The organism is Variovorax sp. HW608 (genome assembly GCF_900090195.1).
In the GTDB taxonomy this organism is placed as follows: Bacteria; Pseudomonadota; Gammaproteobacteria; order Burkholderiales; family Burkholderiaceae_C; genus Variovorax.
In genome coordinates this window covers 2,335,249-2,387,672 of record NZ_LT607803.1, presented here as the reverse complement: position 1 = coordinate 2,387,672, position 52,424 = coordinate 2,335,249, and the positions used below count along the sequence as shown (strand labels likewise).

General features: G+C 64.5%; 61 protein-coding genes, 2 pseudogenes and 1 riboswitch (2 of these 64 only partly in view). Of the genes and pseudogenes, 25 read left to right on the top strand and 38 right to left on the bottom strand.

Features of this window, described 5'->3' with window-relative positions:
• The 3 genes from VAR608DRAFT_RS11110 to VAR608DRAFT_RS11100 all read left to right on the top strand — a co-directional run.
• Positions 1-881 carry the 3' portion of a cupin domain-containing protein gene (locus VAR608DRAFT_RS11110; RefSeq protein WP_088954125.1) on the top strand. The gene continues 88 nt to the left of window position 1, outside the view, so the window shows 881 of its 969 coding nt (coding positions 89-969); its start codon lies off the left edge, out of view; the stop codon is at positions 879-881.
• Positions 882-1,016: 135 nt separating this feature from the next.
• On the top strand, positions 1,017-1,910 hold the full coding sequence (locus tag VAR608DRAFT_RS11105) for a DUF427 domain-containing protein (RefSeq protein WP_197700506.1): 894 nt from the start codon (positions 1,017-1,019) through the stop codon (positions 1,908-1,910).
• A 118-nt stretch (positions 1,911-2,028) separates the two neighbouring features.
• Positions 2,029-3,180, top strand: a complete 1,152-nt coding sequence (locus VAR608DRAFT_RS11100) for an IS110 family transposase (RefSeq protein ID WP_088954123.1) — start codon at positions 2,029-2,031, stop codon at positions 3,178-3,180.
• Between the two features lie 409 nt (positions 3,181-3,589).
• On the opposite strand, the gene VAR608DRAFT_RS11095 is transcribed toward VAR608DRAFT_RS11100, so the two are convergent.
• From VAR608DRAFT_RS11095 to VAR608DRAFT_RS11085, 3 genes are read right to left on the bottom strand one after another with little or no spacing between them, the layout of a single operon-like run.
• Positions 3,590-4,948, bottom strand: a complete 1,359-nt coding sequence (locus VAR608DRAFT_RS11095) for an IS701 family transposase (RefSeq protein WP_088954122.1) — start codon at positions 4,946-4,948, stop codon at positions 3,590-3,592.
• A gap of 49 nt (positions 4,949-4,997) precedes the next feature.
• Positions 4,998-5,699, bottom strand: coding sequence for a haloacid dehalogenase type II (locus tag VAR608DRAFT_RS11090; protein WP_088954121.1), 702 nt, complete (start codon positions 5,697-5,699; stop codon positions 4,998-5,000).
• 12 nt (positions 5,700-5,711) lie between these two features.
• Positions 5,712-6,572, bottom strand: coding sequence for an alpha/beta fold hydrolase (locus VAR608DRAFT_RS11085; RefSeq protein ID WP_088954120.1), 861 nt, complete (start codon positions 6,570-6,572; stop codon positions 5,712-5,714).
• A 184-nt stretch (positions 6,573-6,756) separates the two neighbouring features.
• Between VAR608DRAFT_RS11085 and VAR608DRAFT_RS11080 the strand changes: the two genes are divergently transcribed.
• The gene (locus VAR608DRAFT_RS11080) at positions 6,757-7,446 is read left to right on the top strand and encodes a CGNR zinc finger domain-containing protein (protein ID WP_088954119.1); all 690 of its coding nucleotides are present in this window, start codon (positions 6,757-6,759) and stop codon (positions 7,444-7,446) included.
• Between the two features lie 44 nt (positions 7,447-7,490).
• On the opposite strand, the gene VAR608DRAFT_RS11075 is transcribed toward VAR608DRAFT_RS11080, so the two are convergent.
• The 5 genes and pseudogenes from VAR608DRAFT_RS11075 to VAR608DRAFT_RS11055 all read right to left on the bottom strand — a co-directional run bounded on the left by VAR608DRAFT_RS11075 (position 7,491) and on the right by VAR608DRAFT_RS11055 (position 9,993).
• Positions 7,491-7,709 carry a PQQ-binding-like beta-propeller repeat protein gene (locus tag VAR608DRAFT_RS11075; RefSeq protein WP_088954118.1) on the bottom strand — a complete coding sequence of 73 codons (219 nt, stop codon included), beginning with the start codon at positions 7,707-7,709 and terminating at the stop codon, positions 7,491-7,493.
• 160 nt (positions 7,710-7,869) lie between these two features.
• Entirely contained in the window at positions 7,870-8,244 is a 375-nt protein-coding gene (locus tag VAR608DRAFT_RS11070) for a type II toxin-antitoxin system PemK/MazF family toxin (protein WP_172843838.1), read from the bottom strand.
• Positions 8,241-8,492: an AbrB/MazE/SpoVT family DNA-binding domain-containing protein gene (locus VAR608DRAFT_RS11065; protein WP_231973437.1), complete on the bottom strand. Its 252-nt coding sequence runs from the start codon at positions 8,490-8,492 to the stop codon at positions 8,241-8,243. Before VAR608DRAFT_RS11065 ends, VAR608DRAFT_RS11070 begins: the two co-directional genes overlap by 4 nt.
• A 231-nt stretch (positions 8,493-8,723) precedes the next feature.
• Positions 8,724-8,942 (bottom strand): annotated as a pseudogene (locus tag VAR608DRAFT_RS11060) (hypothetical protein); the annotation flags it as partial.
• Positions 8,943-8,988: 46 nt separating this feature from the next.
• A complete protein-coding gene (locus tag VAR608DRAFT_RS11055) occupies positions 8,989-9,993 on the bottom strand; it encodes an ABC transporter substrate-binding protein (RefSeq protein ID WP_088954116.1) in 1,005 nt (334 codons plus the stop codon).
• Between the two features lie 480 nt (positions 9,994-10,473).
• On the opposite strand from VAR608DRAFT_RS11055, the gene VAR608DRAFT_RS11050 reads away from it, so the two are divergent.
• Positions 10,474-11,343 (top strand): MBL fold metallo-hydrolase, encoded by an 870-nt coding sequence (locus tag VAR608DRAFT_RS11050; protein WP_088954115.1) that lies wholly within the window; start codon positions 10,474-10,476, stop codon positions 11,341-11,343.
• 129 nt (positions 11,344-11,472) lie between these two features.
• On the opposite strand, the gene VAR608DRAFT_RS11045 is transcribed toward VAR608DRAFT_RS11050, so the two are convergent.
• Positions 11,473-11,751 (bottom strand): winged helix-turn-helix transcriptional regulator, encoded by a 279-nt coding sequence (locus tag VAR608DRAFT_RS11045; RefSeq protein ID WP_231973436.1) that lies wholly within the window; start codon positions 11,749-11,751, stop codon positions 11,473-11,475.
• 162 nt (positions 11,752-11,913) lie between these two features.
• Positions 11,914-13,422: a group II intron reverse transcriptase/maturase gene (gene ltrA, locus VAR608DRAFT_RS11040; protein WP_231972977.1), complete on the bottom strand. Its 1,509-nt coding sequence runs from the start codon at positions 13,420-13,422 to the stop codon at positions 11,914-11,916.
• A gap of 402 nt (positions 13,423-13,824) precedes the next feature.
• Here ltrA and VAR608DRAFT_RS11035 point away from each other — a divergent pair, with 402 nt between their 5' ends.
• Both VAR608DRAFT_RS11035 and VAR608DRAFT_RS11030 read left to right on the top strand, forming a co-directional pair.
• Positions 13,825-14,289, top strand: a complete 465-nt coding sequence (locus VAR608DRAFT_RS11035; protein ID WP_088954113.1) for a carboxymuconolactone decarboxylase family protein — start codon at positions 13,825-13,827, stop codon at positions 14,287-14,289.
• Positions 14,286-14,612, top strand: coding sequence for an EthD family reductase (locus VAR608DRAFT_RS11030; RefSeq protein ID WP_088954112.1), 327 nt, complete (start codon positions 14,286-14,288; stop codon positions 14,610-14,612). The genes VAR608DRAFT_RS11035 and VAR608DRAFT_RS11030 overlap by 4 nt, the downstream gene beginning before the upstream one ends.
• Positions 14,613-14,775: 163 nt before the next feature.
• Here VAR608DRAFT_RS11030 and VAR608DRAFT_RS11025 read toward each other — a convergent pair whose 3' ends face one another.
• Positions 14,776-15,915, bottom strand: coding sequence for a fatty acid desaturase (locus VAR608DRAFT_RS11025; protein ID WP_088954111.1), 1,140 nt, complete (start codon positions 15,913-15,915; stop codon positions 14,776-14,778).
• Positions 15,916-16,275: 360 nt separating this feature from the next.
• On the opposite strand from VAR608DRAFT_RS11025, the gene VAR608DRAFT_RS11020 reads away from it, so the two are divergent.
• Entirely contained in the window at positions 16,276-16,779 is a 504-nt protein-coding gene (locus tag VAR608DRAFT_RS11020) for a hypothetical protein (protein WP_088954110.1), read from the top strand.
• 245 nt (positions 16,780-17,024) lie between these two features.
• Here VAR608DRAFT_RS11020 and VAR608DRAFT_RS11015 read toward each other — a convergent pair whose 3' ends face one another.
• Positions 17,025-17,336: a putative quinol monooxygenase gene (locus VAR608DRAFT_RS11015; RefSeq protein WP_088954109.1), complete on the bottom strand. Its 312-nt coding sequence runs from the start codon at positions 17,334-17,336 to the stop codon at positions 17,025-17,027.
• On the bottom strand, positions 17,333-18,010 hold the full coding sequence (locus VAR608DRAFT_RS11010) for a type 1 glutamine amidotransferase domain-containing protein (protein WP_088954108.1): 678 nt from the start codon (positions 18,008-18,010) through the stop codon (positions 17,333-17,335). The genes VAR608DRAFT_RS11015 and VAR608DRAFT_RS11010 overlap by 4 nt, the downstream gene beginning before the upstream one ends.
• A gap of 126 nt (positions 18,011-18,136) precedes the next feature.
• Between VAR608DRAFT_RS11010 and VAR608DRAFT_RS11005 the strand changes: the two genes are divergently transcribed.
• On the top strand, positions 18,137-19,039 hold the full coding sequence (locus VAR608DRAFT_RS11005) for a LysR family transcriptional regulator (protein ID WP_088954107.1): 903 nt from the start codon (positions 18,137-18,139) through the stop codon (positions 19,037-19,039).
• A 117-nt stretch (positions 19,040-19,156) separates the two neighbouring features.
• On the opposite strand, the gene VAR608DRAFT_RS11000 is transcribed toward VAR608DRAFT_RS11005, so the two are convergent.
• From VAR608DRAFT_RS11000 to VAR608DRAFT_RS10990, 3 genes are all read right to left on the bottom strand, one after another.
• Positions 19,157-20,182 carry a class I fructose-bisphosphate aldolase gene (locus VAR608DRAFT_RS11000; protein ID WP_088954106.1) on the bottom strand — a complete coding sequence of 342 codons (1,026 nt, stop codon included), beginning with the start codon at positions 20,180-20,182 and terminating at the stop codon, positions 19,157-19,159.
• 175 nt (positions 20,183-20,357) lie between these two features.
• The gene (locus VAR608DRAFT_RS10995) at positions 20,358-20,855 is read right to left on the bottom strand and encodes a serine dehydratase beta chain (protein WP_172843836.1); all 498 of its coding nucleotides are present in this window, start codon (positions 20,853-20,855) and stop codon (positions 20,358-20,360) included.
• A gap of 13 nt (positions 20,856-20,868) precedes the next feature.
• Positions 20,869-21,594 (bottom strand): C45 family autoproteolytic acyltransferase/hydolase, encoded by a 726-nt coding sequence (locus VAR608DRAFT_RS10990; protein WP_231973435.1) that lies wholly within the window; start codon positions 21,592-21,594, stop codon positions 20,869-20,871.
• Positions 21,595-21,604: 10 nt separating this feature from the next.
• On the opposite strand from VAR608DRAFT_RS10990, the gene VAR608DRAFT_RS10985 reads away from it, so the two are divergent.
• Entirely contained in the window at positions 21,605-21,931 is a 327-nt protein-coding gene (locus VAR608DRAFT_RS10985; protein WP_157730824.1) for a LysR substrate-binding domain-containing protein, read from the top strand.
• 35 nt (positions 21,932-21,966) lie between these two features.
• On the opposite strand, the pseudogene VAR608DRAFT_RS10980 reads toward VAR608DRAFT_RS10985, so the two are convergent.
• The 3 genes and pseudogenes from VAR608DRAFT_RS10980 to VAR608DRAFT_RS36925 form a co-directional block, all read right to left on the bottom strand.
• Positions 21,967-22,212: pseudogene (locus VAR608DRAFT_RS10980) on the bottom strand (IS630 family transposase); the annotation flags it as partial.
• Between the two features lie 80 nt (positions 22,213-22,292).
• On the bottom strand, positions 22,293-22,532 hold the full coding sequence (locus tag VAR608DRAFT_RS10975) for a hypothetical protein (protein WP_088954103.1): 240 nt from the start codon (positions 22,530-22,532) through the stop codon (positions 22,293-22,295).
• Positions 22,533-22,760: 228 nt separating this feature from the next.
• Positions 22,761-22,919 (bottom strand): hypothetical protein, encoded by a 159-nt coding sequence (locus VAR608DRAFT_RS36925; protein WP_157730822.1) that lies wholly within the window; start codon positions 22,917-22,919, stop codon positions 22,761-22,763.
• 88 nt (positions 22,920-23,007) lie between these two features.
• On the opposite strand from VAR608DRAFT_RS36925, the gene VAR608DRAFT_RS10970 reads away from it, so the two are divergent.
• Positions 23,008-23,292, top strand: coding sequence for a type II toxin -antitoxin system TacA 1-like antitoxin (locus VAR608DRAFT_RS10970; RefSeq protein WP_088954102.1), 285 nt, complete (start codon positions 23,008-23,010; stop codon positions 23,290-23,292).
• A gap of 7 nt (positions 23,293-23,299) precedes the next feature.
• Entirely contained in the window at positions 23,300-23,593 is a 294-nt protein-coding gene (locus VAR608DRAFT_RS10965; RefSeq protein WP_088954101.1) for a type II toxin-antitoxin system RelE/ParE family toxin, read from the top strand.
• Positions 23,594-23,833: 240 nt separating this feature from the next.
• On the opposite strand, the gene bluB is transcribed toward VAR608DRAFT_RS10965, so the two are convergent.
• The 5 genes from bluB to VAR608DRAFT_RS10940 all read right to left on the bottom strand — a co-directional run bounded on the left by bluB (position 23,834) and on the right by VAR608DRAFT_RS10940 (position 29,132).
• Positions 23,834-24,556, bottom strand: a complete 723-nt coding sequence (gene bluB, locus VAR608DRAFT_RS10960; protein WP_088954100.1) for a 5,6-dimethylbenzimidazole synthase — start codon at positions 24,554-24,556, stop codon at positions 23,834-23,836.
• Positions 24,553-25,890, bottom strand: coding sequence for a cobyrinate a,c-diamide synthase (locus VAR608DRAFT_RS10955; protein ID WP_088954099.1), 1,338 nt, complete (start codon positions 25,888-25,890; stop codon positions 24,553-24,555). The genes bluB and VAR608DRAFT_RS10955 overlap by 4 nt, the downstream gene beginning before the upstream one ends.
• A 140-nt stretch (positions 25,891-26,030) precedes the next feature.
• Positions 26,031-26,275, bottom strand: a riboswitch (cobalamin riboswitch).
• A complete protein-coding gene (locus tag VAR608DRAFT_RS10950) occupies positions 26,271-27,098 on the bottom strand; it encodes a cysteine hydrolase family protein (protein WP_088954098.1) in 828 nt (275 codons plus the stop codon). It overlaps the preceding riboswitch by 5 nt.
• 64 nt (positions 27,099-27,162) lie before the next feature.
• Positions 27,163-28,095, bottom strand: coding sequence for a sugar kinase (locus VAR608DRAFT_RS10945; protein ID WP_088954097.1), 933 nt, complete (start codon positions 28,093-28,095; stop codon positions 27,163-27,165).
• Complete coding sequence (locus tag VAR608DRAFT_RS10940) at positions 28,092-29,132, bottom strand: SPFH domain-containing protein (RefSeq protein WP_088954096.1); 1,041 nt, start codon at positions 29,130-29,132, stop codon at positions 28,092-28,094. The genes VAR608DRAFT_RS10945 and VAR608DRAFT_RS10940 overlap by 4 nt, the downstream gene beginning before the upstream one ends.
• 85 nt (positions 29,133-29,217) lie before the next feature.
• Between VAR608DRAFT_RS10940 and VAR608DRAFT_RS10935 the strand changes: the two genes are divergently transcribed.
• Complete coding sequence (locus VAR608DRAFT_RS10935) at positions 29,218-29,928, top strand: NUDIX hydrolase (protein ID WP_088954095.1); 711 nt, start codon at positions 29,218-29,220, stop codon at positions 29,926-29,928.
• A gap of 78 nt (positions 29,929-30,006) precedes the next feature.
• On the opposite strand, the gene VAR608DRAFT_RS38500 is transcribed toward VAR608DRAFT_RS10935, so the two are convergent.
• Complete coding sequence (locus VAR608DRAFT_RS38500; RefSeq protein WP_157730819.1) at positions 30,007-30,471, bottom strand: hypothetical protein; 465 nt, start codon at positions 30,469-30,471, stop codon at positions 30,007-30,009.
• Here VAR608DRAFT_RS38500 and VAR608DRAFT_RS10925 point away from each other — a divergent pair.
• The 4 genes from VAR608DRAFT_RS10925 to VAR608DRAFT_RS10910 all read left to right on the top strand — a co-directional run bounded on the left by VAR608DRAFT_RS10925 (position 30,380) and on the right by VAR608DRAFT_RS10910 (position 32,665).
• Positions 30,380-30,916 (top strand): SET domain-containing protein, encoded by a 537-nt coding sequence (locus VAR608DRAFT_RS10925; RefSeq protein ID WP_331713027.1) that lies wholly within the window; start codon positions 30,380-30,382, stop codon positions 30,914-30,916. The two genes, VAR608DRAFT_RS38500 and VAR608DRAFT_RS10925, sit on opposite strands and share 92 nt — an antisense overlap.
• A gap of 44 nt (positions 30,917-30,960) precedes the next feature.
• Positions 30,961-31,296 (top strand): hypothetical protein, encoded by a 336-nt coding sequence (locus tag VAR608DRAFT_RS10920; protein WP_157730817.1) that lies wholly within the window; start codon positions 30,961-30,963, stop codon positions 31,294-31,296.
• Between the two features lie 207 nt (positions 31,297-31,503).
• Positions 31,504-31,998: a YybH family protein gene (locus tag VAR608DRAFT_RS10915; protein WP_157730815.1), complete on the top strand. Its 495-nt coding sequence runs from the start codon at positions 31,504-31,506 to the stop codon at positions 31,996-31,998.
• 145 nt (positions 31,999-32,143) lie between these two features.
• Positions 32,144-32,665 (top strand): cupin domain-containing protein, encoded by a 522-nt coding sequence (locus VAR608DRAFT_RS10910; protein WP_088954091.1) that lies wholly within the window; start codon positions 32,144-32,146, stop codon positions 32,663-32,665.
• Between the two features lie 196 nt (positions 32,666-32,861).
• On the opposite strand, the gene VAR608DRAFT_RS10905 is transcribed toward VAR608DRAFT_RS10910, so the two are convergent.
• The 3 genes from VAR608DRAFT_RS10905 to VAR608DRAFT_RS10890 form a co-directional block, all read right to left on the bottom strand.
• Positions 32,862-33,068 carry a hypothetical protein gene (locus VAR608DRAFT_RS10905; RefSeq protein WP_088954090.1) on the bottom strand — a complete coding sequence of 69 codons (207 nt, stop codon included), beginning with the start codon at positions 33,066-33,068 and terminating at the stop codon, positions 32,862-32,864.
• Positions 33,069-33,536: 468 nt separating this feature from the next.
• Positions 33,537-34,094 carry a BPSL1445 family SYLF domain-containing lipoprotein gene (locus tag VAR608DRAFT_RS10895; RefSeq protein ID WP_231973434.1) on the bottom strand — a complete coding sequence of 186 codons (558 nt, stop codon included), beginning with the start codon at positions 34,092-34,094 and terminating at the stop codon, positions 33,537-33,539.
• Positions 34,095-34,277: 183 nt separating this feature from the next.
• A complete protein-coding gene (locus VAR608DRAFT_RS10890) occupies positions 34,278-34,433 on the bottom strand; it encodes a DUF1328 domain-containing protein (protein ID WP_088954088.1) in 156 nt (51 codons plus the stop codon).
• 782 nt (positions 34,434-35,215) lie between these two features.
• On the opposite strand from VAR608DRAFT_RS10890, the gene VAR608DRAFT_RS38495 reads away from it, so the two are divergent.
• The 4 genes from VAR608DRAFT_RS38495 to VAR608DRAFT_RS10870 all read left to right on the top strand — a co-directional run bounded on the left by VAR608DRAFT_RS38495 (position 35,216) and on the right by VAR608DRAFT_RS10870 (position 41,714).
• Positions 35,216-35,353: a DUF6868 family protein gene (locus VAR608DRAFT_RS38495; RefSeq protein WP_443082930.1), complete on the top strand. Its 138-nt coding sequence runs from the start codon at positions 35,216-35,218 to the stop codon at positions 35,351-35,353.
• 222 nt (positions 35,354-35,575) lie between these two features.
• A complete protein-coding gene (locus VAR608DRAFT_RS10880; protein WP_231973671.1) occupies positions 35,576-37,030 on the top strand; it encodes an HlyD family secretion protein in 1,455 nt (484 codons plus the stop codon).
• On the top strand, positions 37,030-38,295 hold the full coding sequence (locus tag VAR608DRAFT_RS10875; protein ID WP_231973431.1) for a hypothetical protein: 1,266 nt from the start codon (positions 37,030-37,032) through the stop codon (positions 38,293-38,295). The genes VAR608DRAFT_RS10880 and VAR608DRAFT_RS10875 overlap by 1 nt, the downstream gene beginning before the upstream one ends.
• On the top strand, positions 38,283-41,714 hold the full coding sequence (locus tag VAR608DRAFT_RS10870; protein ID WP_088954085.1) for an efflux transporter outer membrane subunit: 3,432 nt from the start codon (positions 38,283-38,285) through the stop codon (positions 41,712-41,714). The genes VAR608DRAFT_RS10875 and VAR608DRAFT_RS10870 overlap by 13 nt, the downstream gene beginning before the upstream one ends.
• Positions 41,715-41,831: 117 nt before the next feature.
• Here VAR608DRAFT_RS10870 and VAR608DRAFT_RS10865 read toward each other — a convergent pair whose 3' ends face one another.
• The 4 genes from VAR608DRAFT_RS10865 to VAR608DRAFT_RS10850 all read right to left on the bottom strand — a co-directional run bounded on the left by VAR608DRAFT_RS10865 (position 41,832) and on the right by VAR608DRAFT_RS10850 (position 46,067).
• Positions 41,832-42,116, bottom strand: a complete 285-nt coding sequence (locus VAR608DRAFT_RS10865) for a hypothetical protein (RefSeq protein WP_088954084.1) — start codon at positions 42,114-42,116, stop codon at positions 41,832-41,834.
• Positions 42,117-42,211: 95 nt separating this feature from the next.
• Entirely contained in the window at positions 42,212-43,543 is a 1,332-nt protein-coding gene (locus VAR608DRAFT_RS10860; RefSeq protein ID WP_088954083.1) for a response regulator, read from the bottom strand.
• Between the two features lie 132 nt (positions 43,544-43,675).
• The gene (locus tag VAR608DRAFT_RS10855) at positions 43,676-44,347 is read right to left on the bottom strand and encodes a response regulator (RefSeq protein ID WP_088954082.1); all 672 of its coding nucleotides are present in this window, start codon (positions 44,345-44,347) and stop codon (positions 43,676-43,678) included.
• The gene (locus tag VAR608DRAFT_RS10850; protein WP_088954081.1) at positions 44,319-46,067 is read right to left on the bottom strand and encodes a PAS domain-containing sensor histidine kinase; all 1,749 of its coding nucleotides are present in this window, start codon (positions 46,065-46,067) and stop codon (positions 44,319-44,321) included. The genes VAR608DRAFT_RS10855 and VAR608DRAFT_RS10850 overlap by 29 nt, the downstream gene beginning before the upstream one ends.
• 279 nt (positions 46,068-46,346) lie before the next feature.
• On the opposite strand from VAR608DRAFT_RS10850, the gene VAR608DRAFT_RS10845 reads away from it, so the two are divergent.
• The 3 genes from VAR608DRAFT_RS10845 to VAR608DRAFT_RS36915 all read left to right on the top strand — a co-directional run bounded on the left by VAR608DRAFT_RS10845 (position 46,347) and on the right by VAR608DRAFT_RS36915 (position 48,392).
• Positions 46,347-46,949, top strand: coding sequence for a DUF1326 domain-containing protein (locus tag VAR608DRAFT_RS10845; protein ID WP_088954080.1), 603 nt, complete (start codon positions 46,347-46,349; stop codon positions 46,947-46,949).
• Positions 46,946-47,761, top strand: coding sequence for a DUF2182 domain-containing protein (locus VAR608DRAFT_RS10840; protein WP_088954079.1), 816 nt, complete (start codon positions 46,946-46,948; stop codon positions 47,759-47,761). The genes VAR608DRAFT_RS10845 and VAR608DRAFT_RS10840 overlap by 4 nt, the downstream gene beginning before the upstream one ends.
• Before the next feature lie 181 nt (positions 47,762-47,942).
• Positions 47,943-48,392 (top strand): hypothetical protein, encoded by a 450-nt coding sequence (locus tag VAR608DRAFT_RS36915; protein ID WP_157730813.1) that lies wholly within the window; start codon positions 47,943-47,945, stop codon positions 48,390-48,392.
• Here VAR608DRAFT_RS36915 and VAR608DRAFT_RS37435 read toward each other — a convergent pair.
• Entirely contained in the window at positions 48,359-48,715 is a 357-nt protein-coding gene (locus VAR608DRAFT_RS37435; RefSeq protein ID WP_172843779.1) for a hypothetical protein, read from the bottom strand. The genes VAR608DRAFT_RS36915 and VAR608DRAFT_RS37435 overlap by 34 nt on opposite strands.
• Between VAR608DRAFT_RS37435 and VAR608DRAFT_RS37430 the strand changes: the two genes are divergently transcribed.
• A complete protein-coding gene (locus VAR608DRAFT_RS37430) occupies positions 48,714-48,863 on the top strand; it encodes a hypothetical protein (RefSeq protein WP_172843778.1) in 150 nt (49 codons plus the stop codon). The two genes, VAR608DRAFT_RS37435 and VAR608DRAFT_RS37430, sit on opposite strands and share 2 nt — an antisense overlap.
• 28 nt (positions 48,864-48,891) lie before the next feature.
• Here VAR608DRAFT_RS37430 and VAR608DRAFT_RS10825 read toward each other — a convergent pair whose 3' ends face one another.
• From VAR608DRAFT_RS10825 to VAR608DRAFT_RS10805, 5 genes are all read right to left on the bottom strand, one after another.
• Positions 48,892-49,632 (bottom strand): amino acid ABC transporter ATP-binding protein, encoded by a 741-nt coding sequence (locus VAR608DRAFT_RS10825; RefSeq protein ID WP_088954076.1) that lies wholly within the window; start codon positions 49,630-49,632, stop codon positions 48,892-48,894.
• Positions 49,629-50,342: an amino acid ABC transporter permease gene (locus VAR608DRAFT_RS10820; protein WP_088954075.1), complete on the bottom strand. Its 714-nt coding sequence runs from the start codon at positions 50,340-50,342 to the stop codon at positions 49,629-49,631. The genes VAR608DRAFT_RS10825 and VAR608DRAFT_RS10820 overlap by 4 nt, the downstream gene beginning before the upstream one ends.
• Positions 50,343-50,357: 15 nt before the next feature.
• Positions 50,358-51,053 (bottom strand): amino acid ABC transporter permease, encoded by a 696-nt coding sequence (locus VAR608DRAFT_RS10815; protein WP_088954074.1) that lies wholly within the window; start codon positions 51,051-51,053, stop codon positions 50,358-50,360.
• A 77-nt stretch (positions 51,054-51,130) separates the two neighbouring features.
• Positions 51,131-51,961 carry an ABC transporter substrate-binding protein gene (locus VAR608DRAFT_RS10810; protein WP_088954073.1) on the bottom strand — a complete coding sequence of 277 codons (831 nt, stop codon included), beginning with the start codon at positions 51,959-51,961 and terminating at the stop codon, positions 51,131-51,133.
• 167 nt (positions 51,962-52,128) lie between these two features.
• Positions 52,129-52,424, bottom strand: the 3' end of a protein-coding gene (locus VAR608DRAFT_RS10805) for a trans-sulfuration enzyme family protein (RefSeq protein WP_088954072.1). The gene runs 895 nt beyond the window's last position; 296 of the gene's 1,191 nt are visible here — the last part of the coding sequence; its start codon lies off the right edge, out of view — the gene reads right to left on this strand; it ends in the stop codon at positions 52,129-52,131.

The following is a 52,424-nucleotide window of genomic DNA, read 5'->3' as shown; positions in this document are numbered from 1 at the left end:
TCTACGAGCGATCACCTGCCGGGGAAATGCCCTATCACGTCGTGCTCAGCGGTTTCGCCGTCCTTGAAAGTCGGGATGGCAGTCCGCCAAGGGAACTCACGGCGGGAGACATCGTGTTGCTGTCCCACGGCTCCGCACACGTTCTGCACGATGGCAGCGGGGCCCCGCCGGCGCAGGTGACCGAGCGCGAGAACCAGAACTTCGTCATCAGCGAAAACGCCGGCGCCGGAGATCGCCTGGACATGCTGTGCGGCCGCTTCGTTCTCGAGCCGCAGCAGGACCGCCTGATGTGCAGCTATTTGCCCTCGACCCTGGTGGTGCATGCCGCCGGCCAGGATGCCGCGGCGCCAGCGACCGGCGCGCAACTCGCGAGCCTGGTAGGACTGATGCGGGCGGAGTCGGCCGGCGACAGCCTGGGCGGCCACGCCATGCTGAATGCTCTGTCAGCGGCCATGTTCGCGCTGACGTTGAGGATGGCGAGCGAATCGGATGAAGCTCCCGTCGGACTGCTCGCCTTGGCGGGTCACCCCCGCCTGGCGCCCGCGCTCGCGGCGATGTTGCGGGAGCCCGCGCGCCAATGGACCTTGCCCGATCTGGCACGCCTTTGCAACATGTCACGGGCCACCCTGGCGCGGCACTTCCAGGACAGAGTGGGTCGTTCCGCGAGCGATCTATTGACGGACATCCGGATCAGCATCGCTACCAACGAATTGAAGAAACCATCGATCTCCACCGAAGTCGTGGCGGAAATGGTCGGATATCAGTCCGTAGGCGCCTTCAGACTCGCCTTCAAGCAACGCATGGGCGTGTCGCCCGCGGAGTGGCGCCGTGCGGCGCGCCTGTCTGCATCGGAAATCCCGGGAAGGCTCGGAAAACATTGATCATGATCTCAAGCTCGGGCCTTTCTTGATAACCTGATTGCAGGACTTTGACGGGTTACCAAATGGAAGCTAAGCTGCACGAACAGGAACGTGATTGCCGCGCCCCGTGAATCGGCGGGCCACAGCAAAAGGAGCATGACTATGGGACTCTCTTGGCAGCAAGGCCCCCTGGGTGGCGCAACGGTGGGACGCTTCCTCACTCCCGAGCCGCTCCCGCAACGACTGCTGTTCGCCGAGCCCCTGCGCCGGCGGATGCGCGTCAAGCTGGCTGGTGAGTGGATTGCGGACAGCGAGAATGTGGTCCTGCTCCACGAACCGGGCCGCTACCCGGTCGCGTACTTTCCGATCGCCGACATCCGGCCGAGCGTCCTGACTCTGGAAGACCGGGCGACCCGGCACCGCGATTTGGGCGATACCGCATGGTTCAGCGCAAGCGTCGGTGATCGAAGTGCCGCTCACGCCGCTTGGCAATACACAGGTCTGCCTGATCATGCCAATGTGCTGCAGGACAGGGTCGCGTTTGCGTGGCGTGCCATGGACGCCTTCTACGAGGAGGACGAGCGCATCGTCGGCCATGCTGCCGACGCATACCACCGCATCGACATCAGGCAAAGCTCGCGTCACCTCGTCGTCAGGGACGGCGATCGGGTGATCGCGGACACAACGCATCCCCTCGTGTTGTTCGAGTCCGGTTTCGCGCCACGCTGGTACGTGCCGCGCGAGGACATCGACGAAGCCGCGCTAACGCCTGTCGAGGGGCGGACGTTCTGCCCGTACAAGGGCCTGGCCAGCTATTACGACATTGGCAGCCACAGGAAGGCGGCGTGGTCCTATCCGCAGGCCTGGTCCGAGGTCGCGCGCATCTCCACCCTGGTCTCCTTCGAGCCGGACAAGATCGAAGTCTTCCTGGACAGCAAGCGACTCGCGTTGGAGCCTGGCCAGGGCGTTCTACCGCACGGAATCGACCGAGGTCTGGACCCCGATGAGATGCTGGAGCGCGGCAATCACCCCGACCGGCAGCGCACCTAGGCGACACGGCATCAGTCTTTACGGAGTCATTCGTTAGATACTATGGAAGGGCCGCGGAGGTCAGCCCCCTGGAGTAGAACGAGGATTCGGAGACTCGTTTCTCGAAAGGAGCACGCAAATGAACGCACCTGACACAGCCCTTCGGGGCCAGGATATGCCGATCACCGGCTGGCTGTACATGGCCTTTGAATTGGGCGACAAGAGCTGGAAGCTATCCCTGGGTGACGGGGTGCGCGCGCCGAGCCGATGCTCGGTCGCAGCAGGGGATACGGCGTTTGTGCTGACCGCGATCACCAAGGCCAAGGCACGCTGCGGCCTGACTGGGCAAGTGCCGGTGCGCAGTTGCTACGAGGCAGGCCGTGACGGCTTCTGGCTGCACCGCTGGCTGACTGAACAAGGGATCGCCAACCTCGTAGTGGACTCGGCCAGTATCGAAGTCAATCGGCGGGCGCGCCGTGCCAAGACGGATCGGCTCGACAGCGACAAGCTGCTGTCGATGCTGATGCGCTACCACGCTGGTGAACGGCGCGTGTGGGCCGTTGCGCGGATTCCCAGCCCGGAGCAGGAAGATGAGCGGCGCGTGCACCGGGAACTTGGGCGCCTGCGGCAGGAACGTACGGCGCACAGCAACCGGATTCGTTCGCTGCTGGTGCTGCACGACCTACGGGTCGAGCGCATCGGTGGGCGCACATGGGTGGGCTGGTGGACTCAGCACGCCGCGCGACTGTTGCCAGGTTTGCGCGCCGAGATTGAGCGCGAGTTCGAACGCCTGTCGCTGGTTGCCAGGCAGATCAGGGCGCTGGAGACAATGCAGCAGCATCAGGTCCGCAGCGGTGCACAACCCGCGATCGCACTGCTCACCCGGCTGGCAGGTATCGGCACGGGAAGTGCATGGACCCTGGTCAAGGAACTGTTTGGCTGGCGGCGGTTTCACAACCGGCGTGAACTTGCCGGCTGCCTGGGCCTGGCGCCGACGCCCTACGCAAGCGGCGCCAGCAACGTCGAGCAGGGCATCAGCAAGGCCGGCAACAAGCGCAGCCGGTGGCTGATGGTCGAACTCGCGTGGAGCTGGCTGCGCTTCCAGCCGGCCAGCCAGTTGAGCCAATGGTTCAATCAGCGCTTTGCTGTCGCCGGCAAGCGCATGCGACGGATCGGCATTGTCGCGCTTGCGCGGCGGCTGGCGATTGCGCTATGGCGCTATCTCGAATATGGTGAGATTCCACTCGAGGCAAGGCTCAAGCCACTGGACAGCGAAGCGGTGGCGGCCTGAACGGAGCACCTCGAGCGACATTGATGAAGGTGAGCGCGCCCGGACAGTAAGAGGATTACCCGACGGGTAGTCGTAGTTTTAGATGGGGCGCCAGTAACGGGGTGGTTCCAGCGCCATGCGCATGCGGTATGTGGTGACCGGCCTGGTGCCGGCACGGATAGAAGTTGGACCGGGCAAACACCCGGGCATCACGCACCCCGACCTGAATCCTGTCGTCGATGCCCTCGCTTTGTTCAAAGGGGACTCCTCAATGCAAGCACAGGTCTTCGCGGCACCGACTCAAAAAAAGTAGTCGGCCTGCACAAAATTGATCCCCAAAGGGCTTGACTTCCAATACCCCATAGAAGTCTTACTGTGTTATATATTTGGTGCTCGTTGATGCCGAAGACAACAGGGACATCGGGGCAGGTTACGAGCCAGCAGTGCGCCGATACGCAATCGCAAACTGGTGATGGAGGATGGGACGTGGCGCTGCGCCCTCTGGGCTTCCCCGAGGTTTGTAATGCGTGGGTAGGGTAGGCGCTTGGCGGCCAGGGTTTTTTTTACCCCCGATCTCGTCGGGGTGCTGCAGTCGCTGCGCCAGCAGGAAGCCGTAGGCGGCGATGCTGAGACTGGCGTGATGATGAAACCCACGCCAACCCCGCCCTTCGTACTGCCCGAGGCCCAGGTCCTGCTTGAGATCCTGGTAGTCACGCTCAATGCGCCAGCGCATCTTGGCCTCGTAGACCATGCGCTCCAGCGACGTGTCTTCGGGCAGCGTGGACAACCAGTACTTCAGTGGCTCTTCGTGGCCCTCGGGCCACTCCATCAGCAGCCATTGCGGCTCGCGCAGTTCGCTGCGCTTCTCGTCGCGGTGCGCTGCACGGACCCGCACGCGCGCGAAGTGCGAGCACAGTGCGGCGTTCGAGCCCTCGCGCCAGGTGACTTCTTGCCAGTCATCGGGCTCGATGTCGAAGGCCACGTCCTTGACCGTGCGGGGCCGGTGCTCGGGGGCGGTGGCGTCGCCGCGGCGCAGCCGTCGTGGCACTCGGCCCCTGCCGCTGTAAGGCTTGGGCGGCAGGGGTTCGTGCCCAGGCGGCCATACCGTGACGCTGCCCGTCACCCCCACGACGTAGCGCAATCCAAGCTCGTCCAGGCGTTCGCGAAACGCCGTGTCTACGCCATAGCCCGCGTCGGCCAACACGCAGTGCCTCGGCGCCCCCTGGGCCATCAGGTGTTCGATCTGCTGCAGCGCGATTTGAGGCTTGGTGGCGAACGCGAGCGCTTCAGGCACGCGGGCCTTCTCGCGTCGGGCCTCGTCGTCAGCCCACTCTTGGGGAAGGTACAGCTGCCACGCCACCGGAATGCTGGCCGCCGCGCAGGCCAGCGACACGCTCACCGCCACCTGGCAGTTGTCCTGCTTGCCCAGCATCCCGCAGTATTGGCGCGCGACGCCCACCGAGTGCCGCCCCTGCTTGGGAAAGCCGGTGTCATCGATGATCCACCAGCCGCCGTCGCTGAAATCCATCAACGGCACGACCCACTGGCATATCCCCAGCAGCATGCGCTCGTCCGACCAATTCGCGTCGGCCACGAAGTGGTGCAGCGACTGGTGGCGCGAACGAACGTTCAGCGGGTCCATATGTGCCGCCATCGGCTCCACGCTCTTGCGCTGCAGCGGCGACATCAGCCCTGTGGTGTAACCCCGCAAGCCCGCATGGCGGTCCGAATGACCCAGCCCCTCACTCAGATGGGCCATGTAGCGCTCGAATTCCTGCAAGTCTTCCATCAAGGTTCGCCCTTCGCTTGAAGAAGCGCGCATAATGCCTTGATTTCGCTCAAATTACTAACACAGTAAGATTAGAAAGGCGGCCAAGAAGTCCAGGGAGCTTGTCGAGTCCGGAGATGGTGTTGGCCGGCCGCTGCCCCATCTCCTCAAAAGTGGCGCCGCCGCGGTTGACCCAGCAGGTCGGAAAGCCGTGATACGCCGCACCGGTGATATCCCAGCCGTTGGACGAGACGAAGAGAATGGCAGTGCGCCCGAGCTCCAGCCGAGACTCGGCCAGCTCGTAGGCGCGGCTGCTCGGCTTGAAGATCTGCGCGTCTTCGACACTGATGAGATGCTGGAACTCTCCCGCGAGTCCCGAGTGGCGCACAACCGACTCGATGGAGTAGTTCGATCCGTTCGACAGGATCGCGAGCGTGAAGCCGCGTGCGCGCAGCTCACGCAGCGCCTGCGGAACTTCGGTGAAGGGCGACAGCCGGAGGTAAGCCTCGCACAAGGCCTCGCGCCGCGCATCGTCGAGCTCGATGCCAAGGTTTCGGCAGGTGTAGATCAAAGCGTCCTCTGTCGCACGCTCGAAGTTGACGTACTGGCCCATGAGGCTGCGCAGCCAGGTGTACTCGAGTTGCTTCTGCCGCCACAGCTTGCTGACATCGAGTCCGCGGCCTGGATAGAAGGCCTCGCACAAGGCTGCGACGGAGTGAACGTCGTAGAGGGTGCCGTACAGGTCGAAGACGATGGCGCGAATGTCGTTCATGGCAACCTCCTCTTACTTCGAGTTCCGAAGAAAACCCCGGATCTCGGCCGCGATCTCGTCGCAGTGCGTTTCGAGCGCGAAGTGCCCCGTATCGAAGAACCGGATCCGAGCATCCTTGATATCGCGCTTGAACGCCTCGGCGCCTGCGGGCAGGAAGAACGGGTCGCCATTGCCCCACACGGCAAGCAGCGGTGGCTGGTGCGCGCGGAAGTACTCCTGGAACTTCGGGTAGAGCTCCAAGTTGCTCGCATAGTCGAGGAACAGGTCCAGTTGCGCATCGTGCGCGCCTGGACGGGTCATGTAGTAGTTGTCCAGGTTGTAGCCGTCCGGCGAGACGAGCGTCTTGTCCTTCACACCGGTCGTGTACTGCCAGTACGTGGTCTCCGGCGTCAGGAGCGCACGCAGCGCATCGCGGTTGGCCTGCGTCGGCTCCTTCCAGTAGGCACGGATCGGGTTCCAACCTTCGCTCAGACCTTCCACGTAGGCATTGCCGTTCTGCGTGATGATGGCCGTCACGCGCTCCGGGTGCTCGACTGCCATCCGCAGCCCTGTGGGCGAGCCGTAGTCGAACACATAGATGGCGAAGTGATCGAGCTTCAGCACCTCGGTGAATCTCGTCATGACCTTCGCCAGGTTGGCGAACGTGTATTTGAACTGCTCACGCGACGGCAAGTCGGATTGCCCGAAACCCGGCAGATCAGGCGCAATGACCCGGTAGCGGTCGGCCAGTTTCGGAATCAGGTCCCGAAACATGTGGCTCGAACTCGGAAAGCCGTGCAGCAGCAACACGACCGGGGCGCTGGCTGGACCGGCCTCGCGGTAGGCAACGCCGAATCCATCGACATCGACCCGCTGGTAATTGATGACGTTCATCTCCGTCTCCTTTCATGCTCGATATCAAGATAACCAACTTGCAACCATATTACTGGTTACCTTCATAGTAACTTGCTTGTCGCCATTTTGGTGGTTATCATTGATCGTGGAAGGGGAATGTTGGCAACGCCGTGGGTTTACCCGACACAACCACCCTCTACAGCTTTGGAGAATCCGGCAAATCATGGTTGAACCAACACGCCCGCCCGCCATGTTCATTGGCGGCGTTGCCGCACTGGACTTTTTGAACTCGATTGCCTCACCCGTTGATATTCCGGTGGAGTGGATCGAGACGGGCGAGGACCTCCTGAACTGGCTTTTGCAGGCCAACCTGGTCAAGTCGAAGGTGGTGGAGCACATGCGGAAATCTGCGGGGCCTGGCGAGCTGGACGCGGTTGCTGTTCAAGCGCGCGGGCTTCGTGACTGGTTCCGTACGTTCGTTACCTCGCACATGGGCGCTCCGTTGACTCGTGAAGCGATCCGAGAGCTCAAGCCCTTGAACCGACTGCTGGCCCGAGACGAGGTGTATGGCCAGTTGGTTCCCCGTCATGAAAATACGAATGATGAAGGCGCTACTGGCCTCGAATTCGTTGCAGACCGGCGCTGGCGCTCCCCCGAGACATTGCTGCTGCCAGTGGCGAAGGCAATGGCCGACCTTTTGACCACCGTCGATTTCACCTACGTCAAGGAGTGCGAGTGGCACACCTGCACGTTGCTATTCGTCGATACGACACGAGGGCATATGCGCCGCTGGTGCAGCATGGGTGTATGCGGAAACAGGGCCAAGCAAGCGGCGCATCGAGAACGGTCGGTTCGAGCGAGCGGGCAAGATAGTGAATCGGCGCCCTCTTCTCGTCGCCGAGCGCGACCCTGATGCTTTCCAAAGTCGAAGTCCGGCTTCATTTCTTCTCTGCGGCGCTATCGAGGCCCAAGATGGCGACTCTTGCCGGCCTTGGCTTCGTTGGCCACGACCATGGTAAATCCGTCGGCCACGGCGACCTTCTGCACCCCGTCCACGGCGTACGTGATCACGCCACCTCCGATCCCGCTGCCGGTTCCTAGCGGCCCGACCCAGAGTTTCTGGCCCGTGGAAGAGTCCAGCGCATAAAGGTTGCCGCCCAGGTCGGCGAAGAACATGATTGTTCCCCGACGCTCAGTTTGTGTGCGTGCGCTTCGGTACGAAGCGGGTCTACTCGGACTGACAGTGTTGCGAGGCCGCTGCGAGCGTCCGCTGTTCGGCGAATTGGACCCGGCGGCGAATGACGGGTTCTGGCCCGCAATCTCGGGCTTTTTCGGCTCAGTGATCGCACACGGCAAACACGGTGTCGAAACGCTTGAGCGCCGAACCCAGCAGCTTCGAATGACCTGTTCCCCACGGGTGTGGACGCGCGTTTCGCTGCCGCCAGTCGAAGGACTTGGGCTCGTGCGCAAGCACGTAGCCGACTTCACCCTTCGCGCCGGTCGCCGCGATGGCGAATGGGTTGTCCGCGTGGTACTTGGCGTGCGTCATGGGAAAACCGACAACCAGCCCCGTTCGCTCGGCAAAGGCCTTCATCGACATGACCAGCATGGGGTGATCGTCGGGCATTTCCTTGCCAACTTGCGGGTTGTACTGGATGAAGATGATCTCGCCACGCTCGGGCACCCACGGCGGCGACTTGCGTGTGCTCATCGGGCGAAGGCCTCGGCCCCCACCGAGCCGCCAGCCATCGATTCGCCACCGTGCTTCTTGGGGTCGAAGGACGCCAGCATCTGTTCAAGCGTCGGCTCGGTTTCGGCTTCGATGACGATGCGACCAGGCTTGACGGTCACGCGAACCGGCGTGCCATCCACAACCCCTGCAGTCTTCGCCATCGGTTTGGTGAGACGAAGCGCCAAGCCGTTGCCCCACGCGCTGATTTGACCAATGGAAGTGCTCATGAAAAGATCCCTGCTTGTTTACACCAGTGTATAAACATTGGGGCACCGTGTCAACATTCGTCGAAACGCGCACGATCCAACGCCGGACCCAGGTGGTGGCCCGGGCCACCGTCCTCGGGCGCATCCAGCAATGATGGCTCACCTCGCCGGACTTGCGCTCGACAGGAAGACGCATAAAAAATCCCCTCGCTCCGGTATTCGGAACGGGGGACCAACATTGAACGCCTGCGGCGCGCTCAGCAGTTCCTTGGCCAACGCCACCTCGATGGTGTCGCCCGACGTTTCGTTGAGCACGTCGAGGCCTGACTCGGGCATGTCGCCCGACGTCGACTGCGACACCGCGATCTTTTCACCCATGAGCTTGAGGCAGTCCATCCGCGTGGTGCCCGCGTAGCCCAGGAAGTAGACACGAACGTCGTGCCTCTGGCCGATGCGCCATGAGCGGCGTGCGAACCGCGCGCGCTGCCGAGCCTCTGCAGGAATTGTCGTCACGGGATCATTGGATTATTTCGTCCGCACGCAGCAGAAGCGATTGAGGGATCGCGAGACCCAGCGCCTTCGCGGTCTTCATGTTGATGACAAGCTCGAACTTCGTTGGCTGTTCAACGGGGAGCTCGGCCGGCTTGGACCCCTTGAAGATCTTGTCAACATAGATCGCGACATGGCGCGCGAGGTCAGCGAGGCTCGGGCCATAGGACATCAGCATCCCGGCGAGAGCCTCCTCACGACGGGCGGCCATCGTGGGAATTCGCTGCTTGAGCGCGAATGCGGCGAGTTCGTGGCGCAGAATGAAATTGGTAGGGTTCGGGCTCAGCAGCAGGGCGTCCGGATGCTCTCGGACCACAGCGGCGGTCGTGGCGTCGAAGTCCTGCGGCGTGTTCATCTGGAAGCGCAGCAAGGTCACTCCCAGCGAGTGGGCGGCCGCATCCTGTTCGGTGTCGAGTGCGGCGAGCTTCGCGGCATCGAAGCCGCCGAAGTTCCCGAACAGATTTGCAACTCGTGTGGCTTGCGTGGCCACGGTCTTGAGCAGCTCAAGGCGCTTGGGAATCAGGTCCACCTGATAGTCTGCGACGCCGGTGATGTTGCCGCCAGGATGCGCGAGGCTGGCGACCAGACCAGCACCGACGGGATCGCTGGTCCCCGCCATGACAATCGGAATCGTCGCCGTCACTTCTTTTGCCGCGCGCGCGCCCGGGGCGCTGCCCACCACAATCACGTCGACGTTGAGGCGAACCAGTTCGGCGGCGAGCGCCGGATAGCGCTCGATATTTCCCTTCGAGAACCGCATTTCGAAGGCGAGGTTCTGTCCCTCGATGTACCCGAAGCTCCGCAAAGTCTCCAGGAATGTGCCCCAGATGCGTGCCTGCTCGGGGTCCGTCAATGGCGCGGATCCGATATAGCCGATTCGCCATACCTTCCCCACCGATTGCGCATTGGCCGGCAGCGATACAGTGGCGACAAGGGTGACCGTCGAGCCAATGAACGTGCGCCGATCCATCATTGGATCACCTGGTTGACACAGGAGCCCCAATCATAGACCGGAGCAGGCGTTCCGATCGGCCCGCCGCGAAGCGCAGGTCGAGCGTTGAGGCCCGGCTGCACGGCTCCGAGCCCTCAGTTTGCAGAGGCCCTGTCTGCTCAACGAACTGCGTCACCATTTCTGGTTCCGCGTTCCCGGGCCAGCCGGAATTCAAAGGCCGCTTCCTGGCGTCTCTGGCGTCTGCTGATCGGCTGGTGTGCGCCAAGGAGGGACGGTCGCCGGCTCAAGTTCGGCGCAGCAAACCCGACCGCCGTGAGCCGCCTTCTCATTGAGTTCACCGTAGGAGTTTCCATTCCCATTGACGGGGACAGCGCAACCGAAGAGCATGTCCGAACGTCGCCGGATTTGTGATCCCTCGATTTTCCATAGTCGGGGTGGGATGCCCCGCGGAAGCCCGTCTTTTCAGCCTCGCGCGGCCTCACATTGGCAGAAGGAGCGCCCATGCGCAACTGGCAGATCGGCCCGGTAAGGGTGACGCAGGTCGTCGAGGGGCTGAGCGCCTTCCCGCCTTCGTCCCTTTTCGAGGGCATGACGCCCGAACAGGTGCAGGTGCACCGCTGGCTGCGGCCGCACTTCGCGCATGCCGATGGGCGGCTGTTCGTGTCGATTCATTGTTTCGTGATCGAATCCGAAGGCCGGCGCATCGTGGTCGATACCTGTGTGGGTAACGACAAGCTCCGTGAACGGCCGATGTGGGACCGACTGCAGACCACGTTTCTCGCCGATCTCGAACAAGCCGGGTTCGCGCCAGAGTCCATCGACACGGTGCTCTGCACGCATCTGCACGTGGATCACGTGGGGTGGAACACGCGCTGGGTAAACGGCCGCTGGCTGCCAACTTTTGTCAATGCGCGCTATCTGTTCGGTCGCGTCGAGTATGAGCATTGGTCGCTTGCGCGCGAAGCTTCCAACCAACAAGCGATGGTCGATTCGGTCCAGCCCGTCATCGACGCGGGTCTAGTGGAATGGGTGGAGACCGACCACTCGCTGACCTCGGAAGTGCGCCTTGAGCCAACGCCCGGCCACACGCCGGGGCATGTGAGCGTGCGCATCCGCTCGCAAGGACACGAAGCCGTGATCACCGGAGACTTGATGCACCACCCGGTGCAGTGCTGCGAACCCGACCGGGCCACGAGATTTGACGTGGACCCTGCAATGGCGCGCCTGACGCGGCGGCGCTTCCTGGCCGAGCAGGCCGACCGCAACGTGCTGGTGCTTGGCACGCATTTCCCAGAGCCGACCGGCGGCTGGGTGGTGTCGGCCGGAGCCGCGTGGGAGTTGGCGCTCGCGCCGCGGCTTGGTCCAGGTTGACCCGTGGCGCGTGCGACCATGTGGACCACGCACCCCGGGGCGGGCAAGTCTCTGGTTCACGGCAAGGCCGCGTAACGGACGCTGGCGAATGGCTGGTCGTGGCCGAACTTTGCCATAGATGTTCGAGCGTCAAGGCAATCTTTGGCCTTGTCGAAGACCCCATTGGTCAGCCCACTTTGAAAGCGGCTGGAGTGCTTTCGCAAGGCGTCTGCCTTCATCGGTCAGCCGATACCCTCCCTCCGCGTGCTCGACAAGGCCGGCCTCCTTCAATTCGGTCAAACGGGTGTTGAGCAGCCTCGTATTCGTCTCACAGGCATCCTGAAGAGCCCTGAAAGTCAGCGGCTCTCCGCGCAGTTCCCAAAGCACACGCAAAGCGGTGCGCCGACCAAGCAGGTCGAGCGCCACCATGATGGGACGTCCGGTGGCGGACCCGCGAACAGGCTTTCCGATGCGAGGGGTACTCATGCTTTACTTTATACAGCATCGACGCTACGATTTTCCTGTATCTGAGCAGTCAGAGTAGGAATGTCAGTCACCCAACACCCCCTCCACAGATCCGTACGTGCGGAGCTACCGCATACGGCTCCTGCCTTGGGTCATGACGATCAGACGCTGGTTCGGGTAGGGGTGGCAGATGTTCGGGACAGGCAGCCAGCGCGCCATCAAGCGATACATGCGTCGCCAAGGCAGGTCGTGGCTCTGGCTGCGGCGGCACAGCGTGCGATGCCACAGCCCGACGACCTGATGGCGGAATGTCCTCAGCCGCGCGCCGTTGCACGGCACGCCGAAGTAGCGCGCATGCCCAGTCACCACCGCCCGCAGGTACTGGCCCTGCTCCGGGATGGGTTGGTGCATGCGCCTTCTGAGTTCGAGCTTGATCACCTGCAGCTTGGCTCGCAGGCGTTTGGCACTGGTGAGTCGCAGGACCATGAACTTGCCCTTTCGGGTCGTCCCGCAGCAATGCGTGAACCCCAGGAAGTCGAAGGTCTGCGGCTTGCCTTGTCCCTTGCGGCGTCGGTTCTCGTGGGCGAAGCGCCCGAACTCGATCAGCCGCGTCTTCTCGGGATGCAGCTTCAACCCGAACTGGCCCAGCCGCTCGGCCACCGCGCGCTGGAAGCGCTCGGCGTCATCACGGAACTGGAACCCCGCAACCCAATCGTCGGCGTAGCGCACGACGATCACGTCACCCCGGGCATGGCGCCCCCTCCACTGCTTCACCCACAGGTCCAACGCATAGTGCAGGTAGATGTTGGCCAGCAGCGGACTGATGCTCCCGCCCTGAACCGTCCCCAACTCACCTTGCGTGAGCCTGCCGTCCTCCAGCACGCCCGCGTGCAGCCATTTCTTGATCAGCCGCACCACGCGCGTGTCAGCCACGCGATGTTCGATGAACTTCACCAGCCAGTCCCTTTCGATCGTGTCGAAGAACTTGGCGATGTCCGCATCGAGTATCCAGTTCACCTTCCTTGCGCCCACACCCACCGCCACGGCATCCAGCGCGTTGTGCGCGCTGCGCCCGGGCCTGAAGCCGTAGCTGAACCCGAGGAAGTCCTGCTCGTAGATGGCGTTCAACACTTCGACCGTGGCACGCTGGACGAGCTTGTCCTCCAGCGCCGGCACGCCCAGCGGGCGCTTGCTGCCGTCGGCCTTGTCGATGTACACCCTCTTCACAGGCTGGGGCCGGTAGCCCCCTCGGGCCAGCCGCTCGGACAACTCCAGGAGATTGCCCTCCAGGTCCTGTCCGTACGTCTGCCAGGTCTGGCCGTCCACCCCGGCGGCCGCGTCGCGCTTGAGCGCGAGGTAAGCCGCCCGCAGGCGTTCGACCGCGTAGATGTGATGCAGCAGTCCCGTGAACTTCGCATCACGACGGCCCTTTGCCGTCTGTCGTATGCCATCGAGCGCGGTTCCCATGTCATAGACCCGCACCGATCTGCGGGACATGCGCGCCGCGATGGCATTTCCCTTGGCCTGCCGCCTTCCCTCCACCACCTCCGCCGCCGCAGGAGCTTCCCCCGCAGCCTTGTTCGGCAGCTTCTTCGGTACTACGCAGCAGTCCGACTTCCCGCGCCTGTGGCTCATCGTCGTACGCCCTTGGGCTTCACGATGCGCTCTGCAGCCAGCGCTTCCCAGCGCTGCGCAGAAGGACGCGGGATCTCCCGGTTCCCGAACAAAGTGCTTGCGTGCGTGCTCGGGGTCTTTGACCGCGCGGGGTCCGCCTCTGCCTCGCCAATGCGGCAGCGACGGTGTGACCTTCGGCATTCTCCTACTGCCTCGGCACCCCGGACCACCCGCAGCTGTCGCCACGGGGCATGTATTACGCGGCTCGATACCCGGCCCGCTCGTCCCCCTATCAACGCTTCGCCCACACCCTCGCGGATGTGCACGCATGACTCGGGGCCGCCGTAGCTGGCTAAGCCTTCAACGTATGAAACTTTCATTCACAACACTTTGCCGGTTTTGACCGGCGCACAGGAGACCCGCATGACTGCACGCATCGAGCCAGCAAGTCCGCCGTTCGCGGCAGACATCACGTCGCAGTTCGACCGCTTGATGAAGGGGCAACCGCCTCTACGTCTGTTCACAACGTTGGCGCGCGACCCGCGACTGTTTCAGAAGTTCTTCTCCAGCGGGTTGTTGGACAAGGGGAATCTGACCATCCGGCAACGCGAAATCGTGATTCACCGAACTACCGCACTCTGCAGATCGGCGTACGAATGGGGAATCCACGTCACGGCATTCTCCAAGCGCGCTGGCCTGACCGACGAGCAGGTCCAAGCGACCGTGAACGGTTCGGCAACGCATGCCTGCTGGAGGACGTCGCTGCGCGCTTCCCCAGTTGACCTCGGCACTTTGCGCCGGAGGGCACCATTTCTGTCGCTCTACGGCTGTCCTCATCTAATCTGCATGCCCCGCTCACCCCAGACGATTGCAAGGAGAACCCCATGATCAAGGTCAACGTGATGTACCCGTACACCGAAGGCGCGCGCTTCGACCACGCCTACTACCGCGACCGGCACATGCCGATGGTGAAGGCTAGGCTCGGCACTGCCTGCGCCTACTACACCGTCGAAAAAGGCCTGGCCGGCAGAGCGCCCGGTGCACCGCCCGCCTTCGTGGCGATGTGCGCGTTCATCTGTAGTTCGGCCGAAGGCTACCAAGCCGCCATGCAGGAGCACGGCGCCGAGATCCGGGGCGACATCGCCAACTACACGGACATCGCGCCCGTGATCCAGTTCAGCAAGGTCGTCGTCGAGCGGTCGGATCATTGAACGTACCGGATTGAGTCTGACGTCACCCGGGCGCCTGGTATCGGCCACAAGCGGTACTTCGTTTGTGACGCCATAGCGAACATCGAGCCAAGAGGAGCCACAACCGAAACGGCGACTACAGCACGCTGCACGAGCTGCCGGCCGCGGCTTGGTCCGGCGCCACTCATCGTCCAGCGCTCGCGTCGCGCGGCAGGCTCGACAATGCCGCCAAGTTTTCGTCGATCGCGCGGATCAGTCCCCACGTCTCGCCATAGTTGATTGGATAGCCTGGGCAACCGGCGTCGAGGTCGTCCTGCCTCGCGTGCGCGTATTCGGTCCAGCGCGGCGAAGAGGGGCGGCGGTGATGGAAGTCGTGGCACGGCGTGTCCGCGACCAGCACAACGACGCGCACCAGCAGCTGGACGGTAAGCATGTCGGCCCACCAGCTGGCCCACGCCACGAGACCACGTAGCGTGGCGGCGTCGTGCGCCGGCGGTGCGGAGCCAGGAAACACGCCAAGCGTGACGCGACACTGAAACATCTTGTCCCTGTCGCCGCTGTGCGACGGATCGGGAAAGCGGTGCTCGATGAGGATGCGGCCGACCGTGACCAACTGCAGCAGCAACGTGAGCGGCAGCACCCAGAGCACGAAGAACGGTATCAGCCACCCGGCCGCCGCGCAGCCGGCCGCACCAAGCGCCCAACTGGTGATGCCGACCGTGTCATGCAGGCGGTCACCCGACATCCAAGACATCCGCGCCCGATGTACGAGAAAGCGGGTGTGGAAGCGTGGCGACGCCAGGCTCGTCAGCACGCAGCGCCAAAGCTGCCGCTTGGGCATCCCCGGCTCGAGCCGGCACAAGCCGAGCACGAAGTCGGTGAACTCGTCCCCCTCGGTGAGGAGCGTGCGGACGCTGTGGTGACTCATGTGCTCTTGCTGGTAGCGATCGAAGTGCTTGAAAAGCAGAAGCGCGGAGACCAGCCGGCCGAGATCCCGGTTGCGCCGGCGGTCGGCGAAGAGCTGAGCGTGCGCGCATCGGTGGAACACGGCGATCTGGAACAGGCTGACGCCAGCAGTCGTCAATACCAGCGAAAGCGCGATCAGTGCGGCCGATATCAGGCCATGCGTCATGAAGCCAACGGTGCCGACCAGCAGCCCGACCACAGTCCATGCGAGCGCCTCGAGCAGGAAGGTCCACGGGGCGCGTGCGCGGGCGCGCTCGCTAGGCGCGGGGCGGCCGGTCAGCCAAGTGAGGAGCGGCTGCATGGCGCGCGGCAGTCGAAGCGCCATGAGGGCGCGCGGGTCGGTGCGATGTTCGGACATGGTGCGGGTCACGGTTGGGTGGAAGGTTCGTCACCTCCGGAGTGACGGGATGCATCGGGACGTGCCTGGTCCGAAGACTTCCCTTCGACATGAGGCTTGACACGGTGCGCCAGTTAAGTTGCACGGCAGGCCGATTTGGTTCAACCTGCGGCCCTGGGCATGCTTCGCCGTCGCCGGAGGCCAGTGGCAGCCTTCGCCGTTTCGGGGATCAGTCGCACGAGGGAACTTGCCCCCTCCTGCAGGAAGGGGTCGAAGACCGACGCCCAAGGCGCTCCCCACTGGGGAGGAGAACATCACACTGAACGCGTAGCCCGCGTAGCCGGGCGCCTCGACTGCCTACCATCGAGAGCCCCGTTCTTCATGGGAGTGCAAGTGGACGAAACGGGTTTACGGCGCCGATTGCGGGCGGTTTTGGCAGCCGACGCCTCCGGCTACTCACGCCTCATGGCTGTTGATGAGCAGCATGACCTTAACGGCACGATGGCCAACAGTCTGGTACGGCTACAGCGCCTTGCCGAGGCGCGGAAGGCTCTGATCAGGTCATTCGATTTGAGCCGGTCGATCGAATGGCGAAGCTTTGAATACTTCGGCCATGTCTACTACACACGCGCTTTCAAGGAGCACCGCTACGAGACTGCCGCAAGATTGCTCGGTTACGCCACTGTGGCAAGGAGCTGGCAATGGGGCAGCTTGGGAATGTCCGAATACGGAGACAGGCACCGCGCAAATCTTGCGCCACATCTCGGTTCCGATCGGTTGGATGAACTCATTCGCGAAGGTGAACATCTCGAACCCGGGGCCATCTGCCGCCTCGCTCTTGAGATGCCTCAGCCACCCTCAGTCGGTTCGCCGCAGCAATGTTAGCTCGACTGGTCGAGTGCGTTGGGCATCTCGCTGTTGGGTTCGCAGCGTTTGCGGACGATCGGCACGGTCCCTTCGGTCGGCCGGTGTGCGCCGCGTCGCGGTCGCTGCAGCTTCTCCAGCATAGCTGTGTCCAGGCCGCTCCCGACCGGACAGACTCGGGGCGCTCCTTTGACTGACCATCTAGTGCGACCCCGTCACGCGCCCTGCCTTGATGGATAGAGCTCGATCGGATCATGAGGCTGCGCTCACCCGGGTTCGCGCGGTCGGAGGATGTCCACCTCGCGCTTGGCCAACATCCGAAGAATTCGTCCGACGACTAGGGCCTGGTAATGAGTCGACTGCCGATGCGTCTCGAGTGCCGCATCGTCGCGGTAGTGTTCGAGGAGCAGCACCGTGGTCGGTTCACCAAGTCCGTGGAACACTTCGTAGCCTAGGCAGCCCTGCTCGGCCAGCGAACACTCGCGAAGCTCGGCAACGTGGCTGAGCACCTCGCCGAGTCGGTCGTCTGACACCTGCCACCGGGCCACTACCACGACCTGCGTATTGGCGCCCTTCATGCGTGCTCCTCCAGGGCCTTGGCGATCGCCTCGCCGACCAGGGTGCCCGACTGGGGGTTCTGGCCGGTGATCAGGCGTCCATCGACGACGAGCTTGGGCGTCCACGGGGCGGACGACTCGTAGAGAGCCCCTTCGTCGGTGAGTGCGCCCTGGAGGTCGAACGGCACATCGGGGCGGGCATAGCCGTCTTCTTCCGCGGTCGAGAACCCGGCCACCTTTCGGCCTCGCACCAGCGGCGTGCCGTCGGCGAGTGTGACGCCGAGCAGTGCCGATGGGCCGTGGCACACGGCGGACACGATCTTGCCGGCGTCCCAGGCGCGCCGGACGGCCGCTTGGACTTCGGGGTTGCCGGTGATGTCGACCATCGGGCCCAGGCCACCGGGAAAGAAGATCGCGTCGTAATCCAGCACGTCGACTTCCGACAGCTTGCGGGTGCGCGCCAGGCGACGATAGGAAGCACTCTTGAGGAATGCGGCCTGGACGGGGTCATTGGCATCGAATCCATCTTCCGGCGGCTTGCCGCCCTGGGGCGAGGCGTATTCCACCGCGATGCCCGCCTTGTCCAGTGCCTCGAATGGATGGGCGATCTCCGGGAAGAAGAATCCGGTGGCGCGGTTGTTCGGACCGATCACCGCTGCGTTTGTCACAATAAACAGGACATGCTTGACGCTCATGATTGACTCCTTGGTTCAATGGATGCCGGGAAACTCCCCGGTGAGGTGAAGATTAAGGAATCAGTCGCATCTCGAGTAGATGCGCGGATGTTGACGCATTGGCTTATCCGATTTGACAATCTGTCTATGAATCATGACGTCTCGCCCATCCTGGACGAACTGCGAGCGATGGCCGTCTTCGCCACCGTCGTGCGCACGGGCAGCTTCGCCTCGGGTGCCCGCGCCCTGGGCCTGACCCGGGCGGTGGTGAGCCACCACGTTCGCAGCCTGGAGGCCAAGCTGGGCGTGCCGCTGGCGCAGCGCAGCACGCGCAGCTTCAGCCTGACGCCCGCTGGCGAGGCGTTCCGTGTGCACTGCGAGCGCCTGCTCGACGAGGCGCACGACGGCATCCGCGGCATGGAGCTGCTGCGCGCGGAGCCGCGCGGGGAAGCTCGCATCACCTGCTCGCATCACTTCGGCAACAAGCGCATCCTTCCGGTATTGCTGGATTTCCGCCGGCGCTATCCCGCCATCCGGCTCCACGTCGCGATGAACGACGCCAATGTCGACCTCGTGCAACAAGGCATCGAGTTGGCTGTGCGCGCCGGCCCGCTGGCGGACTCGGACCTGGTCGCGCGCCGACTGGTGAGCGAGCCGACGATGCTGTGCGCTTCCCCGGCCTACCTCCGGCGCCACCGTGCACCGGCGACGGTGGCGGACCTGGCGGAGCATCGCTGGGTGGTCTATCCGCCGACACAGCGCGTGCTGACAGCGACCCGCGACGGACAGCCCATCGAGATGCAGGTACGTGGTGACATCGTCACCGACAGCGCGGCGTCGCGCCTGGCGTTCGTGCTGGCCGGCGAAGGCATCGCGCGTCTCCCTGCCTACGACGCCGCTGCGCCGCTCGCCGCTGGCGAGTTGGTGCGCGTGCTGCCGGAACTGGAGACGGCGGCACTCGAGATCTACCTGGTGCACGGCAGGCGCATCGGGCCGAGCGCGCGGCTGCTGCGGGACTTTCTGCTGGCGGCGATGCAGGAGAGCGGCTAGCCAAACAGCCTAAAGCGCGTGGCGAAGAAGGTGTCTGAACTTCTTGCCGGGCGCGGGCCGCCTCATGACGCTTTGCAGATGTCAAGACGCCGGTGCGGCTCAGGCCCGTTTGCGGGATCAAGAGCGGGCGTCTTCCATGTCCGCGCTGTACGCACCCACGCTGGCCGCGCCATTCAGTCGTGCGCGCTTGAGCAGCGCCTCCTGGGCTTGCCGCACGTTGGCGGGCCGGCCACGCCAGGCCTGCAGCGCAGGCTCCTGAAGCGCGCGTCCATACGAGAAGCTCAGATACCACGGCTGTGGGCCCCGTCGGTTCAGCGCATTCAGATTGGCCGTCGCCTCGACTGGCGACTGTCCGCCGGACAGGAAGTTGATGCCCGGGACCGCCGCTGGCACCGCCCTGCGCAGCACGCGGATCGTCTCCTCTGCCACTTCCTCGGGCGTTGCCTGCACCGCATGCGCCTTGCCCTCCACCACCATGCTGGGCTTGAGCAACATGTGCTCGAGCGCTACCCGATGGCGAGTCAGGGCGTGAAAGACCTCGTGCAGCACGGCCTGCGTCACCTCCGCGCAGCGCGCCAGCGTGTGATCGCCGTCGATCAGCACCTCGGGCTCGACGATCGGCACCACGCCCTGGTCCTGCGAGACCGCGGCGTAGCGAGCAAGCGCTTCCGCGTTAGCTTCGATCGCTGCGCGGCTTGGCAACGTGTCGGAGACGTTGTAGACGGCGCGCCACTTCGCGAATCGCGCGCCTTTCTGCTTGTAGCCCTTGAGACGTTCGGTGAGCCCATCGAGGCCTTGCGTGATCTCATCGCCGGGTGCCAACGCGAGCGGGATCTTTCCCGCATCGACCTTGATGCCGGGCACGATCCCTTGTCGCACTGCCAACTGCGGCAGCAGCTCGCCATCGTCAGTGCAATGGTTCAGGGTCTCTTCGTACAGGATGACGCCACTGATGTACCGGCCAAGGTCCGGCGTAGCCAGCAACAGGCTGCGATAAGCGCGCCGGTTTTCCTCGGTCGATTCCACGCCGATCGTCTTGAATCGCCTGGCGATGGTCGGTCCGCTTTCGTCGGCCGCCAGAATCCCCTTGCCTTTCTGAACGAGCGCGTCGATGGTCGCTTGGAGTTCGTCGGAAGTGGCCATGGGAATCCTCCGTGTGGGACGCCAGTCTCTCGCGGGAGGTGCTGCGACACAAGTCCCTGTTGCACGTGATGCCCTGCGACGCGGGCCGGTCGGGGCGCCGCGTTCGGGTGCGGGGTGCTCCGCAGCGAGAGCCGACTTCCAACGAGGCGTGCCGAACCGACTGCAGACCGCCAGGTTACGGAGTCCAAGCATCTCGCACGCCCGAATCGTCGATGACGAAGCCTCCGCCAACGGAATAGTAGATCTGCGTCGCGAGTTCATCCCCTTCGACATCGAGCGCGAAAAAGCGCAGTCCGTTGACGTGCAGCGGGAGCGACTTGCCCGCGAAGAACAGCAGGTCAGTCTTCTCGCGGTATGCGATGCGGTGCTTCCCGCCCACCGTGAGCGCGCCGCCTGAACGAATCTCGTGCACCAGTGCCGGCACGCTGTCGACGTCGATGATCTCGGGGTCGTGCCCACAAAGGCCCAGCAGAGTTGCGATGTCCGACCCGTGCCCCTTGCCAGTCGCGCCGAGCGACCCGTACAACTCGCTCTGGATGCGGTGCACGCGGCCCAGTACGCCGTCGCCGTCCAGTTTCTCCACGAACATCCGCGCGGCTCGCATGGGGCCAACGGTGTGGGAGCTGGACGGGCCGATCCCGATCTTGAAGATGTCGAAAGTGCTGAGATACACGATCGTTTCAACGCTAAAGCGCGTACTCCTGGAACTCACAGCTCTCGTAGGGCTTGCGCGCCACCCACATGACCCCCTTGGCTGCATCCATCAAGGTCGTTGCCACCGTGGCGGAGATGCTGCTGAAGTCACCGGGCTTGGGGCTTCGCAAGACTCCGTCGGGGTAGCCGAAGTCGTCTGCCAGGGTCGATCGGACGTCGTCCCATGCAATGGCACGGTTCGTCACGGTACGCAGGGCGCTCTCGACCCGATGCTGCCTGTAGAGGCTGTCCGGTCTTGCCGCCAGCCCTGGATCGCGCAGCTTGGCGAGTGCCACGGGCGATAGCCAGTGGTTGGCGTGGACGAGCACATCGTCCTGGGGAAGCATCGGATAGACCTCGTCCGGAGCGGCTTCCAGGCTGACGCAGCAGCCATCGGTTGCACTGCTCTGCGCCAGGATCATGTTGCTCGAGCAGTAGCGGTTGGCACTCCACACGGTCCGCATCGCCTGCGCGAGGTTCGTGGCTTCCAGGAGTCGCCGGCGCAGCAGGACCACCGGTGCGCCCGGGCCGTGCTGGAAGTCCTTGTGGCAGGACATCGCGTTGCCTGTGAGGGACACGCCGTTGCTGTTGAGGCCGTGCCTCGCCAACGCGCCGGCTTCCGTGAAGCTCAGGATGTCGGGCCCGTTTGCGTTGCAGATGCGCAGGACGATGCAGGTGTCCACGCACTCCTGGCGCCAGTCCCAGTTGTGCGCATGCATCAACCGGCCTGTGGCCGACCGCTTCGGCAGCACGGTGTTCGTCCCGCTGTTTGAAGAAAGACGCGTCTGCCTGATGCGGCGCGACCACCCGCTCGCGAAAAAGAAGCTCCGGCTGACCGACCTGGCCGAGATGCGGTTCATCAGCACGGTCAACATGCTGGGAAGAGACAACGACCTGGATGACTTGCTCAAGCAGCACGGCCTCCCCAAGCGCAAGTTCCCGGTTCTGCCACGGCCGCGGGAAGCACTGTCCGCGGCTTTGTTGGGACAATCCATGTGCAAGGTCCAGGCCACGAGTCAAGAACCGTCTTTTGGGTCCCCTATCCTAGTGTCGTGAGTTAGAAGTTCGCAGACAAAATATCTCGATGCTCGCGAGGTCGTGCCGTGGCGCTCGTAGTCGTGGGTACGTCGCTCGGGGATGCCCGGGGCCAGCGGCAGCAAGGGCTGCGTGCGATCCAGCGCTTGGATCTGGCTCTTCTCGTCGACGCACAGGACCATGGCCATGAGCGGCGGGTCCATGTACAGCCCCACGATGTCTCGCACCTTCTCGACGAACAGCGGATCGCTGGAAAGCTTGAAGGTCTCCTGTCGATGAGGCTGCAGCCCGAATGCGCGCCAGGTAGCGCTGCAGGCTGCCAAGGCTCACGCCCAGGTGGTGGGCGATCTTCTTGCGCGATTCCGTACGATTCGCCCGCCGTTCAACCTTCGGATCCGCCACCTTCCCTCAGAAATGAGAGAACGTGCACTTGGATGTCCTGTAACTGCTTGTCAGTCAGGCGGTGATGAATCAGCAAGTCTGGAAGCTTCGGCGCCAGGTTTTTCAAGTCCTGACGCACCTGTTCCGGAGAAACGTCCAGCAGGTGCGCCACGACAAACCCTATCGCAATCTGCTGGGCCTCCAATTTCTGGAGGGAAGTTTTGAATTCTTCCTCGTTCATGGGTCCCCCTTTCAAAGCAAAGGCCGTTGGTGCGAAGGAACTCTATGCTCGATTCTGCGCGCGTACCAGGGTCCGTCCGATTGAGCGAACGATGAGTTCGAGCGAGCCGCGGCCAAGCTGGCATCCGAGGAGAACAAGTAGCCCCAGCATCCAGGATCGCGTCTTTCGAATTTCACAATGGGCCTGCGCCCAGGAGACACAGCGGGCCGTTCCCGGGACAGGAACGGCCTACGACGGCGGTCCGGTGGTGATGTTCAAGCCGGTGCGCACCACATCGAACCCTGCATCGGCCATCTGCTGTGCCACCGTCGGGCAGGCAGCCATGCCGGTTTGGCCGGAAATAACGACGCGCCCGCTGGCAGACTTGGGCGCGAATTCTTGGCGCACTGGTCCAGAGTCTTGGTGCATCGGCAGTCGGTCTGGGCGTGACACAATTGTGCTACAATTTGCTTTCCTTCCCACGCGAGGTCTCGCCATGTCCACTACAACGATCCGTATCGAAGAGGCCCTGAAGGCACGGATCGCGGCTGCGGCCGAGCGCGTGGGCAAGTCATCGCATGCGTTCATTCTGGATGCGCTCTCCGATACTGTGGAACGTGTCGAAATGGACGAGGAACTGCATCGGCTCGCCGACGAACGTTGGGCCGCGTTGATGCAAACGGGCGAGTCGGTTTCGTGGACGGACGCGAAGGCATACTTGCTGGCGCGTGCCGCCGGGAAGAAGCCGCGCCGGCCCTCGGCGCGCAAGCCGGTACGCTGACGAGCCGATGGCAAGAATCGAACTGGCGCCGGAGGTGCTTGACGACCTAGATCGCTTCCTGGAGCACCTGACGCGCTTCGGCGCAGCGGACATCCCTGATCGGATTCAAGAGGTCGTCGAAGCCATACAAGTGCTTGCCCACAGTCCGCTGATCGGCAGACCGGTACGTGGTGGCAAGCGGGAACTGGTCATCGGTAAAGGCGCGCGGGGGTATGTGGCGCTCTATCGCTACATGGCAGAGATCGACGTGGTCTTTATGTTGGCTCTCCGCGCTCAGCGTGAGTCCGGCTTCAAGCACTGACCCAGGTTGGCATGCCCGTGTCGTCGAGGCACGCCGGATACTCGCTGAATTGGGCGAGTCCGCCACCGGCAGCTTCGTCTCGCAGGCGTGCAAGGCCCTGGCCGAAGGTGCCCAGCGGGTCCCCGCAGCCTGGCGGCCCTCAAGGAACTGAACTTCCGCGGCCGCAGCGGCGATGCAGGGCTTGAGCAGTGGAAAGCATGGCAGAACCGTCCTGCTGCACCTCGTACCGAAGATCGTAGTTCAGGACCGGCACTCGCCGACTGAGAAGACATCGCTGGCCTGGCCCCAGCGGTTGTCATGGACCAGTTCGTGCAGCGGCTGCCGCGAGGCCCAGCGCTGTTGCTGCAGCATGGGCTCGGCGTAGAACCCATGCACCGGTCCCAGGCACAGCAGCGCGATGGGTTCGGCGCCGGGCGGGAGCTCGAGCAAGGCCGCCACGTCCGCCGGTTCGAACAGCGATACCCAGCCCATCCCGAGGCCTTCGGCGCGCGCCGCCAGCCACAGGTTCTGGATCGCGCAGGCGGCCGATGCCAGGTCCATCTGCGGCAGGGTTCGGCGCCCGAACACGTGCTTCTCGCGGCCATCGGTCAGCGCCACGGCCAGCACCTCGGCCGCCTCCAGCAGGCCCTGGACCTTCAGGCGCATGAATTCGTCTTCGCGTTCGCCCAGTGCCCGCGCGGTACGCCGCCGTTCCAGCTCCACCACCTCGTGCAGGCGCTGGCGCAGCGCGGCATCGGTCACGCGCACGAATCGCCAGGGCTGCATGAAGCCGACGCTGGGCGCATGGTGGGCTGCCCGCAACAGGCGCCGCAGCGTATCGGGCGGCACCGTGCCGCCCGCGAAATGCCGCATGTCGCGCCGCTCGAAGATGGCGCGGTACACCGCCCGCGCCGCGTCGGGCTCGAAGGCGTGGTCTGTCGTGCAGTCGGGCCCGCGAACCAGACGGTGCCTGCCCCCGCTCATGCGATTTCCTCCTGCGGCAGGAACAATTGCGCCGCGGCCTCGGGACTCGATGGAAACCACGCGTGGAAATAGCTGGCCTGCAGGGCGCGGCGGCGGTACACCGCCTCGCCGCCGTTGCGGCCGGAGCCGGCAGGGCGCTCGGTGCGCGCTTGCGGCTCGAGGACCGTTTCGCACACGGAGTAGTGGAAGGTGTGCCCGCGCAGCACACCGTGCTCCAGCGCAAGCTGTTGCGGCCCCAGACCCGCCAGGCGCGAGGCCATCGTGGTCTTGCCGGGCAGCAAGCCCCACATGGCGTGATGGTGCCCGTCCGCCGTCACGAGCTGCTCGAACAGCGCCATCATGCCGCCGCACTCGGCCCACACGGGCTTGCCCTGCTCGACGTGATCGTGCAGTGCCTGGCGCAGCCGCGTGGCGTTCGACAGTGCGCCCGCATGCAGCTCGGGGTAACCGCCGGGCACCCATAAGGCATCGCATGGCGGCAGCGGCTCGCCCGCGAGCGGGGAGAAGTACGCCACCTGCGCCCCCAGCTCTCGCAAGCAGTCGATGTTGCCCGCGTAAATGAAGCAGAACGCCGCGTCTCGCGCGACGGCGACCGTGCGGCCTGCCAGCGGACGGACCGGCGCTTGCGCCACCGCCGGCGGCGCATCGAAGCGCACGGACCAGCGTTGCAGGTCGGCCAGCGACATCCGGCCCAGCGGCGTCTCCGCCAGCGCATCGGCCGCCGCGTCGAGGCGCTGCATCGCATCGTCCATCTCGTCGACCGCGACCAGGCCCAGGTGCCGCTCGGGCAGGGCCAACTCCTGGCGGCGCGGCAGAGCGCCGAGCCAGGCGTCGGCGGGGCGCAGGCTCGACTGCAGCATGGCGGCATGGCGCTCGCCGGCGACCCGGTTGGCCAGCACGCCGGCCCAGGCCAGCCCGGACCGGTACTCTCGCAAGCCCAGGGCCAGCGCGCCGAAGGTGCCTGCCATGGCCGATCCATTGATCACGGGCAGCACCGGGATCCCGAAGCGCCCGGCCAGGTCGGCCGCGCTGGGTTCGCCGTCGAACAGGCCCATCACGCCTTCGACGATCAGGAGTTGCGCCTCCTGTGCCGCTTGATGCAATCGGCGCGCGCAGTCGCCCTCCCCCGTCATCCACAGGTCCAGCGGGTGGACGGGCGCGCCGCTGGCCAGCTCCAGCCAGCGGGGGTCGAGGAAGTCGGGCCCGCACTTGAACGCCCGCACCCGGGCGCCGCAGCGCGCATGCAGGCGTGCCAGCGCGGCCGCCACGGTTGTCTTGCCCTGTCCGGAAGACGGGGCCGAGATGAGAAGGGCCGGACATGCGGCGTGCGTCATCGCGCCGACTCCCGACGCATCAACGCCCGCAAGGCCATGCAGGGGCGAAAACGAAACAGCTCTCATGAAACGAGTAAGCTTGATGACCCGAACCGGCATCCCCGCCGGTCGTTGGGCATTACGGCCGCTCGCCGAACGGTCGAGCGGCCACCGTGTTGGCCGGTATCCGGGCTGGCGGGGGGAACCTTCATCGCCTTCCCGGGCCTGCCGATCAGGCGGGCCCAGTGGCTCACTGTAATGAAGGTGGAACCTTGAATGGGTTCCGCCGCTTACCGTTGCGGGGGCAGCGCAGGTTGGCTTTGGCCGGTGCGGCCAGCGCCTCCTGCTTCCCGTTGAACTGCAGCGCGTGAACCGCGCTGCGAGCACCAACGCTGCGAATTCTAGGACGTCGGTGCAACCTTCTGGCAGAAGGCCTGCATGTACTCGCGGCTGGTGCACACGGTCGCGCCGCGCATGCGCATCGCGCCGAGGAAGGTCTCGGCCTGCTTCTCGAACCCGGGCACCGGGCTCATGCAATCGGAGAGCAGCACGAGCTTGCCCAGATGCCCGGAGGGCAGATGCTCGGCCAGGTGCTCAACGGTGGCGCGTACGCAGTGGCTGCTGGCCTCGCCGGCAACGACGATGCGCTCGGCCTCGTCCAGCTGCCTGATCAGTTCGCGGTTCAGCTGCGTGTCCGGGTCCTGCGGGTCGGGCACTTCGGCCTGCAGCGCACTGTAGTTCTCGGTCCAGGCGTTCATGCCCTTGAAGACCTTGCGCACAGGTCGAAGCGTGGCGCTCTCCCAGCGGTTGTAGGCGGCGCGCACCTCGTCCTCCACGTTGTGGCCCCAGGTCCCGATCTCGCAGTGCACCGGCCAGACCATGAGCGCGTAGCGCCCGCCGGCCTCCAGTGCGTCGAGGTAGGACAGGACGCGCGCAAGTGCCTGCGGGTCGCGCGGCGCGTACTTGCCGGCGCGCACATCGGCTGCGCTGATCTGGGTGAAGGGTGCGACCGGGCCGCCGTCCGCCTGGCGCCACAGGGCCGGGCGCTCGATGCCGATGCTGTGGTGCGAGTCCAGCGTGACCGTGATCTGCGCGATCCACGGGCTGGCCTGGTCGATCAGGCCCGCCAGACGTGCCATGTCCGCTGCGGCGCCCTTCACCGGGAGCGCGGCGCCTGCGATGTCCATGAAATCGTTTTGAGGGTCGATGATCAGAAGTTGGGTGTTCATGTTCCGCTCCGGTTTTCAGGTCATGGTACGTCCCGATGAATCTTGGCCAGCCGGCGTCTCGTCCTCACTGGACCAGGCGGCCTTGCGCCGGCGCGATGTCGATCGTCGCGGTCATGCCGGCGGTAAAGCGCAGGAAGTCGCTCTCGATGCCATCCGAAAAGATGACACCCGACTCCGGCATCCTCGAGCGCAGCATCAGGCAACGATCGCTCTCGATGCGCCCGAAGACGACGCTCGTGCTCGTGCCGCGGCTGGGAAACGGCTCGCGCACTGCGAACACGAGTTCCTTTGCGTCCCATGCCAGCGGCGCATAGCTGCCGCCCGCTGCCGAGCCGAATGCGCTGGCGATCGCCAGCGAGCCGGTCGCCACGCTCTTCATCCACGCGGTCGACCCGAGGCCCGTCGAGACGATCAGGCCTGACGAAGACTGAAGTTCGCTCTTGCCATCGAAAGCCAGTTCGTACAGCGCCGAGGTGTGGCTGCGCGGCCCGATGAACAGGTCGTTGACCGCGCGCATCGTCTGGCCGTCGCTCAGGCGCGCCTGGGCCATCGTGACCGACCGGATTGGCCGCCGTTCCTGGGCCACCAACGGCAGTACGTCGTGGAGCTGCCCGGCCTCGAACGGCAGAAGCAGACCGTCCCAGCGCGCCGGATCCGGGTTGAGGCCGAGCAGCGGCTGGCCTTGCAGGTACTTCAGCGTGTTGGCGACCACACCATCCTGTCCGAGCGCAACGACGATGTCATCCGGCGCGAAGACGAAGTTCGGCAACATCATCCTGTCCACGAGCTGATACCGGCCCCAGCGCGCGAGCGCCTCGATGGTGATCCGAAGGCTCGATGCATAGGCCTCGTTCTCCTCCAGGTAGTCGCTGAAGTCGTCGCCCAGGTGCTCGATGTAGAACTTCGCCTGGGCCAGCGTGTTGTGTCGGACCACGAGATCTTCCAGGCGCGTCCTCCGCGTGACGAGCACCACCCGCCTCTGGTTTGCGGTGCTCACGATGCGCTTCTCACGGGTCTCGCGCTAGCGGAGCCGAGCAGGCCCGCGAGCAGCTCGGGCGAGACGTTCAGCTGCCCGATGCGCTCGGCGCGCTCGGCGATGCCGCCGAATGCTTGCGCAATCAGCTGCCCTGGCTGCATGCCGACCGCGGCGAGCGCCTGCACCACCCGTGGATCCGCCTGGTCGAGCGCTTCCATGACGGACTTGACGCGATGCGCTTCGGCTTCGGCCAGCGCACGGGTGTTCGCGGCCTGGCTTGCGACCAGGTCCCTGCGGTTGTTCTCGAGCTCGATGTCCGCCGTCATCTGTTCGCCGCGCAGCTCGTTCTCGCGCTTGAGCATCGCTGCCTTGGCGTCCATCTGCGCGGTCTGGATCTGACGCCTCTTCTCCTCGATCGCGACCTCGGTGTCGAGCTCGCTCTCGCGAATCGAGCGCTCGTTCTCCACCGCTGCGATGCGTCGCTGGTAGATGGCCTCGTCGGCCGCCTTCAGATTCGCCTCACGGGCTTGCGCCTCGAGCGCCCTCGCAATGTCGGGCGTCGGCTTGATGGCGACGATCGACACGCCGAGCACTTCGAGGCCGAGAGCCTGGATCTCCGGCTGCGCGCCGAGTTGCTGCTCCGCGGCACGGGCGACGGTCGATGGTGCCTTGAGCGCCTGCTTCAGGTCCAGCGCCTGGATCGCCTGCTGGATGATCACCTTGGTCTGGGTGACGACACGCTCGCGCAGGCGCTGCTGCGGGTCCTCGGCCGCGTACTTGCCGTTCGCCAGCAGCGAGAAGTCCACCAGCGCGGACGCGCGGGCGGGGTCCTTGACCCGGTAGGTCACCTCACCCTGGACGGTTACGGCCTGGAAGTCGCTCGTCGCGAGTTCCAGCATGAAGCCGGCGTCGCGGCTGGCCACCGGCACCGCGACGAGCGTGCTTGCCGGTGCGTAGTAGAAGAAGGACGTGCCCTCCCCCTGGCGCACGATCCCGCCGTTGCGGTACTGCATGAGGTGGACGGTGGGCTGTGCCTTGATGTATCGGATGCCAAACACGATGAATCCCCTTTCCTTGTGAGTTGTACTGCACAACTCCTATGAGTGGTATAGTACAACTCAACGACAGGCTGTCAAGCACCCGATGAAGAAATCCCTGAACCGAACTTCGCTGGACTTCCCGCGCCCGCTGGTCTCGGTGGACGTGGTGATCTTCACCGTGCTTGAGGACGCACTGAAGGTTCTGCTCACCCGCCGTCCGGAGAACGAGGAGGAGCCGTTCCCCGGCCTTTGGTGTATCCCTGGCGGGTTCGTCGACGTGGATCGCGACGATTCGCTACAGGATTGCGCGGCTCGCAAGCTTCAGGAAAAGACCGGTTATGCCGCGCCATACCTCGAGCAACTGGCGAGTTGGGGAAGCGCGAGCAGGGATCCTCGTGGCTGGTCCACCACGCACGGCTACTTTGCTCTCGTTCCGCCGCCAGCCGCGAAGACGGGCGATGAACGCGCCGAATGGTGCGACGCCGACGCCGCCTGCAAAAAGCGGCTGGCGTTCGATCATCGAGAGATCGTCGGGACTGCGTTGGAGCGCCTGCGCAGCAAGGTGGAATACACGTCCTTGCCCGCGTTCTTGCTCAACGAGCCGTTCACGCTGCCGGAGCTGCAGCATGTGTACGAGGTCGTGCTGGCTCGACCGCTGGACAAGAGCGCGTTCCGACGCCGGATGCTCGATGCTGATTTCCTGCAGGAGGTCGGCACGGTTCCTGGCGCCTTTGGGCGTGGGGCGATGGGCTACAAGGTGCGCGAGCGGGAGCGCGCCGCCATCTTTCCTCGCACATTCCGAGCCGTTGAATAGTCTGCGAGCCGGGGTGGCTGAACGCTGCCTGCAACGGTTGGTTGCGGACGAGGATCTCTGTCGACGCAGGTCGCGAACTCATTGATCGCTCGCGCAAGGCACGCTTGTCGCTCCTGCTTGCGCACATCGTTCGATCTCCGTGAACAGGCTGTTCAAGGTGTCGAGCGGCAAAGCCAAAGGGGCCAGCCAGCTTTCCTTGCGCCCTCCCCCTCGCGTCTTCGACCAAGCCTGATCATTTGGCCAACAAATTGACATGCACGGGGTCTTGTCGCCGATCCGATCAAAAAGGCGAAATCCGTGGCACTCACCGAGGACGGCTTGCGCGAATCCGAACGCCTCTTCAAGCAGTTCTTCGTCATATCTGATCAATGAGGTGGGCGCTGCTCGTAAAGTGAGGTAGATTGGCACGCGAGATGCGAAGCCTGCATCAAGCGCCTGCAGAGGCTGCTGGATGCGGCGGCAGGCGATTGGAAGACGCCAGGCTTGCGCGTCGCCCCTGGTCCATCCTGCCTCAACACTGATGTCGCACTTCGCTTCCGCCACTCCCGCCACCAGTCCCCTCTTCCGCGTCCAAACGAGCGAGATTCACGGGGAGGGCCTCTTTGCGGCGCGGGCACTGCCAGCGAACACCACGTTGGGCAGGTACGGGGGACAGCGCCTGTCGCCGGCCGAGGTGACTGAGATGGACTGGAACAGCCAGATCACGTACCTGTTCGGCCTGTCCGACGGTATGGTGATTGATGGTTCTCGCGGGGGCAATGCGCTGCGCCACCTCAATCACAGTTGCAGTCCGAACTGCGAAGCGGTTGAGACGCGGACATCGGACGGAACGCTGCAACTGGAGATCGTCACCCTTCGAGACGTGCTGGCCGATGAGGAACTCTGCATCGACTATGCCCTGGCGATCGATGTCTCGGAGTCGCCCGACAGGTACCCCTGCGTCTGCCTGTCTGCGACGTGTCGCGGAACGATGGTCGCGTCGAATTGACATCGGCGCGCGAGCGCTCGATTCGGGCAAGGCCGGGTAGCAAGTTGATCACCAGCGTTGCTCCCGGCACGAGCGGATTTGCAGCCACACGGATTGAAAGCAAAGAGACCATGAACTCGCGGCAACTCGACATCTTCGATGACAGCCGCGACACCGTGCTGTGCAACGACGTCGTGGTCACCCTTGAGCGCCGCGACACCGTCAGCGCCGGAGCGGCCTGGGCTGCATTCGCCGAAGAATTCCCGGACCATGAATCCCTGGCGCCGCTTTCCGTGCTCGTCGAGGCGCTCGAGCAGCGCGTGGCTGCACCGTTCCAGGATCACGAGTCCCTGCACGATGCGCGCGGTGCATTGTGCGATGTGATCCAAAGTCAGCGGTGAAGGCAACGTTTCACAGGCCACGGGGGCATGCCCTGACTCAGTTCTCGTGCCAGGCGTGTGCACTCGTGGCCAAAGTATGCCCAGTGGGCGCGGCACTAGTATTCCAGCGACACCATCTCCTTCACCTTCGATGTCAGCGAAGCCGGCGCCGTCTTGACAAGCGCTTCCGGTCTCCCAATCATGAGCACCGCATCGAGGAGGATCACGATGAAAAGGGCGCTCACCATGCCGTCGATCCCGAGCACCGTTGCCGTCATGCTGGCGGCGGGCCTGTTGTCGGCTTGTACCACGACGCTCCAGCAATCGGCCGACGATGTTGCAGCCATCGCCGCAGCCGATCAAGCCTTCTACTCTGCGCTGAATGGTCGGAGCGTCCAGGGCATGTCCGCAGTCTGGACCGACAAGCCGTACGCGATCAGCATCGGTCCACGTAGCAAGGTCATGGATGTGGGTGGGAGCGCGGTCAGAAAATACTGGGAGGGAGCTTTTGATTTTTTCCCCCAGATCAGCGTAACCAAGTCCGAAACGAAGATTCAGACTGGTGGAAAGCTGGCGTGGGTCATTGGGGTTGAGCACGCTGTTCTGCAGCCCAAGACCGGCGGCGAGCCTCTCAGGTTCGATACCTTCGTGACCCACGTCTTTGAGAAGGAGAACGGGCGCTGGCTGCTGGTCTCCCATCATGCACAAATGATCCCTCGATAGCCTCGGCGGCGTTCACTCGGCGCGAGTCTTCTCACAGATTCCAGTTCCCCGGAGGCGCTTCGCAGCTTCATCACGTCGGAGTCTGCACGATGGCGCAAAGTCATTGCGGACCCCGGCATCATCAACCACTTCGAGGTATCGCTCCATGAGTACCGCTGAAACCCCTGCCTTCGCGCCGATCGTTCACAGCGCTGCCGAATGGCGCGCCGAAATGGCCCGCCTTACCAAGGCGGGGCAGCCCAGTTTCTTCCACATCCGCACTCGATTGCCAAAGGAGGGGCGGACCAATCAGGTGCTGGGTGCTTCGCGCTACATGAACGTGGTACTCAAGACCTACGCGAGCGGCGGCGAGAACGAAATCCACGCACACTCCAATGAGGACCACCTGTTCGTTGTCCTGCAAGGTGGGGCCGTGTTCCATGGGCCGGGTGGAGAGAAGCGCGAGGTCGGCAAGAACGATTGCGTCCTACTGCCGGCTGGCACTTTCTACTGGTTCCATGCCAAGGAAGATGAAGGAGAGCTCGTGATGCTGCGAGTCGGAGCGCACATCGATCCAGATAGCGATGTGCTGGCTCGCATCGACCTCGATGGCAAACCCTTCGACGGCTACTCTGAAAAGAACAAGGAAGTGCCGATCGTCCTTCATGAGGATCGCATCTTCGAATAGGTCAATCCGAGCATCCAGATGCACTCCCTTCATTTCATCGAAACCGCAGCCTCGCCGCATGCCGCCTTTCGGTGCCACCCGCGCGCAAGCCCGTAGTGCGGCTTGGCCCTTGCTATCGATCAAGGACGTAGAGACCGCCATCGGCCATCTGCTGTCCAGGCGGATGTCGATTGTTGCGCGCGAGGCGCGAACGGCTTCACGATGTCGTTGGGCGGACGTCAGGCCATTCGACTTCCTTTCCAATGACAGCTCGCGCATACAGGTAGTTGTCACGCGCGCGTTCGGAGAGCGAGTCCATGTCGACATGACCGACCGCGTCGCAGGGAAAGACGTAGGCGCGACCAGCGGCAAAGAGAGAGCGGAAGAGCAGCTCATAGCCAGTGGATGCGGAGGAAGCAATCACGACGGTCTCCCAAAATCACGGGGTTCGTAGGAATGTTCCTACATGCAGTTGCACCTTGCAAGACTTGCTTTCTTCTACGTTTGCCTAAAAAGGAGGCAGTTACAGTGAAGAAATGGCTTTAGAGCCTTTTAAAAAGGCCACGGCGGTGTTCGAATTTTTGAGTCCCGCGCGTTCCCCTGGCTTCTCCGCTCTGTCGGAGCAAATAGAACGAGGAATTCTGGAATTGCATCGTTGCTGCGCCACAACGTGGCACGCAACCTGGCGCCGATGACGCCTACATCTGGACGCGCGACTTGCTCAAGCAGGAGGGTCGCGAAATGCGCTGGCCACGCGGACAGCTACCGGAACGAGTTCCTCGCCACCACCGACCTTGGCGCGCCCGCGCTCGACTTCGACCACGCAGGCGAGATCCCTCGACGTGTATGTCGCTATCAGTTCCGTGCCGGTGACCGCCTACGGTGAAGCCGTTCAGCCCCGGATGCGTTCGATCTTAGCGCCCTGCAGCGACACTCCGGCTTCCAGCCCCACGTTGGTGAGCACGAAACCAATCACCGGTTGCTGCAGTGTGTTGGTGTCGACGCTGCCGTTCGCGCCGATGTTCGCCAGTGCGACCGTAGCGTCCGCGCCGACGGTCCAGCCCTCGCTGTTGCGGAACTTGTCTAGCGCTTGCTGTGTGGTGAACAGGTAAATCACTGCCTTCGACTGCGCGCCCGCCTGGAGGCCGAGCGATCCGGCTGTGGTGCTGTAGTAAGCCTCGGTGCGGCCGTTCACGCGAAGTGCACCGCGTCCGTATTGCGCGCCGACGATGAAGCTTCCGCCGATCACTTCCGGAAACACGAGCACGCCCTTGGATTTGGCAACCAACTCGCGCGAGCCTGGCACATTCGCGTAGAGCTTGGAAAGCGTGGCATCGATCTGGGCATCAGCCGGAGCATGCGAAGACATGCCGCTCGCGCTCTCGCCTTTCGAGGTCGTCGTGCAGCCGACGAAAGCGAGGCCGGCAATCGCAAGTGCTGTAGCACTCAAGACCGTTCTGAAGTTGAGGTACGTGGTCGCTCCTTTGCGGTAAGTCCCCGGCAACAGGCCCGTCGGTGCGGGCCGTCGCGGCGTTCAATGATGAGGGTGGTGGCCAAATCAATTCTTGGTGGGGCAATTGGACAGACGTATTCATTCGCTCTCCGCAGGCGGCGAGCGACGTCCCTGGCCGCGTCATATCAAGCCCGCGATGAGACTGACAAGCGCAAGGATGATGAAGATTACGAAGAGAATCTTCGCAATGCTCACAGCGCTCGCCGCGATGCCTCCAAAGCCGAACAGGGCGGCAATTAGGGCGATCACCAGGAACACGACTGCGTAGTACAACATGCTGAACTCCTTCGAGGGGATCTTTGTTGGGGATGTCAGCGCGTTCAGGAGGGGAGTGACACCAAATCCATGTTAGACAGCTACGCCTGCGCGCCCAATCAGCAAGTGGGGATGAGGGGCGTAGGAGACGGTCGAATCATGAATTCGGCGTGCCTTCGGGCGCCGTGGTGTCGCGTCGCGCAGATCAGCTTGAAGAAGACTTTGACGCCTACAAAGCGTGTCGCCTGGCCTTGGCCTTCATCTCCTCCACCCTTCTAGCCATGCACGTAGGCATGGGTAGGAAGGCGCTGCCTGACAGTTTCAGCGCCTTTTCTTTCACCGGGCACTATTTCATAGGCACACAATCGTCGGTATCGACTCAGGAGGCAACGATGAGGTGCGAAGCGATCCATTGCTTTGATAGAGGAACTGTGCGCTTTGCCATCTACCCGGCGGGCTTCGACGGCCCTCGAGTTCTTGCAGAGATCTCGGAAGATGCCCTTCGCGATGTCTTCGGTGCGCAAGGGGGACCGCGAAGTCTGCTCGAAGCGTGCCGAGCGAACTTCGATGTCATCGAGTCAATCGCCGTTGATCTTTTTCAGCGACGGCCCGCTTGGCCCATCCTGGTTGAGACTACCGACCTGCCGCGCGAGTACCCTCCGCGAGGCCATCTCACTGGTTGCTAGGTGGCCGCGCGAGAAGATCCGCAATCTACAACCGCGCCTTCACCGTCAATGCTTGCCTGGCTTCGTCTTCTGAGGTGAATTTGCCGGCGACCGCGAGTCGGCAGACGCGGCACCACCATGGGCTCGGACTGCCTCGCAGCGCTTCGACGGCATTCACTTGCAGGCATGGCCAGCTACAAGGTCGGCATTCTTCTTTTCAATCTGATTCCCTATGTTGCATTGCGCATCGTGGAGAGTCACGGCGGGCAAGTGTAAGGGTGTGATGCCCGTCCATTTCGCGACAGTCTGTGGGGAATTCTTCCTACACGGAACTCATGCCTGACCACGGGTAATACGTCTTTCGCTGCGAATCTTCCAATTCGGACCCGCCAAGAGGCGTGTCCGTACCCCATCGCAACTCGATTGCTCAATAGGCTACGGGCAGCCCCCGGCAGCCTGTCTTTCTCGACAAACAAATGGAGACATGACTGGCACGTGATGCCCGGCTGGGCATGCGGCCTTGAAACGATGCGTCGGAGCCCGCCAGGACGCGCAACAACGAATTACACAGAAGGTGAAGTCATGACAACGACGCTGAACGTACCGCTCCCCAAGGAGGTCGTCTCCCTCGACGCCGGAGGAGAGGTCGCCAAACGCCCGCGAAAGAAATTTTCGACCAACTCGATCGTTCCGCGCCTCGCGGGCTACGCATTGCTCGCGTTCGTCCTCTGGCTGATGGGGTCCACGCTGCTGGTCCCGGTACTTTCCAAGCGCGCGACGCGGGCCGTCCTGGAGACACCCGTCACGCTCGTCACCACGCCCGTGAGTGGTGTCATCACGAACCTGGCGGTGCATCCGCTCGACGAGGTCGAACCGGGCGCCTTGGTCGCGAAGGTGCAGAACCCGACGCTCAATCGCGATGTGCTCACGACGCTCTCGACGCAGCGCTTGGGCTTGCAAAGCCAGGTTTCGCAACTGACGAATCAGCTGGCTTCCGATAGCAGCGAGCTGGGCTTCATTGACCAACAGGTCAGGCTGTATCGCAAGGCATCGATCGACCAGACAAGCGATGCATTGCAGGTCGCGCGGCGACAGCGCGAGGTTGCGGAAACCGCCGTCTGGGAGCATGAAATGAAGGTCCGGCAGGCGTCGGCGTTGCTCGACGCGGGTGCCGTCAGCCAGCAGGTCCTGGATGCCGCGCAAGCCCAGTTGAGCACGTCGCGCGCCACCGCCGCGGTCGCCGATCAGGAATACAACGGCCTGGGCAAGAGCTTGGCCAATGCCAGCCGTGGCGCCGTCGTCAGTTCGGGCGGGGCCGGTGCGTTCCAGGCCCTGGTGAGCCGTCGCGAGACGCTCGCCGCCAGCGTCGGGCGTTCCCGGCACGACCTGGACGCGTTGAACAAACAACTCTCGCAGGTCGTCGCCCTCGAAGACGAGGAACGCCGCCGCGTCGACAAACTGTCGGCCTACGAGGTCAAGGCCACGCAAGGCGGGCAGGTGAGCACCGTCCTCATTTCCCAAGGGGCCTTCGTGCCCGAAGGCGCCACGCTGGCGCGCATGGCCGATTGCAGCCGGATCCAGGTGGTCGCGGTGTTCCCGCCGCGCCTGGCCGAGCGCCTGAACGTCGGCTCCCGGCTCGATGTCGCGGTGGACGGCACTGACGCGGTGCACCCCGCTCGCGTGATGAAGCTTCTGCCGCTGGCGTCTGAGGACGTGCAGAGCAACTACAGCGTGCCCTTCCCGTATGCGGAGCAAGGCTCGGTCTTTGCGGTCGCCCAACTCGAGCGCAAGGCGTCGGCGCAGCCGGCCGATCGCGATCTGTGCACGCCGGGCAAGGTGGTCACGGCCGACCTCAGTCGTGATGGGTCTGCGGCAATGCCATTCAAGGAGATCTCGTGGACGCTTCGCTTCGGTCGCGCATTGGCCGCCCGGCTTGCGCATTGGCAATCTTGATGGCCGTCACTGTGGGCCTGGCGACACCGGGCGCCGCGAGCGCGGCAGGCAGCCCGGTGCAGCAAGACCTGGCCCGGCAAAGTTGCCAGGGATTGCGTCGAGCGGTTGCCGCGGACGACAAGGGGGATGCCGCGAGTCCGCTCCTGCTTGCGAGCTATCGGCCCGCCGAAACGGTGAGTGACGTGCCTCCGATCGACCGCGCGCTGGAGGACGTGGCCTTCGTCTATGACAACGCGCTGGCCGGCATCGCGCTGCTGGCGTGCGGCGACACGGCCTCGGCCCGGCGCATCGCCGACGCGATCGCGCTGGCGATCGAACACGATCCACACTTCACGGACGGGCGCGTGCGCAACGCCTACCGCAGCGGGCCCGTTCGCGACAACAAGCCTTCGCTGCCCGGCTATTGGGATGACGGGAAGAAGCAGTGGATCGCCGATGCCTATCAGGTCAGCAGCGCCACCGGCAACGTGGCCTGGGCGGCATTGCTGCTGCTGAACGTCCACCAGGCGGCGCCGGAAGCCCGATATGTCGAGGGTGCGACCCGACTGCTCGCCTGGATCGAACAGCACGCGCGCGAAGTCGTCGACCCCGACGGGTACGAAGGCGGCTGGTACGGATGGGACGATTCGCAGCGTGCGCAGACCTGGAAATCCACCGAGCACAATCTTGACGTCGCCACGGCGGCCGCCTGGGCTGCAAGCCTGACGGGGCGCGCTGCACAGGCGCAGCAGGGCCGCACCGCACTGTCCTTCGTCTCGCGCATGTGGAGTCCGGCGGAGCAGCGCTTCTTCATCGGGACCAAGATCGACGGCGCAAGCATCGCCACGGACCGCTCCGGACTGGACGCGCAATTGTGGCCCTTGCTCGCGAACCCCGGGGTTCATTGCGACTGGGAGCCGGCGCTGACCTGGGTCGAGCGCCACCATCGAAGCGCAGCAGGATACGGCTTCTCGCGGGAACCCGACGGCATCTGGACCGAGGGCAGCGCGCAAGCCGCAGCGACTCTGGTGGCGCGAAAGGGCGCCGCGCCGGAAGCGCTTTGGCAGCTGCTCGCATCGCAGCGCTCCGGCAATGGCCTGTACTACGCCACGCCGAGCCCGCGGATCTCCACGGGGCTGGCCATCGGCCCCGACTCGACCAGTGCGGACTTCTACTACTACCACTGGCCCCATCTGGGCGCCACCGCGTGGATCGCACTCGCCGCCACGGGCTGGAATCCATTCACTGGAAAACACAACACAGGAGGAAAACTATGTCCGACGTGATCGACATGCCCGAATTCAGCATCAACCTCGTCGTCGCCACGATGGCGCTGATCATGATCTTCTGGGCGCGGCCAGAGCGGCTCTCGCATCGCATGGTGTTCGGCGGGCTCACAGCGCTGGTGATCGCACGCTATGTGGCCTGGCGGGTCACGGAGACGCTGCCGCCGGCGGGCGAGGGTCTCATCTCGCTCTACGCATGGGTCTTCCTGTTCTTCGAGATGGTGTCGGTCGTCTGTACGCTGATGTCGATCCAGATCCTGATGGGCCGCCGCGACAACAGCGCCATGGCCGATCGTGGCGAGGCCAGGCTGCGCGGTCTCGGCGTGCAGGTGCCCGCGGTCGATGTGTTCATCTGCACCTACAACGAAGATCTCGGGGTGCTCGAGAAAACCATCATCGGCGCCCAGGCCATCGACTATCCGAACGTGAATGTCTGGGTGCTCGATGACACGCGGCGCGACTGGCTGCGGGACTACTGCGCGAGCAGGGGGGTGAACTACGCACGCCGGCCGGACAACACGCACGCCAAGGCAGGCAATCTCAACAACGGCCTGCGCGTGTCGGCCGAAACCACCAATGCACCCTACCTCCTGGTGCTCGACGCGGACTTCGTGCCGCACCGGAACATCGTATATCGTGTGCTCGGCCTCTTCGACGAGCCGAAGGTGGGGCTGGTCCAGACGCCGCAGTTCTACTACAACGCCGACCCGATCCAGCACAACCTGCACGCGACCGACAGCTGGGTCGACGAGCAGCGTGTCTTCTTCGATGTGCTCCAGCCTGCCAAGGATGCCGCGGACGCGGCGTTCTGCGTGGGCACCTCGTTCATCGTGCGGCGCGACGTGATCACGCGTCTTGGCGGCTTTCCGACCGGCAGCGTGTGCGAGGACATCTTCACCTCGTTGACACTGCTGCGCCATGGGTGGGTCACGCGTTGGCTCAACGAGCGGCTGTCCAACGGGCTTTCCGCCGATAGCATCATCGAATACATCAACCAGCGAAGCCGCTGGTGCCTCGGCACCATCCAGGTCGCTCTGCTTCCGGACGGACCGCTGCGCGGCAAGGGCTACAGCCTCACGGCGCGCATGCACTTCGTGCATGGCCTTCTGCACTGGCTGAGCAAGCCCTTCATGCTGCTCATGCTCGCCGCGCCCGTGATGTACTGGTTTTTCGGCGTGTCGGCGTTCTACGCGACGCCTCGGGCCTTCGCCGCCTACGGGCTGCCGGCGCTGATCGTGTTCTGGGCCTACAGCTACTGGATCAACCAGCGACGTTCACTGCCCGTCTTCACCGAGGTGACGCAGGTCGTCGCGGCCATGGCCGTGACCCGTACGATCGCGAGCGCGTTGATACGACCCTTCGGCAGGCCCTTCAAGGTCACGGCGAAAGGGCTGGATCGATCGAAGACGGTGGTGCACTGGAACCTGGTCGCGGTGTTCGGCGGCCTCATGGTGGCCATCGAACTGGGCGCCTTCAGGGCGCTCAGCGGCCCGATGACCACCGGTGACACGCTCAACATGATCTGGAGCGTCGCCGGCACCATCTATTGCCTCGCGGCGCTGGTTGCCTGTGTGGACCGCCCCCGACCCGACCAGGAGGAGCGCTTCCCGTTCGCCGCGCTGACCCGCTTTCGCAGTTCGGCCGGTGTCGGCGCCGCGCGTTTCGTCAACATCGCCACCGACGGCGCGCTGCTGCGGGACAGCGCCTTGCTGCAACGCCTGCCCGCCGGGCACGACGTGGATGTTCACGTGCCGGACGTGGGCTGGATCTCCGCCCGGGTGGACAGACACACGAGGTCCGGCGCCGAATTGCTCTTCGACTGCGACGCATCCTTGCACGACCGGCTGGTGCGCCAGGTGTTCGCCATGCCGCCGACGCATGTCGCGACCCAGGCGCGCGCGGGCCGCGCGGCGCTGGCCTTCATGAACACCGCGGGATGGCGGTGGCCCCGCTGGTCTCAAGGGCCGCTGCGCCGCCTCGGGGTTTCCATCGCGCAGCCCCTCATCGCGCTGGCCGGGCTGCTGATGCTGAGCGGCTGCAACCTGACGCCGCCGCTCAAGCCCGCGGACGTGCAAGTGCCTGCGCAATGGCCGGTCGCGGCGACCACCACCGCGGCGGCGCCCATCGCGTGGTCGGACTTCGTGGTCGACGACGAGCTTCGCGGCCTGATCACGACGGCGCTGGCCCAGAATCGCGACCTGCGTGCCTACGCCGCCCGGGCCCGCCAGGCCCGCGCCGCCTACGCGGGCACCCGGTCGTCGCTGTTCCCCGAAATCGGCGTTACCGCGTTCGCCGAGCGCAGCAACGTGACCACGGCCCTGGGCCCCTCCGGGCTAGTCACCGCCAACCAGCCGGGCGGACACGCCGGCAATACGTTCGGCGTGCAGGCGGGCATCACATCCTACGAACTCGACTTCTTCGGCCGCGTCGGTTCCACCGTGCAGCAGGCCGGCTCGCAGGCGCAGTCCAGCGACCTCGACTACGCCGCTGCCCGGATCAACCTGGTGGGCGAGGTCTGCAATGCCTACCTGACGCTGCGCGCCGATCGCGCACTGCTGGCCCTGTCCGAGGCCGAGGAGAAGTCTCAGACAGACAGCACGAAGGTGATGACGCGCGCCCGCACGGCCGGAGGCGCTTCAGAGCAGGATGTCTTCCGGTCGCAGTCGCTGGTGCAGCGCGCCCAGGTCCAGCACGAGGAATTCCAGACCCGTGTCGGGCAGGACCTTCAATGGCTGACCGTGCTGGTCGGACAGCCCGTGTCGCCGACCACCGGGTCACAACGCGCTTGGCCTGGCCGCTCGGTGGCGGAGATTCCGGCGGGGCTCCCGTCCAGCCTGCTGCAGCACCGGCCGGACCTCCTTGCCGCCTATGCCCGCGTCGAAGCCGCGAACGCCGGCATTGGCGCTGCGAAGGCCGAATTCTTCCCGACCATTTCGTTGACCGCGCTGGGCGGGGGCATCAGTACCGGGTTCTCGCACGTGCTCAGCAGCGGCAATCGCAGCTGGGCGGGACTGCTCGGCGTATCACTGCCGATTCTTGACTGGGGGAAAAGGAGTGCGAACGTCGACGCGAACGAGGCACGGCTCGCCGAGGCGATGGCGACCTACGAGCATGCGGCGCAACAGGCGTTCCGCGAGACGGCCGATGCATTGATCGCGGACAGCCACCTGCGTCCCCAACTCGAAGCGGAGCAGGCCAGGGTGCAATCCCTGGCCAAGGTGGCTTCCATCTCGCAGGTACGTTTCAAGGGCGGCCTGGAGGACTACTTCTCGAGCCTCGACTCGCAGCGCGAGCTCTACAACGAGCAGATTCAGTGGATCGAACTGCAGCTTCGGCAGGCGGTGAACACGGTCAACCTCTACAAGGCGCTGGGCGGCGGCTGGAGCGAAAACGGGGCCAAGAAGACTTCTTCCGGCTGACGGCCGCGGCTTCACTTTCTCGTCGACCGCCTCGCGCTCAGGCGGTCGTACCCGCTACGACCCCTCCGCCAGCCAGGAACTCGGCTGCCGCGCTGCACTGGATGCCGATTGGCTTCCTTATCGCGTCCGACGGCCCGCGAGCACGGCGTCCATCAGTTCATCGAACAGGTCCCCCGGCTCGTTCCTGAGGCGCGTCACGGCAAACAGACCGAGTGCAGCGCCGGCATAGCAAATCCTTACGCCGTCGAAGTACTTGCCGAGCAGGTTGCCTGCATCCCGCAGGCAGTCCTCGCCTGACTCGAAGTCATCCTCGCACATGAACATCGGCTGATCGATCATGCCGATGCTGTAGGTATAGAGGCCTGGGTGGGTCTTTTGCACATTCACGATGGGATGCTTCATCGGTGTCTCTTTGTAAGCTACATGTCGTCGTGGCCGTGCAGCACGCGACGTCACGTGGGTTCGTTTCTAGGAAGGAAAGCCTCATGACGTGGCGCTCAGGCTGGCGCTACGCAACCAGCGCACAGACGGTGCAACTCGGTGCCCAGGCTTGATGTCGAAAGCGGCTTCGTCAAGTACCCATCCATGCCGGCAACCGCAGACGTGAGGCGCGCTTGTTCGCTGCCGTCCGCTGCGACGGCAACGATGATGCAAGGTGCAAGTGCGCCTGCTCGCTCCAGTTCGCGCAACCGCTGTGCCACCCTGATCCCATCCATCGAGGGCAAGTCGAGGTCCATCAGCACGGCGGCGGGATGCATGCGTTCACACTGCTCCACTGCCTCCTCCCCATCACACGCCGTGACGACATCGAAGCCGAGGGCACGCGCCATCGTGGCGGTGACCCTCCGGCTGACGTCATCGTCGTCGACCACCATCACGAGTGCGCGACGCTGCGTCGCGCCGAGCAACTGCGGCATGCTGCAGGACGCGCGTTCGGATGCAGTGGCGGCGCCGGCCGTCAATCGACGCAGCTGGGCCGGGCTGAACGGCCGCACCAAAACCTTGAATCCATCGAAGTCATTGCGCCTGATCAACGAAGGCGAGCCTGGAACAACGCCATAGATGCACTCCGTCGAGGCAGGCAGTTGTTCGCGCAATGCCCGCAGCGCAAGCGGCGGCGTGTCTTGCGACTCGATGACAATCAACAACGATGGGTGTTCGCCGGCACCGTTTGGCGACCGCAGCCGCCGGGCGGCTTCCGCGCGCGACGCGAATCTGACGGTGGCCCAGCCCAGTCGCTGCAGGCGCGGCATGAGTAAGCTGCTCGCTGCATCACGGTCGTCGATGATCCAGGCCACCGAGCCATGCGCGTCGGGTACCGCGGGCGTGTCCTGGACCGGCCGCGCGTCCGACAGCGCCCAATGCGCGCGCAACAGCATGCCGGCCGACGGGGAGCCCTCGAAATCGATGCGTGCGCCTGTGATCGGACAATCACCGCTGGCTCGCCGCAACCGAGGCTGTTCCGCTTGCTCGGCGAGTTCCCGCTGCTGCGTAAGTTTCAGGCGCGCGATCACCGTGCTCAGGACGCCTTGCGTCGCCAGTACCCCGGAGCCGGTCGCCTTCACGTCGACATGGTAGTGGCCAGACGGCGTGAGGTGGGTCTGCGCCTCGAGCGCGACATGACCCGACTCGAGTTCGTCGATCGCGCCGAACAGCATGCGGTGGAGGCTGCGTCGCATCGCGACGGCCTCGCCCTCGATGATTGCAAGAGGGCCGCGGTGGTCAAAGGAGAGTCTGAGATCACGGCTGCTGATCCTGCGCAGTACATGCCGTGCGGCAACGGTAAAGACTTCCGAAAAGTCGAACGTGGTCCGGACGTCGTCCCCCATCAAGTGCCCTTCTTGTTCATGAATCGCCCAGCAGCGCCGGCGAAGCTCAGTCCATGAGCTTGCCAGCAAGTTCCGGGTGCTCGCACCCGGGAATGGGGGCCGCTGCGCCCCGGGGTTTTCCCGGGTCGGCAGCTACTCGGGCCCGCCGTCCTCGTTCAGCCAATTGCAGGCCAGGGCATAGCGCAGGATGTCGGTGCGGCTGCGCAACTGCAGCTTCTCGAGGGCTGTAGCCTTGTAGGACTCGACCGTCTTCACGCTGATGCCCAGCTGCGCGGCGATCTCCTTGTTGCTCTGCCCCCAGGCGATGAGCCGCAATACCTGCGTCTCGCGCTCGGAGAGTTCGCCCGCGTGTACGGGTGCGTCCCGTTGTGCCGAGGCCGCCGTCGTCATGCGGGCGACCAGGCCGCCTGCAAGAGTCGGATCGACGTACGAGCCGCCTTCGGCGACGACGCGAATCGCATCGATCAACGCTTCTCCGGCCGTTCGCTTGAGTACGTAGCCACTCGCACCTGCGTTGAGCAGACGACGCAGGTAGCCCTGATCCGCATAGCGCGTGAGCGCCAGAATGCGCACATGCGGGCAGCGCTGGCGGATCTGCTCGGTGGCTTCGGCACCGCCGAGGTCGGGCATTGAAATATCGAGCACAAGCACGTGCGGGCTCCATTGCTCAGCCAGCTGCACGGCCTCCCGGCCGCCACGTGCGCAGGCCACGACCTCCATGTCGGGCTGGGCATTGATAAGCAGGGTCAGCCCGTCACGCAGCACACCGTGGTCGTCAGCCAGCACGATGCGGAGTTTGTTCATGATGCGGTGTTTCATCGTGGGTATGGCCGACGTCGAGCGGGACCGAGAGGAAGACCGTCGTTCCATGGCCTTGTGCAGACTCTATATCGAGCGAGCCGGCCACCAGCGCGGCGCGTTCTGCCATGCCACGCAGGCCAAGCCGGCGCCCACTGTCCGTAGGGGAGGTCATCGATGTGGCGTCGAATCCGCAGCCATCATCCTCGACGATGACCCGCAGTTCGGGCCCACGTCGCTCGGCGATCAGGCTCACCTGCGACGCCGCGGCATGTTTTCGCACATTGGTCAGTGCCTCCTGCACCACCCTGTACACGGTCGTCTCCACTGCGGCCGGCAGGTGCTCGTCGACCGGAATGCCAAGCACGGTCACGTCCACCGCGACCCCACATTCTGTCGCCCAATCCGCTGCGTATTGGCGCAAGGCGTCGACCAGCCCCATGTTGTCAAGCGCCAGCGGACGCAGCTCGTACGACAGCCGGTCGACCTCTTCCTCCAGCCGGCGTGCCGCCTGCTCGATGTGACTGAGGCGCTCCATGACATGCGGCGGACAACCCTCCTGCGCCCGCACCGCCCCGAGTCCCAGCGTCAGCACGGCGAGGTGCTGTCCGAGCGTGTCGTGCAACTCGCGCGATAGGCGTCGGCGCTCGTCTTCCTGCGCATCGACCAGTTGGCCGAGGAGCTGCCGTATCTTGTCTTCTGCCGTCTTTCGCTCGGCGATCTCGACGTGGAGCGCGGCATTGGCACGGGCGAGCGCATCCGTTCGCTCGCGAACCCGCAGCTCCAGTTCGTCGCGCCCACGCAGCAACTCCTGTTCGATCAGCTTGCGCGCGGTGACGTCCATCACTGTTCCCAACATGCGCGCCGGACGGCGATCGCCGCCTGCCGTGCTGAATTCCGTCATGCCGCGCGCGACCAGCCATCGCACGCTGCCATCTGGATCGACACAACGCAACTCGGTCTTGAGGCGCCCTTCACCGGAAGGTTCCAGCGCCTCGCGCACGCGCGCTTCGACGACCACCCGGTCGTCCGCATGCACGTGGGCCATCACGCCTTCAAGACTCAACGCTTCGTCGAGGCCGAAGCCGCACAACTCGCGAAAGCGGGGGTCGGCGCTGAGCAGGTTTCCGGCCCCTCGCCACGACCATGTCCCGAGTTGTGCCACGTCAAGCGCGAGACGACTGCGGGCCTCGCTTGCGCGCAGGGCATGCTCGGTCTGCTTGCGCTGGGTGATGTCGCGGAACAGCACGCCGACGCGGCAGGACGCCTTCGCAAAGGGAAAAGCGTAGACGTCGTACCAACGGTCCAGGGTCCGGGCTCGCCTCTCGAAACGGATGGGCTCACCCGTCTCGGCCACCTTGCCATAGACGTCGAACCAGTACTGTTCTGCATCCGGTGCGATCTCGCGCATCCGGCGACCCACCACGTCGCGCCAACCCGTCTGCCGTTCGAACGCGGGGTTGACCTCGAGAAAGTGGAAGTCCTGTGGCCGATGATCGGCGTCGAAGACCACTTCGATGATGCCGAAGCCCACGTCGAGCGACTCGAACAACTCTCGATAGCGCCGCTCCGAATCGCGCAGGATCTCCAGGGTTCCCTGCGGTTCGCCATCGCCGTTGCGCCGAGAGTCTCCGCCGCGCGTTCGCCGCAGCACAAGATCGCCACACCGCGCGGCAATGTCAGCCGCGGCGAGCTTCAGCCAGGATCGCAGCGTGCTTGTCTCCAAGGCAGGCCTCCGGGGAGGAAGTGGACAGCGCCCTCAGGCAAGCGTACTACGGCGTAGATCGAGTTCCAACCGCGGCCGTGGAAGATCGGCGCCCGGACTTGAGCGCTCTGTAGAGTCAGCCACGGTTCTCGGTACTGGGCTTGACGCTCAAGCGCGCGAATCTGGCGCATCACGTTACCGAACTTGACTTCGCATACCTCTGAGTTTGAAAATTGACACCCCCATAGCCGCACCCTGCGGCGACAAGTCGGTGTCCGCGTGCCTTCAATGGAGGTTCGTATGAGTTATCACCTGGAAGGTCGTCTGCTTGAGGTTTGCAACTGCAAGGTCCTGTGCCCCTGCTGGATCGGCGAGGACCCTGACAACGGTACCTGCGACACCATTGTCGCCTGGCGTATCGACAAAGGAACGGTCGATGGCGTCGATGTGGGAGGAAATACCATCGTGGCCGTGGCCCATGTGCCGGGCAATATCCTGCAAGGCAACTGGACTGCCGCGATCTACGTCGACGAGCAGGCCTCCAAAGCGCAGGAAGAGGCCCTGCTGAAGGTCTACACCGGCCAGGCCGGGGGGCCGGTCGCCGACCTCGCCAAGCTCATTGGTCAGGTCGTCTCGGTGGAGCGGGCGCCGATCCGCTTCACGGTGGTCGGCGGCAAGGGCGAACTCGAGATCGGCACGGACTACTACGCCGAACTCGAGCCCTATCAGGGCGCGACCGGGGGTCAGACCACCCTCTCCGATACGGTGTTCTCGACGGTGCCGGGCGCTCCGGTGTTTGTCGGCAAGGCCCCGGTCTATCGGTCCAAGAACGCCGCGCTCGGCATCGACCTCAACATCAAGAACCACAACGCCTTGCAGAGCACGTTCGTCTTCGACGCATGAACTCAACGGCAGGCCAGCCGCCGCCCAGCGCCTCGCGTCATGTTCACGTGTTCCTGCCGATCCTGGCCGCGCTGATTGCGCTCGCATGGGTGGCGTTGTGGGCGTGGGCACGCAGCCCGTACGGACGCTATCTCGAACACGATGACTGGACAGCGTCGGGACCGGCGGCGTTTCTGTGCCGTGTCGTTCCTGCCGGCGGCGTGGTCGTGCCCGCGGTCCTTTACGCTGTCGCGTGGATCCTCATGACGGCGGCCATGATGCTGCCGACCACCTTGCCGCTGTTCAGTGCCTTCGACCGATTGACCGCGCAGCGCGCAGACCATGGACGCCTCCTCGTCATGCTCGGCTTGGGCTACATGACGGTGTGGGGAGCCTTCGGCCTTCTGGCGCATGCACTGCACAGCGCTGTGCTGTCCCTTCTCGCAGCCCAACCCACTCTGGCCTTGCATGGCTGGTTGATCGGCGTCGCAACCATTGCGTTGGCCGGCGTATTTCAGTTCAGCACGCTCAAGTACCGGTGCCTGGAGAGGTGCCGAACGCCCTTGAGTTTCGTCATCGAGCACTGGCGCGGACACGCACAATCGCGGCACGCGTTCGCGCTTGGCGCCCAGCACGGACTGTTCTGCGTCGGGTGCTGCTGGGCGCTGATGCTGTTGATGTTCGCGCTCGGTACTGGCAGCCTCGGCTGGATGCTCCTGCTCGCGGCCGTGATGGCAATCGAAAAGAACGTCCGCTGGGGGAAGCGTCTCAGCATGCCCCTTGGCGTGGCGTTGCTGTCATGGGCAATCATCCTGGTGGCGACCCATGCGTGAAGAGCGCGGTGGCCTGAGCTACACCTGCTCTGGTCACTCGATCCCGACCCGGTGGTACTGCTCGACCTGGCACGCATAGGTGCCTGGAGCCCCACAGATGCCTGGACTTTCGTGAATTCTGACGTGGGTACATCGTCGAATTCGGAGGCCCCCCGCTGGGGCGATGGAGCGCATCGGCGCCGTGAACATCGTGGTCACGCCCCTGACGCTGGGAGCCGCGCCATCGACCAGTACCGCGGTCGGCCGAGTCAAAATGCGCCGTGCCGACCCAAGGATTGCTGGCGATTTTCAGCGCCCCGGAAGATCCCCGCGTGGCAAGATTCGCTTTCGGAAACCCCGCTGCTCCGGCATGAACGACGCCCACTCGAAGGCCAGTTCCTTGGTCGCCAACTGGCGACCCAAGCCAATTCTCGAAGTCCATGAGGCGCGCACGATCGAGGATGAGTTCTTCAGGCTGACGTTTCCTGGCCCTTACCTGATTGCCGTCACCTTCTATCACGTCGACGGACGCCCGGACCTCATGCGCGTGCGCTCGACCAACTGGCGCACGCAGGACGAGCCAAACGGAATCTTTCGGATCGAGGATTGCCGAGAGTTCTACCGACGGCTGAGAAGGGCGGGATTTGGATGAGGCGATGTGCTGGCGCTATTTTTTGATTCCCCTCGTCTTCCTCGGGGAAGATCAGCTCCGCGCCGAGGAAGTCCACGATGCCGATGCGCCGCGAGCAGCTCCGGCCGCACGCCGGCGAGCCGCACCGTGAGACCGTGCTGCGAGGCAGCGCGCACGAACTTGTCGAGCTCCCCGAGCGCGACCACGTCCGGGTTGCGCACCCGCTTGACCCGCACCACCCGCTGCGTGGCGCCCTGTGCTCGCGCGTGTGCCGCCGCGCCGTCGAGATGGCGCGCGACATCGGGCGCGGCACCGAGGAACAGCTCGCCTTCGAGATGCCGCATGCCGTGGTACGAAATCCCCGTGCACTTCAGGCGCCACCGTGCGGCAGTGCTCGCCGCCAACGGGCATTTCTACTATCGCGGCTATGGCGAGATCGCGCGTCGCTTCCTTTTCAGGCCGGTGTTCGAGCCGGTGCATCCGCACTGGTAGCCGTTCCCGGGCCCGGCGTCCTGTCGCGTCAGGCCTCGCGGAAGGGAGAACGGATGTCCGAGAGGAACTGCCGCGTGCGCGGGTGCTGCGGGCGGTTGAAGAATTCCTCGGGGGTCGCGCGCTCGAGTACCTTGCCCTGATCCATGAAGAAGACGCGGTCCGCGACCTCGCGTGCGAAACCCATCTCGTGGGTGACGCAGACCATGGTCATGCCGTCATTCGCCAGGTCGCGCATCACGAGCAGCACTTCGCCGACCATCTCGGGATCGAGTGCGCTCGTGGGTTCGTCGAACAGCATCAGCGGCGGTTGCATCGCCAGTGCGCGGGCAATGGCCACGCGCTGCTGCTGGCCGCCCGAGAGCTCCGAGGGCCAAGCATGCGCCTTCGCGGCCAGGCCGACGCGGTCGAGCAGCGCAAGCGCACGTTCTTCCGCCTGTGCGCGCGACAGGCCACGCAGTTGCATCGGAGCCATCGTGCAGTTGCCCAGCACCGTCAGGTGCGGGAAAAGGTTGAACTGCTGGAACACGAAGCCGATCCGCGAGCGGAACGCATTCACGTCCGTGCCCGGCGCATGGATGTCCTGCCCGTCGATCAGGATGCGTCCGGACTGGATCGGCTCCAGCCGGTTGAGCGTGCGAATCAGCGTCGACTTGCCCGACCCGGAGGGACCGCACACCACGACGACTTCGCCGGTGCGCACGGTTTCGCTGACATCGACCAGCGCGTGGTACGCCCCATACCACTTGTTGACGTTCTGAAGCTCGATCATGAAGACACCTGCCGCGCCGCGGCCGTCGGAATGCTGCGCCGGGCCAGGCGGCGCTCCAGCCAGAAGGCGAAGCGCGACAGGCCGAAGCACATCAGGAAATACGTCAGCCCCAGGATGCCGTACACCTCGGCCGGCCGGGTGAAGACCTGGGTGTTGATCTGGGTGGCGATGAAGGACACCTCAGCCAGACCGATGATGTAGCCCAGCGAGGTTTCCTTGATGGTGGAGACGAACTGGTTCACCAGCGAAGGCAGCATGCTGCGCAGCGCCTGCGGCAGGAGCACCAGCCGCATCGAGCGCGCATAGTCCAGCCCCAGCGCGCGCGCCGCCTCGGTCTGGCCGCGTGGCAGGCCCTGCACGCCGGCGCGCACGATCTCCGCCAGATAGGCCGCGTCGAACACCACGAGCGCAATGAGCATGGTGGTGAACTGATCGGTCTTGACGCCGGTTACGCTGGGCAGGAAGAAGTAGGCCCAGAAGACCACCATCAGCAGCGGCACGCCCCGCACCACATACACCAGGGCCGTGACCGGCCACCGCAGCCAGCGCCACGGGCTCAGCCGCGCCAGCCCGAAGGCGATGCCCAGCGGCAGCGCGAGCACCAGTCCGCAAGTGGCAAGCAGCACCGTGAGCACCAGGCCGCCGAGCGGCCCGTCCGGGTACTGCCCGACCAGGAAGTAAAGCCAGTAGGTCCGGATCAGTTCAAGCATGCCGCGCCCCTCCGGTCATGTCACGCGCACCGGAAAGCGATGCTGGTACCAGGCGGCCAATGCGGTGATCAGCAGCGACACGCTGAGGTAGGCCGCGCTCGCGAAGGCGAAGGATTCGAAGCTGCGGAAGCTCGCGCTCTCCACCTGCCCGGCCTGGTACATGAGTTCGGCCACGCCGACCACCGTGGCGATCGAGGTGTTCTTCCAGAGATTGAGCGTCTGGGAGATCAGGGGCGGCACGGTCACCCGCAGGGCCTGCGGCAGCACCACGCGCCGCATCGTGGCGATGAAGCCGAAACCGAGCGCGCGGCCGGCTTCGAACTGCACCGTCGGAATGGCGCGGATGCCGCTGCGAATGTCCTCGGCCATGTAGGCTGCGCTGTACAGCGCGAGTGCGATCACCGCGCTCACGGCCTCGATGTTGCGTGCGTACAGCCATTCCTTGAATGCGGTCGGCAGAAGCTCCGGCGCACCGAAATACCAGAACAGCATGTGCGCCAGCAGCGGGATGTTGCGGATCAGTTCCACATAGGCGAAGCCGAGCCGCTGCAACCAGCGCAGGGGTGACAGCCGCAGCAATGCCACCACGACCGCGATCGGCAGTGCGAGGACCAGCGACGCGGCAAGGAGCTGCAGCGACAGCCACAGGCCCGCGACCAGCATGTCGTGGTAGCGGCCGCTCAGGAGCAGTGTGTAGTCGAACAACGGCATGGCGGGGGAAGGCGCGCGACTTTGCGCCGCGCGGGGTGTGCCATCGTACGCGCGCCGGGGCGTCGCCCCGGCCGGGATCACTCGACGATCTTGTCGGTCTCGAACCGGAAGTCGCGGCTCTGGAAGCCCGACGCCGTTTGGGGCCCATACCACTTGAAGAAGATCTTCTCGGCCTGGCCGGATTTCTCGAGGTCGCGCAGCGTGTCGTCCACGACGGCCTTCAGCGTGGGTTCGCCCTTCTTGATCCCGATCGCCAGCGACTCGGTGCTGAGGTTCTGCTTGAGCACCGTGTATTGCGCCTTCTGCGGACCCAGCTTGGCATAGCTGCGCAGCAGCGCGGCCTCGTCATCGACATAGCCCACGCCCTTGCCCTGCTGGAGCGCCTGGAAGGCTTGCTGGCTGGTGTCGAAGGTGACCACCTCGACGCCCGGCACCGCCTTGCGCAAATTGGGCTCCTGCGTGCCGCCGCGGATCGTCAGCACCTTCTTGCCGGCCAACTGCGGCACCTCGGTGATGCCGCTGTCCTTCTTGACGAGGGCCTTCTGGCCGGTGACGAAGGTGGTCAGCGAAAAGTCGATCTGCGATTCGCGTTCCTTGTTGTGCGTCAGGCCGGCCGCGACGAGGTCGACATGGCCCTGCTGCAGTTCCGGAATGCGCGCGGCCACCGCGATCTGCTTGAGCTTCGGCTTGACGCCGATCTTCTCCGCGATCGCGTTCACCAGGTCGACCTCGTAGCCGACGATCTGGCGGGTCTTGGGGTCGACGAAGGTGGCAGGCTCATCGGTGCCGAGCACGCCCACCACGAGTTCGCCGCGCTTCTTGATGTCTGCAAGCTGATCGGCATGGGCGCTGAGTGAAGGCAGCAGCGCTGCGGTCGCGAGCGCGGCGGCGATGAAGTGACGGCGCATGGTTTTTCTCCTGGAGTTCGGCCCGCGACGATACCAAGCAACCCCGCAAAGATGAAATTGACAATGCGAATGAGCAAATGGGTGAGCCGCCCGGGCAACTTGTCGAAATAAGCCACTTGCGGGAAGCCAAGCAACTTGGCGCAGCCATGCTGAACCAGCAGATCAGATCAGACCCGGTCCAGCGCCTGCGCCAGGTCCTCGCGCAGGTCCTCCAGCGCCTCGACGCCCACCGATAGCCGCACCAGCGTGTCGCCGATGCCGAGCCGTGCACGCGTCTCGGCCGGGATGGTGGCGTGGGTCATGATCGCTGGATGCTCGATCAGGCTCTCGACCCCACCAAGGCTCTCGGCCAGAGAGAAGATCTTCACCGCCTCCAGAAAGCGGCGCGTGCCGGCCAGGTCGCCGTGCAGGTCGACCGAGATCATGCCGCCGAATCCGCCGCTCATCTGACGGCGCGCGAGCG

What these genes read in the sequence shown, in the direction of transcription:
- VAR608DRAFT_RS11105 (WP_197700506.1), top strand. Translation starts at nt 1,017, where the DNA reads ATGACTATGGGACTCTCTTGGCAGCAAGGCCCCCTGGGTGGCGCAACG.
- VAR608DRAFT_RS11100 (WP_088954123.1), top strand. Translation starts at nt 2,029, where the DNA reads ATGAACGCACCTGACACAGCCCTTCGGGGCCAGGATATGCCGATCACC.
- VAR608DRAFT_RS11095 (WP_088954122.1), bottom strand. Translation starts at nt 4,948, where the DNA reads ATGGAAGACTTGCAGGAATTCGAGCGCTACATGGCCCATCTGAGTGAG.
- VAR608DRAFT_RS11090 (WP_088954121.1), bottom strand. Translation starts at nt 5,699, where the DNA reads ATGAACGACATTCGCGCCATCGTCTTCGACCTGTACGGCACCCTCTAC.
- VAR608DRAFT_RS11085 (WP_088954120.1), bottom strand. Translation starts at nt 6,572, where the DNA reads ATGAACGTCATCAATTACCAGCGGGTCGATGTCGATGGATTCGGCGTT.
- VAR608DRAFT_RS11080 (WP_088954119.1), top strand. Translation starts at nt 6,757, where the DNA reads ATGGTTGAACCAACACGCCCGCCCGCCATGTTCATTGGCGGCGTTGCC.
- VAR608DRAFT_RS11075 (WP_088954118.1), bottom strand. Translation starts at nt 7,709, where the DNA reads ATGTTCTTCGCCGACCTGGGCGGCAACCTTTATGCGCTGGACTCTTCC.
- VAR608DRAFT_RS11070 (WP_172843838.1), bottom strand. Translation starts at nt 8,244, where the DNA reads ATGAGCACACGCAAGTCGCCGCCGTGGGTGCCCGAGCGTGGCGAGATC.
- VAR608DRAFT_RS11065 (WP_231973437.1), bottom strand. Translation starts at nt 8,492, where the DNA reads ATGAGCACTTCCATTGGTCAAATCAGCGCGTGGGGCAACGGCTTGGCG.
- VAR608DRAFT_RS11055 (WP_088954116.1), bottom strand. Translation starts at nt 9,993, where the DNA reads ATGATGGATCGGCGCACGTTCATTGGCTCGACGGTCACCCTTGTCGCC.
- VAR608DRAFT_RS11050 (WP_088954115.1), top strand. Translation starts at nt 10,474, where the DNA reads ATGCGCAACTGGCAGATCGGCCCGGTAAGGGTGACGCAGGTCGTCGAG.
- VAR608DRAFT_RS11045 (WP_231973436.1), bottom strand. Translation starts at nt 11,751, where the DNA reads ATGGTGGCGCTCGACCTGCTTGGTCGGCGCACCGCTTTGCGTGTGCTT.
- ltrA (WP_231972977.1), bottom strand. Translation starts at nt 13,422, where the DNA reads ATGAGCCACAGGCGCGGGAAGTCGGACTGCTGCGTAGTACCGAAGAAG.
- VAR608DRAFT_RS11035 (WP_088954113.1), top strand. Translation starts at nt 13,825, where the DNA reads ATGACTGCACGCATCGAGCCAGCAAGTCCGCCGTTCGCGGCAGACATC.
- VAR608DRAFT_RS11030 (WP_088954112.1), top strand. Translation starts at nt 14,286, where the DNA reads ATGATCAAGGTCAACGTGATGTACCCGTACACCGAAGGCGCGCGCTTC.
- VAR608DRAFT_RS11025 (WP_088954111.1), bottom strand. Translation starts at nt 15,915, where the DNA reads ATGTCCGAACATCGCACCGACCCGCGCGCCCTCATGGCGCTTCGACTG.
- VAR608DRAFT_RS11020 (WP_088954110.1), top strand. Translation starts at nt 16,276, where the DNA reads ATGGGAGTGCAAGTGGACGAAACGGGTTTACGGCGCCGATTGCGGGCG.
- VAR608DRAFT_RS11015 (WP_088954109.1), bottom strand. Translation starts at nt 17,336, where the DNA reads ATGAAGGGCGCCAATACGCAGGTCGTGGTAGTGGCCCGGTGGCAGGTG.
- VAR608DRAFT_RS11010 (WP_088954108.1), bottom strand. Translation starts at nt 18,010, where the DNA reads ATGAGCGTCAAGCATGTCCTGTTTATTGTGACAAACGCAGCGGTGATC.
- VAR608DRAFT_RS11005 (WP_088954107.1), top strand. Translation starts at nt 18,137, where the DNA reads ATGAATCATGACGTCTCGCCCATCCTGGACGAACTGCGAGCGATGGCC.
- VAR608DRAFT_RS11000 (WP_088954106.1), bottom strand. Translation starts at nt 20,182, where the DNA reads ATGGCCACTTCCGACGAACTCCAAGCGACCATCGACGCGCTCGTTCAG.
- VAR608DRAFT_RS10990 (WP_231973435.1), bottom strand. Translation starts at nt 21,594, where the DNA reads ATGCATGCGCACAACTGGGACTGGCGCCAGGAGTGCGTGGACACCTGC.
- VAR608DRAFT_RS10975 (WP_088954103.1), bottom strand. Translation starts at nt 22,532, where the DNA reads ATGAACGAGGAAGAATTCAAAACTTCCCTCCAGAAATTGGAGGCCCAG.
- VAR608DRAFT_RS10970 (WP_088954102.1), top strand. Translation starts at nt 23,008, where the DNA reads ATGTCCACTACAACGATCCGTATCGAAGAGGCCCTGAAGGCACGGATC.
- VAR608DRAFT_RS10965 (WP_088954101.1), top strand. Translation starts at nt 23,300, where the DNA reads ATGGCAAGAATCGAACTGGCGCCGGAGGTGCTTGACGACCTAGATCGC.
- bluB (WP_088954100.1), bottom strand. Translation starts at nt 24,556, where the DNA reads ATGAGCGGGGGCAGGCACCGTCTGGTTCGCGGGCCCGACTGCACGACA.
- VAR608DRAFT_RS10955 (WP_088954099.1), bottom strand. Translation starts at nt 25,890, where the DNA reads ATGACGCACGCCGCATGTCCGGCCCTTCTCATCTCGGCCCCGTCTTCC.
- VAR608DRAFT_RS10950 (WP_088954098.1), bottom strand. Translation starts at nt 27,098, where the DNA reads ATGAACACCCAACTTCTGATCATCGACCCTCAAAACGATTTCATGGAC.
- VAR608DRAFT_RS10935 (WP_088954095.1), top strand. Translation starts at nt 29,218, where the DNA reads ATGAAGAAATCCCTGAACCGAACTTCGCTGGACTTCCCGCGCCCGCTG.
- VAR608DRAFT_RS10925 (WP_331713027.1), top strand. Translation starts at nt 30,380, where the DNA reads ATGCGGCGGCAGGCGATTGGAAGACGCCAGGCTTGCGCGTCGCCCCTG.
- VAR608DRAFT_RS10915 (WP_157730815.1), top strand. Translation starts at nt 31,504, where the DNA reads ATGAAAAGGGCGCTCACCATGCCGTCGATCCCGAGCACCGTTGCCGTC.
- VAR608DRAFT_RS10910 (WP_088954091.1), top strand. Translation starts at nt 32,144, where the DNA reads ATGAGTACCGCTGAAACCCCTGCCTTCGCGCCGATCGTTCACAGCGCT.
- VAR608DRAFT_RS10890 (WP_088954088.1), bottom strand. Translation starts at nt 34,433, where the DNA reads ATGTTGTACTACGCAGTCGTGTTCCTGGTGATCGCCCTAATTGCCGCC.
- VAR608DRAFT_RS38495 (WP_443082930.1), top strand. Translation starts at nt 35,216, where the DNA reads ATGGGCTCGGACTGCCTCGCAGCGCTTCGACGGCATTCACTTGCAGGC.
- VAR608DRAFT_RS10880 (WP_231973671.1), top strand. Translation starts at nt 35,576, where the DNA reads ATGCCCGGCTGGGCATGCGGCCTTGAAACGATGCGTCGGAGCCCGCCA.
- VAR608DRAFT_RS10875 (WP_231973431.1), top strand. Translation starts at nt 37,030, where the DNA reads ATGGCCGTCACTGTGGGCCTGGCGACACCGGGCGCCGCGAGCGCGGCA.
- VAR608DRAFT_RS10870 (WP_088954085.1), top strand. Translation starts at nt 38,283, where the DNA reads ATGTCCGACGTGATCGACATGCCCGAATTCAGCATCAACCTCGTCGTC.
- VAR608DRAFT_RS10865 (WP_088954084.1), bottom strand. Translation starts at nt 42,116, where the DNA reads ATGAAGCATCCCATCGTGAATGTGCAAAAGACCCACCCAGGCCTCTAT.
- VAR608DRAFT_RS10860 (WP_088954083.1), bottom strand. Translation starts at nt 43,543, where the DNA reads ATGGGGGACGACGTCCGGACCACGTTCGACTTTTCGGAAGTCTTTACC.
- VAR608DRAFT_RS10855 (WP_088954082.1), bottom strand. Translation starts at nt 44,347, where the DNA reads ATGAACAAACTCCGCATCGTGCTGGCTGACGACCACGGTGTGCTGCGT.
- VAR608DRAFT_RS10845 (WP_088954080.1), top strand. Translation starts at nt 46,347, where the DNA reads ATGAGTTATCACCTGGAAGGTCGTCTGCTTGAGGTTTGCAACTGCAAG.
- VAR608DRAFT_RS10840 (WP_088954079.1), top strand. Translation starts at nt 46,946, where the DNA reads ATGAACTCAACGGCAGGCCAGCCGCCGCCCAGCGCCTCGCGTCATGTT.
- VAR608DRAFT_RS37430 (WP_172843778.1), top strand. Translation starts at nt 48,714, where the DNA reads ATGCCGTGGTACGAAATCCCCGTGCACTTCAGGCGCCACCGTGCGGCA.
- VAR608DRAFT_RS37435 (WP_172843779.1), bottom strand. Translation starts at nt 48,715, where the DNA reads ATGCGGCATCTCGAAGGCGAGCTGTTCCTCGGTGCCGCGCCCGATGTC.
- VAR608DRAFT_RS10825 (WP_088954076.1), bottom strand. Translation starts at nt 49,632, where the DNA reads ATGATCGAGCTTCAGAACGTCAACAAGTGGTATGGGGCGTACCACGCG.
- VAR608DRAFT_RS10820 (WP_088954075.1), bottom strand. Translation starts at nt 50,342, where the DNA reads ATGCTTGAACTGATCCGGACCTACTGGCTTTACTTCCTGGTCGGGCAG.
- VAR608DRAFT_RS10815 (WP_088954074.1), bottom strand. Translation starts at nt 51,053, where the DNA reads ATGCCGTTGTTCGACTACACACTGCTCCTGAGCGGCCGCTACCACGAC.
- VAR608DRAFT_RS10810 (WP_088954073.1), bottom strand. Translation starts at nt 51,961, where the DNA reads ATGCGCCGTCACTTCATCGCCGCCGCGCTCGCGACCGCAGCGCTGCTG.